The organism is Methanofastidiosum sp., assembly GCA_020854815.1.
In the GTDB taxonomy this organism is placed as follows: Archaea; Methanobacteriota_B; Thermococci; order Methanofastidiosales; family Methanofastidiosaceae; genus Methanofastidiosum.
The window spans coordinates 1-51,864 of sequence record JAHKLW010000004.1 but is presented as its reverse complement, the minus strand read 5'-3'; the positions used below and the strand labels follow the sequence as shown (position 1 = coordinate 51,864).

55 protein-coding genes and 1 tRNA gene are annotated in these 51,864 nt (G+C 35.8%); 31 read left to right on the top strand and 25 right to left on the bottom strand.

What is annotated here, in order from left to right; translation table 11 throughout:
* The 3 genes from KO464_00560 to cadA form a co-directional block, all read left to right on the top strand.
* A partial coding sequence (locus KO464_00560; protein MCC7571866.1) for a ferrochelatase occupies positions 1-826 on the top strand: 826 nt, incomplete at its 5' end.
* 526 nt (positions 827-1,352) lie between these two features.
* Positions 1,353-1,583, top strand: coding sequence for an SHOCT domain-containing protein (locus tag KO464_00555; GenBank protein MCC7571865.1), 231 nt, complete (start codon positions 1,353-1,355; stop codon positions 1,581-1,583).
* Positions 1,584-1,629: 46 nt separating this feature from the next.
* A complete protein-coding gene (gene cadA / locus KO464_00550) occupies positions 1,630-3,585 on the top strand; it encodes a cadmium-translocating P-type ATPase (protein MCC7571864.1) in 1,956 nt (651 codons plus the stop codon).
* Positions 3,586-3,657: 72 nt separating this feature from the next.
* Here cadA and KO464_00545 read toward each other — a convergent pair whose 3' ends face one another.
* Positions 3,658-4,524 carry a UbiA family prenyltransferase gene (locus tag KO464_00545; GenBank protein MCC7571863.1) on the bottom strand — a complete coding sequence of 289 codons (867 nt, stop codon included), beginning with the start codon at positions 4,522-4,524 and terminating at the stop codon, positions 3,658-3,660.
* A gap of 92 nt (positions 4,525-4,616) precedes the next feature.
* On the opposite strand from KO464_00545, the gene KO464_00540 reads away from it, so the two are divergent.
* From KO464_00540 to KO464_00520, 5 genes are read left to right on the top strand one after another with little or no spacing between them, the layout of a single operon-like run.
* Positions 4,617-5,027: a methanogenesis marker 6 protein gene (locus KO464_00540; protein MCC7571862.1), complete on the top strand. Its 411-nt coding sequence runs from the start codon at positions 4,617-4,619 to the stop codon at positions 5,025-5,027.
* 2 nt (positions 5,028-5,029) lie between these two features.
* Positions 5,030-5,464, top strand: a complete 435-nt coding sequence (locus KO464_00535) for a methanogenesis marker 5 protein (GenBank protein ID MCC7571861.1) — start codon at positions 5,030-5,032, stop codon at positions 5,462-5,464.
* On the top strand, positions 5,461-6,678 hold the full coding sequence (locus KO464_00530) for a methanogenesis marker 15 protein (GenBank protein MCC7571860.1): 1,218 nt from the start codon (positions 5,461-5,463) through the stop codon (positions 6,676-6,678). The genes KO464_00535 and KO464_00530 overlap by 4 nt, the downstream gene beginning before the upstream one ends.
* Positions 6,679-6,691: 13 nt before the next feature.
* Complete coding sequence (locus KO464_00525; protein ID MCC7571859.1) at positions 6,692-7,234, top strand: methanogenesis marker 17 protein; 543 nt, start codon at positions 6,692-6,694, stop codon at positions 7,232-7,234.
* 10 nt (positions 7,235-7,244) lie between these two features.
* Positions 7,245-8,168 carry a methanogenesis marker 7 protein gene (locus KO464_00520; GenBank protein MCC7571858.1) on the top strand — a complete coding sequence of 308 codons (924 nt, stop codon included), beginning with the start codon at positions 7,245-7,247 and terminating at the stop codon, positions 8,166-8,168.
* On the opposite strand, the gene KO464_00515 is transcribed toward KO464_00520, so the two are convergent.
* Complete coding sequence (locus tag KO464_00515; GenBank protein ID MCC7571857.1) at positions 8,169-9,557, bottom strand: flippase; 1,389 nt, start codon at positions 9,555-9,557, stop codon at positions 8,169-8,171. It abuts the gene before it with no gap.
* 40 nt (positions 9,558-9,597) lie between these two features.
* Positions 9,598-10,563 carry a hypothetical protein gene (locus tag KO464_00510; GenBank protein MCC7571856.1) on the bottom strand — a complete coding sequence of 322 codons (966 nt, stop codon included), beginning with the start codon at positions 10,561-10,563 and terminating at the stop codon, positions 9,598-9,600.
* Positions 10,564-10,676: 113 nt separating this feature from the next.
* Here KO464_00510 and KO464_00505 point away from each other — a divergent pair, with 113 nt between their 5' ends.
* Positions 10,677-10,961 carry a hypothetical protein gene (locus KO464_00505; GenBank protein MCC7571855.1) on the top strand — a complete coding sequence of 95 codons (285 nt, stop codon included), beginning with the start codon at positions 10,677-10,679 and terminating at the stop codon, positions 10,959-10,961.
* Here the strand turns inward: KO464_00505 and KO464_00500 are convergent.
* Entirely contained in the window at positions 10,954-11,793 is an 840-nt protein-coding gene (locus KO464_00500; protein MCC7571854.1) for a TatD family hydrolase, read from the bottom strand. The two genes, KO464_00505 and KO464_00500, sit on opposite strands and share 8 nt — an antisense overlap.
* 46 nt (positions 11,794-11,839) lie before the next feature.
* Positions 11,840-12,193: a DUF192 domain-containing protein gene (locus KO464_00495; protein MCC7571853.1), complete on the bottom strand. Its 354-nt coding sequence runs from the start codon at positions 12,191-12,193 to the stop codon at positions 11,840-11,842.
* 204 nt (positions 12,194-12,397) lie between these two features.
* Between KO464_00495 and KO464_00490 the strand changes: the two genes are divergently transcribed.
* Positions 12,398-12,925, top strand: coding sequence for an RNA-binding protein (locus tag KO464_00490; GenBank protein MCC7571852.1), 528 nt, complete (start codon positions 12,398-12,400; stop codon positions 12,923-12,925).
* Here KO464_00490 and KO464_00485 read toward each other — a convergent pair.
* The 7 genes from KO464_00485 to KO464_00455 form a co-directional block, all read right to left on the bottom strand.
* Positions 12,922-13,194 (bottom strand): DNA-directed RNA polymerase subunit L, encoded by a 273-nt coding sequence (locus KO464_00485; protein MCC7571851.1) that lies wholly within the window; start codon positions 13,192-13,194, stop codon positions 12,922-12,924. The genes KO464_00490 and KO464_00485 overlap by 4 nt on opposite strands.
* Position 13,195: 1 nt before the next feature.
* A complete protein-coding gene (locus tag KO464_00480) occupies positions 13,196-13,786 on the bottom strand; it encodes a DUF2067 domain-containing protein (protein MCC7571850.1) in 591 nt (196 codons plus the stop codon).
* 4 nt (positions 13,787-13,790) lie between these two features.
* The gene (locus KO464_00475; protein MCC7571849.1) at positions 13,791-14,387 is read right to left on the bottom strand and encodes an exosome complex RNA-binding protein Csl4; all 597 of its coding nucleotides are present in this window, start codon (positions 14,385-14,387) and stop codon (positions 13,791-13,793) included.
* Positions 14,365-15,009: an METTL5 family protein gene (locus KO464_00470; GenBank protein ID MCC7571848.1), complete on the bottom strand. Its 645-nt coding sequence runs from the start codon at positions 15,007-15,009 to the stop codon at positions 14,365-14,367. Before KO464_00470 ends, KO464_00475 begins: the two co-directional genes overlap by 23 nt.
* Positions 15,010-15,023: 14 nt before the next feature.
* Positions 15,024-15,533 carry an ECF transporter S component gene (locus KO464_00465; GenBank protein ID MCC7571847.1) on the bottom strand — a complete coding sequence of 170 codons (510 nt, stop codon included), beginning with the start codon at positions 15,531-15,533 and terminating at the stop codon, positions 15,024-15,026.
* 66 nt (positions 15,534-15,599) lie between these two features.
* Positions 15,600-17,285 carry an arginine--tRNA ligase gene (gene argS, locus KO464_00460; GenBank protein MCC7571846.1) on the bottom strand — a complete coding sequence of 562 codons (1,686 nt, stop codon included), beginning with the start codon at positions 17,283-17,285 and terminating at the stop codon, positions 15,600-15,602.
* A gap of 54 nt (positions 17,286-17,339) precedes the next feature.
* Positions 17,340-17,933 carry a hypothetical protein gene (locus KO464_00455; GenBank protein MCC7571845.1) on the bottom strand — a complete coding sequence of 198 codons (594 nt, stop codon included), beginning with the start codon at positions 17,931-17,933 and terminating at the stop codon, positions 17,340-17,342.
* A 107-nt stretch (positions 17,934-18,040) separates the two neighbouring features.
* Here KO464_00455 and KO464_00450 point away from each other — a divergent pair, with 107 nt between their 5' ends.
* The 4 genes from KO464_00450 to KO464_00435 are packed head-to-tail and all read left to right on the top strand — an operon-like array spanning position 18,041 to position 21,176.
* On the top strand, positions 18,041-18,883 hold the full coding sequence (locus KO464_00450) for a transketolase (protein ID MCC7571844.1): 843 nt from the start codon (positions 18,041-18,043) through the stop codon (positions 18,881-18,883).
* Complete coding sequence (locus tag KO464_00445) at positions 18,880-19,821, top strand: transketolase family protein (GenBank protein MCC7571843.1); 942 nt, start codon at positions 18,880-18,882, stop codon at positions 19,819-19,821. Before KO464_00450 ends, KO464_00445 begins: the two co-directional genes overlap by 4 nt.
* 25 nt (positions 19,822-19,846) lie before the next feature.
* Entirely contained in the window at positions 19,847-20,500 is a 654-nt protein-coding gene (gene fsa / locus KO464_00440; GenBank protein MCC7571842.1) for a fructose-6-phosphate aldolase, read from the top strand.
* Between the two features lie 4 nt (positions 20,501-20,504).
* Positions 20,505-21,176, top strand: coding sequence for a ribulose-phosphate 3-epimerase (locus KO464_00435; GenBank protein MCC7571841.1), 672 nt, complete (start codon positions 20,505-20,507; stop codon positions 21,174-21,176).
* Here KO464_00435 and KO464_00430 read toward each other — a convergent pair.
* Both KO464_00430 and KO464_00425 read right to left on the bottom strand, forming a co-directional pair.
* The gene (locus KO464_00430) at positions 21,151-21,609 is read right to left on the bottom strand and encodes a hypothetical protein (GenBank protein ID MCC7571840.1); all 459 of its coding nucleotides are present in this window, start codon (positions 21,607-21,609) and stop codon (positions 21,151-21,153) included. The two genes, KO464_00435 and KO464_00430, sit on opposite strands and share 26 nt — an antisense overlap.
* 60 nt (positions 21,610-21,669) lie before the next feature.
* Positions 21,670-22,725: a hypothetical protein gene (locus KO464_00425; protein ID MCC7571839.1), complete on the bottom strand. Its 1,056-nt coding sequence runs from the start codon at positions 22,723-22,725 to the stop codon at positions 21,670-21,672.
* Between the two features lie 230 nt (positions 22,726-22,955).
* Between KO464_00425 and KO464_00420 the strand changes: the two genes are divergently transcribed.
* The 4 genes from KO464_00420 (at position 22,956) to KO464_00405 (ending at position 26,672) form a co-directional block, all read left to right on the top strand.
* Positions 22,956-23,864, top strand: a complete 909-nt coding sequence (locus tag KO464_00420; GenBank protein ID MCC7571838.1) for a metal ABC transporter substrate-binding protein — start codon at positions 22,956-22,958, stop codon at positions 23,862-23,864.
* Positions 23,865-23,958: 94 nt separating this feature from the next.
* Complete coding sequence (locus KO464_00415; protein ID MCC7571837.1) at positions 23,959-24,312, top strand: hypothetical protein; 354 nt, start codon at positions 23,959-23,961, stop codon at positions 24,310-24,312.
* A gap of 66 nt (positions 24,313-24,378) precedes the next feature.
* Positions 24,379-25,461, top strand: a complete 1,083-nt coding sequence (locus KO464_00410) for an NAD(P)/FAD-dependent oxidoreductase (protein ID MCC7571836.1) — start codon at positions 24,379-24,381, stop codon at positions 25,459-25,461.
* 32 nt (positions 25,462-25,493) lie between these two features.
* Positions 25,494-26,672: a cofactor-independent phosphoglycerate mutase gene (locus tag KO464_00405; GenBank protein ID MCC7571835.1), complete on the top strand. Its 1,179-nt coding sequence runs from the start codon at positions 25,494-25,496 to the stop codon at positions 26,670-26,672.
* Here the strand turns inward: KO464_00405 and KO464_00400 are convergent, their stop codons facing one another.
* Positions 26,673-28,007: an ATPase gene (locus KO464_00400; GenBank protein ID MCC7571834.1), complete on the bottom strand. Its 1,335-nt coding sequence runs from the start codon at positions 28,005-28,007 to the stop codon at positions 26,673-26,675.
* A 185-nt stretch (positions 28,008-28,192) separates the two neighbouring features.
* Here KO464_00400 and KO464_00395 point away from each other — a divergent pair, with 185 nt between their 5' ends.
* Complete coding sequence (locus KO464_00395) at positions 28,193-28,711, top strand: hypothetical protein (protein MCC7571833.1); 519 nt, start codon at positions 28,193-28,195, stop codon at positions 28,709-28,711.
* Positions 28,712-28,719: 8 nt separating this feature from the next.
* Positions 28,720-30,585: a hypothetical protein gene (locus KO464_00390; GenBank protein ID MCC7571832.1), complete on the top strand. Its 1,866-nt coding sequence runs from the start codon at positions 28,720-28,722 to the stop codon at positions 30,583-30,585.
* A 9-nt stretch (positions 30,586-30,594) separates the two neighbouring features.
* Here the strand turns inward: KO464_00390 and KO464_00385 are convergent, their stop codons facing one another.
* The 4 genes from KO464_00385 to KO464_00370 form a co-directional block, all read right to left on the bottom strand.
* On the bottom strand, positions 30,595-31,707 hold the full coding sequence (locus KO464_00385; protein ID MCC7571831.1) for a hypothetical protein: 1,113 nt from the start codon (positions 31,705-31,707) through the stop codon (positions 30,595-30,597).
* Between the two features lie 63 nt (positions 31,708-31,770).
* A complete protein-coding gene (mce, locus tag KO464_00380; protein MCC7571830.1) occupies positions 31,771-32,169 on the bottom strand; it encodes a methylmalonyl-CoA epimerase in 399 nt (132 codons plus the stop codon).
* An 8-nt stretch (positions 32,170-32,177) separates the two neighbouring features.
* On the bottom strand, positions 32,178-33,131 hold the full coding sequence (gene meaB, locus KO464_00375) for a methylmalonyl Co-A mutase-associated GTPase MeaB (GenBank protein ID MCC7571829.1): 954 nt from the start codon (positions 33,129-33,131) through the stop codon (positions 32,178-32,180).
* Between the two features lie 12 nt (positions 33,132-33,143).
* Complete coding sequence (locus tag KO464_00370; protein ID MCC7571828.1) at positions 33,144-33,545, bottom strand: cobalamin B12-binding domain-containing protein; 402 nt, start codon at positions 33,543-33,545, stop codon at positions 33,144-33,146.
* Between the two features lie 412 nt (positions 33,546-33,957).
* Between KO464_00370 and KO464_00365 the strand changes: the two genes are divergently transcribed.
* The gene (locus KO464_00365; protein MCC7571827.1) at positions 33,958-34,422 is read left to right on the top strand and encodes a hypothetical protein; all 465 of its coding nucleotides are present in this window, start codon (positions 33,958-33,960) and stop codon (positions 34,420-34,422) included.
* A 4-nt stretch (positions 34,423-34,426) separates the two neighbouring features.
* Here KO464_00365 and KO464_00360 read toward each other — a convergent pair whose 3' ends face one another.
* Positions 34,427-35,425, bottom strand: coding sequence for a phosphate uptake regulator PhoU (locus KO464_00360; GenBank protein MCC7571826.1), 999 nt, complete (start codon positions 35,423-35,425; stop codon positions 34,427-34,429).
* A gap of 160 nt (positions 35,426-35,585) precedes the next feature.
* Between KO464_00360 and KO464_00355 the strand changes: the two genes are divergently transcribed.
* The 6 genes from KO464_00355 (at position 35,586) to KO464_00330 (ending at position 41,605) form a co-directional block, all read left to right on the top strand.
* Positions 35,586-36,614, top strand: a complete 1,029-nt coding sequence (locus KO464_00355; protein ID MCC7571825.1) for a PstS family phosphate ABC transporter substrate-binding protein — start codon at positions 35,586-35,588, stop codon at positions 36,612-36,614.
* Positions 36,615-36,625: 11 nt separating this feature from the next.
* Positions 36,626-38,518, top strand: a complete 1,893-nt coding sequence (gene pstA, locus KO464_00350) for a phosphate ABC transporter permease PstA (GenBank protein MCC7571824.1) — start codon at positions 36,626-36,628, stop codon at positions 38,516-38,518.
* Between the two features lie 29 nt (positions 38,519-38,547).
* Positions 38,548-39,324: a phosphate ABC transporter ATP-binding protein gene (locus KO464_00345; protein ID MCC7571823.1), complete on the top strand. Its 777-nt coding sequence runs from the start codon at positions 38,548-38,550 to the stop codon at positions 39,322-39,324.
* A gap of 9 nt (positions 39,325-39,333) precedes the next feature.
* Positions 39,334-39,984 (top strand): phosphate signaling complex protein PhoU, encoded by a 651-nt coding sequence (phoU, locus tag KO464_00340; GenBank protein ID MCC7571822.1) that lies wholly within the window; start codon positions 39,334-39,336, stop codon positions 39,982-39,984.
* Between the two features lie 47 nt (positions 39,985-40,031).
* Positions 40,032-40,109: transfer RNA gene (locus tag KO464_00335), tRNA-Pro, on the top strand.
* 161 nt (positions 40,110-40,270) lie between these two features.
* Positions 40,271-41,605, top strand: coding sequence for a citrate/2-methylcitrate synthase (locus KO464_00330; GenBank protein ID MCC7571821.1), 1,335 nt, complete (start codon positions 40,271-40,273; stop codon positions 41,603-41,605).
* A gap of 27 nt (positions 41,606-41,632) precedes the next feature.
* Here KO464_00330 and KO464_00325 read toward each other — a convergent pair whose 3' ends face one another.
* Positions 41,633-43,048, bottom strand: coding sequence for an aldehyde dehydrogenase family protein (locus KO464_00325; GenBank protein ID MCC7571820.1), 1,416 nt, complete (start codon positions 43,046-43,048; stop codon positions 41,633-41,635).
* A 301-nt stretch (positions 43,049-43,349) separates the two neighbouring features.
* Entirely contained in the window at positions 43,350-44,393 is a 1,044-nt protein-coding gene (locus tag KO464_00320; protein ID MCC7571819.1) for a DUF362 domain-containing protein, read from the bottom strand.
* Between the two features lie 84 nt (positions 44,394-44,477).
* Here KO464_00320 and KO464_00315 point away from each other — a divergent pair, with 84 nt between their 5' ends.
* Positions 44,478-45,185 carry a helix-turn-helix domain-containing protein gene (locus KO464_00315; GenBank protein ID MCC7571818.1) on the top strand — a complete coding sequence of 236 codons (708 nt, stop codon included), beginning with the start codon at positions 44,478-44,480 and terminating at the stop codon, positions 45,183-45,185.
* 1 nt (position 45,186) lies between these two features.
* Here KO464_00315 and prf1 read toward each other — a convergent pair whose 3' ends face one another.
* Complete coding sequence (gene prf1 / locus KO464_00310; protein MCC7571817.1) at positions 45,187-46,425, bottom strand: peptide chain release factor aRF-1; 1,239 nt, start codon at positions 46,423-46,425, stop codon at positions 45,187-45,189.
* A 60-nt stretch (positions 46,426-46,485) separates the two neighbouring features.
* Here prf1 and KO464_00305 point away from each other — a divergent pair, with 60 nt between their 5' ends.
* Positions 46,486-47,256 (top strand): C15orf41 family protein, encoded by a 771-nt coding sequence (locus KO464_00305; protein MCC7571816.1) that lies wholly within the window; start codon positions 46,486-46,488, stop codon positions 47,254-47,256.
* Here the strand turns inward: KO464_00305 and sppA are convergent.
* Both sppA and KO464_00295 read right to left on the bottom strand, forming a co-directional pair.
* Positions 47,234-48,232 (bottom strand): signal peptide peptidase SppA, encoded by a 999-nt coding sequence (gene sppA, locus KO464_00300; GenBank protein MCC7571815.1) that lies wholly within the window; start codon positions 48,230-48,232, stop codon positions 47,234-47,236. The two genes, KO464_00305 and sppA, sit on opposite strands and share 23 nt — an antisense overlap.
* A gap of 24 nt (positions 48,233-48,256) precedes the next feature.
* Complete coding sequence (locus tag KO464_00295) at positions 48,257-49,465, bottom strand: FKBP-type peptidyl-prolyl cis-trans isomerase (GenBank protein MCC7571814.1); 1,209 nt, start codon at positions 49,463-49,465, stop codon at positions 48,257-48,259.
* Positions 49,466-49,571: 106 nt separating this feature from the next.
* Between KO464_00295 and KO464_00290 the strand changes: the two genes are divergently transcribed.
* Complete coding sequence (locus KO464_00290; protein MCC7571813.1) at positions 49,572-50,828, top strand: adenosylhomocysteinase; 1,257 nt, start codon at positions 49,572-49,574, stop codon at positions 50,826-50,828.
* A gap of 70 nt (positions 50,829-50,898) precedes the next feature.
* Positions 50,899-51,864, top strand: a 966-nt coding sequence (locus tag KO464_00285) for a hypothetical protein (GenBank protein MCC7571812.1), incomplete at its 3' end; no start/stop codon positions are given.

Below are 51,864 nucleotides of genomic sequence, written 5' to 3'. Positions count from 1 at the left end.
GATTAAGTTTATCCCACTTTTGATTAGGCCAATTTTTCTTTATATGTTGAGGAAAAAGTATATCCATGTTGGTTTTAGTCAGCATAAGAAAACGCATGAAAAGATGATGAAATCGCTTGAAGAGAAATTTAGAAAAGAAGGGGATAAGAAGACTAAATTTTATCTATCATTTTTAGAGGATGAGCCAAGACCAGACGCTGCTGTTATAACTGCATTAAATGAAGGGGCAAGCAGAATAATAGTAAGTGAGATATTCTTGACCATTTCAAATCATACAGCTGAAGGTAAGGAGTTAGTTAGAAAAATTAATTTTGATGATTACGGAGTTTCAATTGCATTTACAGGTCCACTTTGGGATTCAAAGACTTTGCAGGGCATGTTCATCGAAAGAGTAAAGAAAAATCTTGGAAAAGCTGATAAGAAAAAAGTTGGAGTTTTGCTTGTTGGTCACGGGCAGCCAAAAGAGTGGGACATTGAATGGCCGACAGAAACAGAGCAGGAGATAAAATTTAGAACAGATGTTTTAGAATTATTTGTTAAAGATGGATACGACCGTAAGAATTTAGATCTTGCATGGATGGAGTTTAGAGAGCCTTGTACATCAGAGGCAGTTCAAAAATTAGTACAAAATGGAGTTGAGAAGATATTTTACTTTTCAGCTGCAATTAGTGCAGATAGTATACATAGCATGTGTGATCTTCCTGAGCTTGTTTCTAAATGTGAAGTGCCAAATTGTATTGATGTTATTAATCTCGGGGCGTGGAATGACGATCCAATCGTGATTGATGCGATTAAAGAGAAGATTGATAGGGTCAGGTTTGGTTAATAATTTTACTATCTTTATCCAATATAAAGGGCCTGATACAAGGATAAAATCAACGAAATTATTTTATCTAAGAAAAGAGTTGTAATATAAAAAATAAAATCAATTTATATTAAACATTATAGCCATTAAGATTATATACTTAAAAATTAGTATATTAAATTTGGAGATATAAATGAAGAAACTAATCTTAGCTAGTTTAATAGTTTTATTGACACTTTCATTTGTAATTGCTGATTCAGACTCGCATGAAGATTTCTCAGAAGCTATAGAAATCTTAGAACAGAAAATACCTTATGCTCAGATAACTGATGACCAATTTGAAATCCTTGGAGATTACTTTATGGAACTAATGTTGGAGGAAGATCACGAGTACATGGACGAGATGATGGGCGGTGAAGGTTCTGAAAGTCTTAGAATTGCCCACATAAACATGGGCAAAAGATTTTACAGCCAGTATCTTCAAACGGAGATTCTCCCGACTAGAGGAATGGGGCCAGGCATGATGGGAGAGAATAATTGGGGGCACATGATGTATCCTGGAGATGGTCATTTCTTCTGGGGATTTGGCGCCGTAGGCTTTGGAATAGTTGCTTTAATAGCCATACTCATAATAGTACTAGTTTTCTTACTGGCTCAAAAGAAAGGGTCAGAAAAAGAAATGGAAGACAACACCATAAAATTGCTAAAAGAAAGATACGCCAAAGGAGAAATAACTAAGGCCGAGTTTGAGAAAACTAGAAAGGATTTGGAAAGTTAACATATCAAAAAACTATAAATTTATTTTTACTTTAAAAAGAGGGGCTATGAACAACCATCCACATAAACATGATCATCATAAAATGATGTTGGACGATTTTAAAAAGAGGCTTTGGATATCACTGACCTTGACTGTTCCTATTTTGATTCTATCTCCAACTATACAGGGGCTTTTAGGCGTATCATTGACTTTTAGATACGATAATTATATTTCATTTCTTATTTCCTCTGTAATATTTTTCTATTGCGGATATCCTTTTCTAAAAGGATTCAAAGAGGAACTAAAAGAGAGAAAACCGGGAATGATGGTTTTAATTGCTGTAGCTATTACGGTTGCCTATGCGTACAGCACTGCCGTAGTTTTTGGATTAGAGGGAATGACCTTCTTTTGGGAACTTGCAACCTTAATTGATGTAATGCTTGCAGGGCACTGGATAGAGATGCGCTCTATAATGGGCGCATCAAAGGCACTCGAAAAACTTGTTGAACTGTTGCCTAACACTGCGCATCTAAAAGGCGATAAGGGCATAAGAGACATCGAAATCAGCGAATTGAAAAAAGGAGATATTATTCTAATAAAGCCTGGTGAAAAAATTCCTTCCGATGGGGTTATAGTCGAAGGAGAGGGTCATGTCGACGAATCAATGCTAACTGGCGAATCAAAGCCTGTTAAGAAAAAAGCAGGTGATACTCTAGTCGGGGGGTCGATAAACGGAAACGCAGCATTTGATCTTAGAGTTGAAAGAACTGGCGAAGATTCATACCTTGCGAAGGTTATTAAACTAGTAAAGGAGGCACAGGAACAAAAATCAAGGACACAAAATCTTGCAGATAAGGCCGCATTTGGATTAACCCTTATCGGCATCTCAGTTGGAGTTTTTACTTTTGCCAGTTGGATGATATTAAAAGGCGATTTATCTTTTGCCATTGAAAGGATGGCAACGGTCATGGTAATAACATGCCCTCATGCACTGGGGCTGGCAATTCCACTTGTAGTTGCAATTTCCACTTCTTTATCTGCAAAAAATGGATTGCTTATAAGAAATAGGACCGCTTTTGAAAATGCTAGAAAAATAACCACAATAGTATTTGATAAAACAGGAACTTTAACCGAAGGTAAATTTGGGGTATCTTTTGTGCAAATATTATACAAAAATATTGATGAGAAATATTTGATGAAAATTTCAGCATCTCTCGAATCTTCTTCTGAACATCCCATAGCGAAAGCCATAACTGATAGGGCCAAAGAAATGAATATCGAATTGATTGAAGTAAAGGACTTTAAGAACATGAGGGGGGAGGGCATAGCAGGAATTATAGATGGCAAAAATATTAGAGTAGTAAGCCCGGGATACCTAGAAAGAAACAATATCATCTTTCCTAAAACTAATAGTGTTGGAACAACAGTATATATCCTAGAAGATTCTAAGCTCCTAGGGAGTATTTCTTTGAACGATAAAATACGAAAACAATCAAAAAATGCAATCGATACTTTACATAAAATGAATATAAAGTGCTGGATGCTCACCGGAGATAATGAAGAAACAGCCAAAGAAGTTTCAAATGAACTTGGATTGGACGGTTATTTTTCACAAGTTTTGCCCCACCAAAAACAGCAGAAAATAAAAGAGCTTCAAAAGAATAATGAGTTTGTTGCAATGACTGGCGATGGAGTTAATGATGCGCCAGCCTTAGCTGAATCAGATATAGGGATTGCTATAGGCTCTGGGACAGATGTTGCCGCCGAAACAGCTGATATAGTATTAGTAAACAGTGACCCCGATGACATAGTTACCTTAATCGAATTTGGCAAAGCTACACACAACAAAATGTTACAAAATTTATTTTGGGCTACCGGATATAATGTCATTGCCATACCTTTAGCAGCTGGAATACTCTACAATCAGGGGATTCTAATTTCACCTGCAGTTGGCGCAGCATTGATGTCTCTTAGCACAGTGATTGTCGCTATTAATGCTAAACTTTTACAAATTAAAAAATAACTTATCAAATCATAGTTTATTAAGTTTAAATGAATGATTTTACGAAGATGATTTTCCATTTAAAAAAAGATTTCAAATAATTTCTAAAATAACAAGCCCCAATACTAATACCATAATCCCAATCATTATTCCACGATATATACCTATGATATAGTTCCTACCTTCACTCTCAGTTTTACTCTTCAAGAGTTTATACACAAAATAGATAATATTAGCATCTATAATTATCATTGCCAGTAAATAAATTCTTCCTAGATTGCCAAAGAGCAAAGGAAAAAAACTCACTAATATTACTAGGCCAAACAATAAGCTGGATACTTTAAGTGCAACTTTTCTCCCCCAAATTATCGCAATCGATTTTGAGTTCTGAAGTTTATCGCCTTCTAAATCCATTGCATCGGCAGATATTTCTTCGCCTAGATCAACTAAGAAAGCCATCAGGCCAAATGACCATACTGTAACATTCCAGGGTTTCCCGACTGCTATACCTCCAATAATAAATGTGATTGCAACTGAAGATGCGACCATTATGTTACCCAACAGCCCCGTTCTTTTTAGTTTCCAGTTATATAGAACCCCAATAAACCAGAATAATATACCAATAATCAAAACATATATCCCAAGTAAGAGGGCAGAATAAAGTCCTATGATTGTCGTGAATACTGTCAAATAGATTATCTCAGATTTTGAAACGATTCCTGAGGGGAGTGGCCTATTTGGAGCATTTATCCTGTCACTCTCAAGATCAAAATAATCATTTAATACTAGTGCAGAAGCAGAGATAAAAAATCCACAACTAAACCCTGCTACAGCCTCTATTAAGGTGGGGATACCTGAAAGGGCCAATATCTCTCCGGCAACTACACATATAGCCGCCGCAAAAGAAAGGTCTAGTCTAATTAATTGTGCAATCCCTCTAAGTTTTTTTCTAATCCGCATTAAATTATTTATAAAAAAATATTTTATATTCTTATCCAATATTCTAGATAATAGTCGAAACTCTTTTATTGTTAATAAATATTAATTCAGATATGAAAACAAGAATGTTTGTTATCGCTGATACCTCATCACTAACTCCTCAAACAGTAATTAACTATATTGTAAGTCTTGGGAAGACTTTGAACATCAAAGATACCTGTTATGGTATCATGGTAGAAGGCGACGACGACGTTGTTGAGAATGTCACACTAAAAATAAGGGAGAAATTTAACGCAGATATATTTTCAAAGCATCGAGCTTATCCAATAGGAGATGAAAGAAGATGTAGGGCTACAAGAGGTGGCGGAGCAAGGCCCGGTTATTATTTTTTACAAGAAGAGTACAAATTATTACCTCTGATCTCCAAGGTTTTAAAAGAAGGAAGATTTAAAACCATAGATAAAAAGAAGAAAAAACCTGTAGATGTAGATGTACTGAAGAAGGCTATTAAGAAAAAGGTGTAACGATGAAAGTTTTTATTTATCCCCCAAACAGCATGATATTGCAGGATTTAGTTGAAAGGTTTGGTCACACTCCCCTAGCTCTAGCAAAAGAGATAGATAGAAGAGTTAATGATCCAGAACTTGACTCTCCACCAATGAATATAACTGAAATAGATGTAAAAATTGGATTAAAGTATGCCGCCATAGAAGTTCCATCTGGCGTCAGGGGCAGACTTGCCATGTTTGGACCATTGATTGATGAGGCAGAAGCTGCTATTATTGTCAATAACTTTCCATCTACATTTGGGTGCATGGCATGCGCCAGGACAAATGAGCTTACTATTTATCTCATCAAACAGAGAAAAGTTCCAACTCTAGAACTTGACTATCCTACAAATGAGGAAGAAGTGGAAGATTTCATTGCAAGAATTAAAGGGTTCTTGGAGGGTCTAAAATGATTAAAATAGCTCAGCTTTCATGTGGTAATGATTACAGTGGTATCCAAAAAGAAATTGAAAAAGCTGCAGAAACAGTAGGGGCCAAGATAGTTTTTCCTGATGTCGACATTGATTTTGATGAGGCAGTTGAAGAATTTGGATTCAACCCTGTAAGTGCTGGATTAAAACTCATGGTTGCGAGGGCAAAAGCACTAGCAGATAAAACATTTGAAGCAGATGCTGTATTGATAGCCACATGTTTTAGATGTGCAGAAGGTGCTTTAATCCGAAATGAGATAAGGAGATATCTTCAGAGGCACACAAAACTTCCAGTCGTCATGTATTCATTCACTGAAAATACTAAGGCAAGTGTTCTTCTTACAAGAATGGAAGCGCTTGTGACAATTGTAAAAAGAAAAGATCTACTCGGGAGAGAAAGGCAAGTAGGCTTGACAATGGGCATTGATTCAGGCTCAGCTACAACAAAAGCAGTGATAATGCAAGATAATAAGATTATAGGTAAATACTGGAGTCCGACAACAACAGTGATAGAGTCAGCCGAGAAGGTAGTATCAGAGGCCCTTAAGGAAGCTAAGGTGGATCTTAAAGATATCGAATCAATCGGGACAACTGGTTACGGCAGATATACCTTAGGACATCACTACAAGGCAAAACTTGTCCAGGAAGAATTGACTGTAAACTCAAAAGGCGCAGTTTTTCTTGCGGATAAACAGAAAGGAGAAGCCACAATCCTTGATATAGGTGGAATGGACAATAAGGCAATAACTGTCATGGATGGTATACCCGATAGCTTTACAATGGGAGGGATATGTGCTGGGGCATCTGGGAGATTTCTAGAAACTACTGCAAAGAGACTTGGAATTGAAATCGGCGAGTTTGGGGATATGGCAGCAAAAGGAGAGCTTCACAAGGTACCAATGAATAGCTACTGTACAGTTTTTGGAATCCAGGGATTGGTTTCTGCTTTAGCTGAAGGATATACTAAAGAAGACGTTGCAGCAGCAGCATGCAGAAGCGTTGCCGAACAGATTTATCAGCAGCAGCTTCAGGAAATTGATGTAAGGTTTCCAGTGATTCAAGTAGGTGGTACCTCACTTCTAAAAGGACTTGTAAGGGCGGTAGGCGATATCTTAAAAACAGAACCTTTAGTTCCACAAAACTCTCAATATATCGGTGCAGTCGGAGGAGCCTTACTCTGCTCAGGATTTATCTAAAGGAGATAAGTTAATGGAAATAATAGTTGAAGGATTGCCAGAGAAGGAATCTCAAGGTTATGTCACTTTAATAAATGATATAATGAGAGAATTTGAGATACGAAGAAGCATAGAAAAGGTATACTTCTATGGCGATACTGAAAATTTTGTTTTCATAACATCAATTAGGATAAAAAAAATTCTTGAACCTTTGAGGATAGAGGACGTTGCCATCTACAACGCAGAAAAAGAATCACTGTCTGTAGAGGATGAGTTTTACGTTCCAAAGATATTATCATTATTATGGGCCATCTCTAAAGAAGGGGTAGAGCAGGCCGATAGAACTGAGATTAAAATCCCGACTGATATCTTCAATAAGATAAAGTCTGAAGTCGTCTACTACCCTACAGAGGATTTGAAGAAAAACGTTCAAGAAGCAATCAATAGGGTTTTACCTGAAGCAGCTAGGATCAAATACATACTCTCTGCAGAAAAAACTATAACAGTTGCATCAAGTGAGAATGCAATTTCAGAAGAAAGCAAAAAACTTGCTCAAAAGTTTCACGAGAGGGACTAGGTGGAAATCAATGTTTAAGATGGCATTATTTGAAGGAGGACTCCATAGGGCAGATGAGTTTGAAGACCTCGTAGATGATCTTGGAGGTTTTTTAATCCAGAAAAATGTTACCCAAATTGATATTACTCTAATCATTTCTGTACCCGCCGAGGATTATGAGCTTGTAGTTAAAAAAGCAAAAGAGTTAAGGGGAAAAATTGTTGAAGTTCCACTTGCAGGTTCAGAAGTCACAATTGTAGCACCTTCTCTTGGAAAGCATCATCTGCCACACCCGGTGTGCGATATATCAGAATACATCAGAAGGAACGGTGCTGTGACAAACGTCATGGGGCTTGCAAGAGGAGTTGGCCAGAGAATAAACCAGATAACTGCCACAGAAAAGGGGATGATAGAAGAGGCCGATGTGGCGGTCTATTCTCTGGGAAACTTTAGCAGATGTCTTATGAAAAAGACTCATCTCTTTATCGACATTGATATACCCGTAGTTGTTCTCGGAGGTCCAGAACAATTTAATATTGAAGGGCTTGATTATTACGTCGGCGGCATTGGAAGAAGGAGCCAGAGATTGAGGCAGAAGTTTGATCTTGATATATTTGATGTCATGGTCGGTGAAATCTCAAAGGCAGTAGAAAAAAGGAGAAGGGAAATAGAAGAGGATCCTCTGATATTAGAACCAATATACCTTAAGAAGATTTTAGAAGAAAACGTTGAGGGCATAGACAAGATCATTTCACCAATCCCTATAGTCCTAAATGTAGATGGTGTCAAAGTAAAAATGCCATTGGCTCAGTTCAAGGAAAAGATAAAGAACATAGAATTTGATGGTAGGAAGATAGAAGAGTATGCTAATATCTATCAGTCACCCTACAGTGGGATTACAATACTAAAGATATTTACAAAATCTTATTTTGATTCATTAAAAAACAATCTATAATCATATCCATTTTTTCTTAAGATAGTAAAAATAACTCATAATTAAGGGAGCTCCAAATCCGCCGTATACAATAAGATTCATAGTTCTTGATGGAAATAATCCAACTATACTCTCAAAGATCATCATCGCTAGAAAGATGGCCATTGAAAATAAAACAAATCTCTTGTCAGGAACAAACATAATTTTTAAGCTTTTGAGCATCAGGGCCATACCAATTATACAAGATACCATAGTTGCAAAAGCTGCACCGTTTATATTGTACCTAGGTATGAGCAGGTAGTTCAGGATTACATTTATTATAGCTATAAGCACCGTTATCTTCATTGGAGTCCACTGTTTTCCCATAGCCTGAAGAGAAGTAGAGGCGATATAAAATATAGAATAGAATAGCATACCAACTGAGAGAAGCTTCAGCACCCATCCTCCTTCTTGGACTCCAAAGAGAAAATATATTATTGGAGCTGAAAATGCAAAAAGTGAAAGTGCAACAGGGAGTGTAATATTAAACGAGGCTTTAAGTGATACTAGAATGCTTTTAATCCCGTCTTTTTCTATTGATTTTAGTTTTGATAGTTCAGGCAATAACACGGCAGATAGGGCAATTGCAAATGAGGGGACAATACCTGCCGTTGGTGATGCCATGCCATAGATTCCAACAGTCTTTGGGCCAAAAAAGTGGGCCAATATGTAAATATCGGCATTGAAGAGCAGTACAAGGCTTAAAGAGAATATGGATACCGGGACTGCAAATACTAAAATCTTCTTAAATTCCTGAAAATTCTCACTTTTTAGAGTTAGTTTGACGCCACTCTTTAGAACTAATAAAAACGAAACTATTATCCCTATTAGATATCCTACCACAAGTGCTGCAGAGGCGCCTGAAACTCTAAAGAAGTAAGAAAGTGGCATTGAAAGTAAAAAATAAGAGAGTGAAAGCGCAAATATTGAAACTGCCATGTAATTTACCTTTTTGATACCAAGGAGAATTCCAGTGAAAACTGAAAATAACACACCAAGAGGTATCACAAGAAGAATTATCTTAAGCGGTACATCAATTCCTTCTCTTATGTCCAATGAGTAAAAACTCATTATGACTGGAGATAAAACAAAGAGCAAAATAAATAAGCCAATCCCGATAGGTACAAAAAACAGAGAAGAAGATATTTTTTGATTTTTATTCTCTGCATCATAGATTGATGTAAACCTGGATACAGATGGTGCGATACCGAATGACGAAAGAACTAATATTAATGACTGAAAAGGCATGATAGCAGACAGCAGCCCATACTCTGTAAGTAGAAGGATGTTGGCCGTGAAAAGAGTGAAGAGATAATTTGCAACTCTGGAGAAGGAATTTGCAATAAGAAGCATCAGGGATTTCTTAATCATATAACTTTATGACTAAAGCTCTGTCTTTTATTTCTTTTGTTTAGTCCTTCAGCTTTTCCCCTAGCTTTATGATGTTTGTTCTTCCCTTTTCTTCTTTCTCTATGAGTTTTCTCTTGAGAAGTTTATCCAAGACTCTTGATAGAGTTGGTTTTGAAAAGAAGGTGGTCTGCTCAAACAGCTTTGCCTGAGTCATTGATCCACCGTTTTCTGATATTATCTTTAAGATTCTTGATTCTCTTGGGTCAAGCACATTTAAAGCTACATCTATCTTATTGTGGCCTCTTTTTCTTGTGAGGAGAAGAATTGTGATCAACCCAAAGAAGATAATGGCAGTTGACATTAGGATATACATCGCAGGATTATCCGGGGGCTCTTCTTTTGCGGGAGTTTGATCTTTTATTTGTCTAAGAGGCGCATATTTTTCATCATAGCTGGCTTCAAAAAGGAATTTTTCTCCTTCCTTAACTCCCTCCTTGTACCATACAACAGAAACCTGATTGTCCACAGATTCAAATCTTGAAGGTGAAGGTGCAAATTCAGTTAAAATCGGGATTCCCTTCTCAAAGTTAAATGCCATTTTAAGATACCTTACATCACAGGGCGATTCAAATGGGAAGCTCAATTTATAGGAATCATTTTTTGTAATTAAATCAGATACATCATAGTCAATTTTTACAAGTATCGTTTCTCCAAGCCTTAAACTTCTATTGAAATAAAATCTCACAAAGGTTTCCCTACCTATGGATGAAGAAGAGGACTCTAAAACGTTACCTGCATCATCCACCACTCTTAGATTATTGACCCTGCCTGGGACATAAAGAAAAAAACCATTGAAATCTGGCAGCCCAAGGTTTAGGAATATCATCCGAATGGTAACATGTTCCGAATTTTCCGATATTTCAACATCTATTGTGCATCCCATACAGGCGAAATCTTCCTGAGCATAAATGGGAATTTGGCAGGCCATGCCAATAATAATTAGTAAAATAATAATTAATTTTTTCATAAGGCCACCATTTGTACCTCTAAACTGTGCATATTACAATTAATGGGTTGTTATTTAAGATTTTTCCCAATTAAAAGAAAAGACTTTTAAATTTTCAGATATTCTTTATGATAATGGCACTATATTTTCTTAAATGGGTCGTGGGTATAATTGTCTTGGGGGTCGGCTTGCTGTTTGGCCTATCTATAGCCATAAATGCCAAAGCTACAGATGTATATATGATGTCAGGCGCTACAATGATTGCCATCTCTTTCATGATTGTTGGTGCAAATATATTTTTCATGGGAACCACAGAAATGAAAAAGAAGAAAGAAATAAAGAAAAACAAAGAACTTTTGGCAAAGGCAGAATATCTTTCGTCAAAGAAAAGAATAGACTCCTACAGAAATATCAGATAATCTCAATTTCGTATATCTCTTCTATCAAGTACTTATGTATATTATCAATATCTTCTTTTGTCAGTATTCCTTTATCAAATAATTTTTTAGTAATTTTAGGGACTGTTTTAGGACCAACAACAGCGCCCGGCCTCTCGTTATCGTCAATGTAATCTGTTTCCATCAAAAATCTCTTACCTTCCTCCAAAGCCTTTAGAATATTCTTTTCTCTTGCAATAATTGATGGATAAATCCCGATTTTTTCACACATGGAAACCATTGGAGGTGAAAAATGCTTTATTGTCTTTTCAGCTAGCCCATGCTTTTTTACAATCTCTCCAAGATCTAAAAACTTTTTTTCATCAAATGTTTCAGTGTGGAGTTGCACTGGGCATCTTAGCTTCTTTGAAACTTTTAGAACTTCAATAAGAAATTGATTTGATATGTCAATTATCTCTTTGCCAACATCGTAATGCGGTCTTCCGACTTCCCCGATTCCAAATGCTAGACCATCAGAAATCCTCTTTTCAATTTCACCTAGAGCCTCCAAAGCCATCTCATACGCTTTCTCTTTTCCAAAGTCTAGTATAAGGTGGTGAAATTCAGCAGGGTGGAGCCCTATAATTGGAAAAGACTTTGCATCAGTTTCTCTGTTTATTTTTTTTGAAAGCTCAATTATATAATCATAGGCTTTTCCAAAATCTTTTCCACTTTTTACTTGAATCTTTGAATCATTAGCAGTTTTATAGACAAGCATAAAATGTGTACCGCCAGCAGAAGTAAATTCTCTCACGGCATCAAGCCCCATCCCTCTTATCGGGTCAATATGCATGTGATTATCTGTTATGAACATTGAATTAATTAAGGCGGACCATTATTAATAGTTTTGCAATCAATCTCTAAAGAGGGAATTTTAACCTATCTCCAATCTTGATCCTGTATTTCTTGATAGAGTCTAACGGCATTTCAACAAAGTATTTGGCCTTACCTTTGTGGCTAGTATAAAATGAAAAAGGTTTTAAATTTTCTTTTGAGTCAATGACTTGAAATTCTGAGTTGAGCCAGACAACATCAATAGGAAAAAAAACAAACATCATTGTTATAGCAGCTTTTCTTTCCCGATTCAAAATAAAGATATAAGATTCGTTTGAAATAGATATATCGTTCTTGAACATTAATCCTCTTGACAGTTCAAAAAAATTTCTTTGATAGGTCAGTTTGTCAAAGATTTTTGATAGGTCATGCGAAGACATTATACCGACTATTTAGTCTAAATTAAAAAAGTATCTAAAAGTTATACAAAGCTTTATAAATAGTAACACGTTAGTATAGATTAGTGTTACTGGCATATAGTATTCCGCCGTATAGAGGTTAAAACTCTATATGGTTTATTTTATTTAAGATGCTATTTTCACGCCCATATAAAACTTTTTAAATCAATAATATTTTCTTTCATTATGGAACAAATGAAAGAATTCCTTCTTGTGACCACACCCACGGCTAGGCAGTTTGATGGGATATGGGAGGTAGAATGGGCATTGGAAGGGGAAATCTTTGAAATTAAAAAAACTAAGTTCAAAGGGGTCCTCCTTGTGAAGTGTAAAAATGCCAGAAAAGCTGCCGAGATGATCAGAGATTATGAGACAAGCGCTATTCATCGTGTATTGCCATTTGATAGATATATCAATACAGACATGAATCTGATAACAGTCGAAGCAACTGATGTTGCGGTGCCTAAAATATTTAAAAATGACACATTTGCAGTAAGGTGTAAGAAGAGAGGAAAGGTCAATTTCAAATCACAGGACCTTGAAAGAGAAATCGGTGCAAAGATTGTTGAAGCAACAAGCGCAAAGGTAAATCTTGAAGATCCTGATATCAAGGTTGTTATTCAGATAATTGATAAAAAAACAGGTATTTCAGTTTTAAAAAGAGAAGAGATTATTAGAAAAGACGTTCTAGAAGAAGACCCAGATTCATTCTAAAGCAATTTTTTCTTTAATCCTCTAATATCTTTTTCGACACTTTTTATGGCTTCAAGAAGTGCATCTTTTGGTGATATCGAACCATCAGTATTTATTATAAACATTGGTCTTTTTCTATCAAGTAGAGGATGGTCAATTCTGTAAGCGGCCACCTTTACTTTATTGTTTTGTAGTAATGCATCTCTTAATACATTGCATAATGTATGATCTTCACCAATAATTCTAAATTCCATAAAATTTTCTTCATTTTTAATTACTTCAATATCCAAATTAACCACCTGCATACTCTCTTAGATATGAAAGAGCATCGTCGTAGCTTATATTTAAAGATACCGTTTCTGTATCATTAAAAATCTTTTCATCTATTCCTACACTCAAAAGCTCTGAAGATAAGATATCAAATTCAATTGCAACCCTTACGATGATCTCTGTAACAGGTTTTGATACCCCATCCAAATCTTCTAATAGGTAAGATATCTCTCCTGCAACTTTAGCAGCAACTGAAACATTCGCCGTAGAAAGAACATTTTCCTTCTCAACTTCAAATGAGTATCCTTTATCCACTAAGACTGCTTTTAGAAGTTTCACAGGAACTGTCGTGCCAGCTATTTTAGAGATGCTGTCAAGGCTGTATGTGTAAATCCCCTTATCTTCGTTTATTTCCTTCTCCTTCAGCTCTTCCAAGTAACTCTTAATTGAATGTACTATATCCCCCATATTTCCGGGATTAAATACTTTGACTTTTAATGTATCATCAGATAAATTAAAAGATATATCTTCAAATTTAGAAAGAAAACGGGCAATTTCTACTTTTTCATTGCCCTTGATTTTAAAACTTAAAACTCTTATTTTTGGCTTCATCTAATCATAATTTAGCTTTCATATAGTCGTTTGCTGTCTTTCTTGTTTCCTTAGCACCACAGTAACTGCATTCAAGATTTCCCTCAGAATTTCCATCCTTGTTCTCAAGAGTTTTTCTACAAACGCCACAAACTGCTCTTATTACTCCAAGAGAGTCTTCTGCTGTCGAAAGTCTTATTGAATCGCCTTGTGTATCTACGACTCTGGCCCTAACAACATCCCCATTTCTAAATTCTGTAGAAATCGTTTTCACATACTTTTTGTCAGTCTGTGAAACATATATCCTAGCCTTTGTATTGGCTGAAAGCTTCTTGTCTGCATGCCCCTCTAATGCTAGAAGATCCACATAAACCATCTGTGGTTTAACAGATACTATCTCTCCGTAGACTATATCTCCTTCTTTAATCTGAGGTAAAACATTTGTTTTTGAAATAACACTTGCACTTCTTCTTGACATATCTAGGTCTAAGTTCCCTACCAGTGTAGCATATATCTTTCCATTCTCTTCATATGCCCCTTCTCCTGGTAAATATTCTTCGGCAACTCCTATGTAGTCACCTGGTATAACAAACTCTTTCTTAGTCTCTGCATTCGCTTTCATTATAACACCTCATGAATCTATAAAGTTCAACTTCAATCATTACTTTCCTTTTCTTATGAACTCTAAATATTGCTTTTATTGGAAAATTGAAACTCTCCTTCTCAACTAGCTCAAATCCGTTTTCCAATGCAACATTCTTTATGAAATCATAGTTCCCTTTCTTGTGCAAGGAATACACAACATCTCCTATTTCAAAAGCCTTTTTCAAAAAATTGGTATCCATCTTCCTCTTTTTTGTACCAAAAGGCGGATTTTGAATAATAGTGTCCCCTCGCAGGAGGACGTCTAAAACGTCACCATCCTTAATCTCGTATTCTCCTAAGATTTGATTACTTTTTAAAGTTAATGTTTTTAAATTATCGTTCAAAATCTCTATGGCCCTTTTATCTTTCTCTACAAAGTACACTTTTTTAGCCCCTAATAAGAGAGAAGCTATACCAAGCCTGCCTGTACCTGCCCCAAGGTCAACTACAGTCTTTCCTTCTATATCTCCTCTGTGGTAAGCAAATAGGACGATTTCAGCAGCAATGTCACCTGGAGTGGTGTACTGCTCTTCAAACATGTCTGGGTCTTCCATCTCCTTTAGATTTGAAAGAAAGATTTCAAGCTGTTTTTTTCTCACAAAAATTAAAAATATCAAAGGTATAAAAATCCTACCTTTGATTCAAGAAAGTGTTTTACTCCTTTATTCTTCATTATTATTTCCATCAGTATAGCCAGAATAATAATTTCAGCAAAGGCCTTCGTCAATATAGTGTATACAACAGGCAACGGGAGCCCATATGGAATCTTCAATACTGCAAGCGTTAGATATGTTAAAAATGCCTCGGGCAGGTACCCACCAAAGACTGCTATACCAGGTCTTGTCTTTTTGGACAAAATAGCAATAAAAACACCCGTTAAAGCTTTAAAAGGGGGCACAAGGAAATTTCCAAAGGTAACGCCAGGCCATATACCTACAATAAATCCAGTTACCCCTCCAAATATTGGGCCCAATAATATAGCAGCAAGAACTGTACCTATATGGGACAGATCAAGATAAACATTTGGTACCGGTGTTGGTATAAGCAGTATCGTTCCGAATAGAATTCCTATTGCTGCAAAGATTGCAGTGAAGGCGATATTCTTTGAGCTTTTAGCTTTCAATGAAACACCAAAATCATTAGCTAAAAATAATTTATAAATATTTGGGTAGATACTTGAAAATGAGTATTACATCTCTTCTGGGGCTTTAATTCCAAGAAGTCCCAAAGCATTGTGTAAAACTATCTTTGTTGCTTTAACAAGGCAAGCTCTAAACTCTTTATTTGATTCAGCATTCACAACGTGACACTCATGGTAAAACTCATTGAAGCACTTTGCTACATCATAAACATAATTTGAAACATAGTCAGGCCTGTAATCAATAGAGGCCTTCTCAACAATCTCTGGCAATTCAGAGAGCAAAGACACAAGCTTATACTCTTTTTCATTTAACCTCTCTATTTCAAATTCAGAGTTAAACTCTCCAATTTTTTTCAGGATGCTCGATGCCCTTGCGTGAGCGTATTGAATATAAGGCGCAGTATCACCTTCAAAGTCCAATGCCTTTTTCCAGTTGAAGATGATCCTCTTGTTATTATCCTTCATCATGCTGTACTTCAAAGCACCAATAGTCACAATTTCGGATATAATTTCAGCATTTGAAATATTCCTTTCTCTAACTTGATTTAAAGCCTCTTTTTTCACAACATCCTTTAGATCTGAATAAAGTACAACATTCCCTTCTCTTGAAGACATCTTTCCTTCTTCAAGCATTACAAGCTCATATGATAAATGATAGCATCTTTTTGCTTGGCTAAATCCCATAAGCTCTAGGGTTTTGAAAAGCTGTTTGAAGTAAAATTTCTGCTCACTCCCAACAACATATAATGATAGATCAATCTTAAAATCCTGAAACTTTCTTTCTGCAAGAGCAAGGTCTTTTGTCGAGTAGAGTGCAGTTCCATCGCTTCTTAAGATGACAAACTCATCAAGGCCAAACTCCTTAAGATCAACTATTACTGCACCATTCTTGTTCTTTGCTATCCCTTTTTCAAAAAGCTCACGAGCTATTTTGGTGCCTTCATCTTTGACTTCACTCTCATATAGAAAGATATCAAAGTTAACTCCGAGCTCTTGGTAAATTCTATTAAACTCCTCAAGACTCCATTCTCTGGTCATTTTCCAGACGTCCATAGTTCGTTTGTCCTCTTCATAGAGATTTTTCAAAACGATTTTGTATTCTTCTTGATATTCTTCAGAGTCCTTGAGTTTGTTATCGGCTTCAGAATAGACCTTACCGAGAAAATCTCCTTTGCCGCTTTCCGGTACCACACCATCATAGAATTTCATGTACCCCCATATGCACTTAGCAACATGGGCTCCGACATCTCCAATATAATTGGCCCTAACAGTCTCATATCCTGAGAATTCCATTATATTGGCCAAGGCATCTCCAAGGCAGACGTTTCTTAAATGACCTATGTGGAATGATTTGTGAGTGTTGGGTTGTGAATACTCAACCATTACCTTCTCTTTCTTTTTCTCACCTTTTCCGTAAGAGCCATTTTCAGTAATTATAGCGCCAACAGTCTTTTTTGAAAAATATTTCCTATCAAAAAAGAAGTTTATGTATCCCCCAGATGTTTCCACTTTTTCCAAACCTGTTGGCAGGACAATATTATCTGCAATATCTTTTGCAATCTGGATGGGATTTTTCTTTAGTTTTTTTGCAAGCTCAAAAGAGAGCGGAGTTGCAATATCACCCATTTTAAAATCAGGCGGCCTTGAAAAAACTATCTCAAAATCCAAAGCATTTTCTGAATCAATAGCTTTTCTTATTGAGTTTTCCAAATCATTCTTTAAATTTTTGAGCAATATTGTCCCCACAGCAAAACTAAGTAGAATCTTTTTATCGTTTTTGGTTAGAAATTAAAAATTTAAGAAGATCTTTGTAGTAGCCTCTTCTCCCCCTAAACCGATATTCAAGAATGGGATAGTCCCTTCATTTAGTACATAATAGATAACAAAAGCGTTTATTATCAAAAGGGCTACAACTAGAATGATAAACAAGAGCTTCTTCTTTGATATCCCTACTCTTTTCCTTGGTGCTTCTCTCCTTCGAAGAGTTTTACCCCTCTCCATCATCGGGCTCATTGGTGGCACATCTAGTCTCTGTATATCTTTTCTTTGAGGAGGTTCTTCTGGATAGAATTCACCTTTCATCCTCTCTGGGATTTCTTCATCAGTTATCCCCTCTTTTTCAAAACTCTCTTCGACAGGAGATAAAGGCTCTTCTGTCTGTTCTATATCCACCTCTTCAATAAAGACATCCTTGTTTTCATCTTTTCTAAAAATTTCACTTGGTTTGCCGAGTCTAACGTGTGCAACATTTAGAATTTTGCCACAGTTAGGGCAGGGCTGTTCTTCAATACACGTGAAATGAAAGGTCATGTTACAGTAACTACAGTAGCACATCTCAAGATTGTCCTTTATCCTTTTGCTGCAAATGCCACAAGTTTCCATGATCATTTTTTAATTTATATATATAAAAAGTTTAGCTATGTTTCAATTGTTTTGGCAATAAACCATAAATCATTTATATCGAGAAAAAATAAATAATATCAGATAAGATGAAAGCAAAAGAATCCTTAGATGAATTGACTATAAATGATTTGAAAAAAAGAGCTAATAAGATCAGAAAAGATATTATAGAAATGATTTATTCTGCCAAATCCGGGCATCCAGGTGGATCTCTATCTTCTGCAGATATTGTAACATCACTTTATTTCCATATTATGAATCATGACCCTAAAAATCCCTCATGGATTGAGAGAGACAGATTCATTTTGAGCAAGGGACATGCATGCCCTTCGCTATACGCTGCACTTGCAGAATCAGGATATTTTGACGTAAGCGAATTAAAAAATTTAAGAAAACCTGAGTGTCTTTTACAGGGCCATCCCTGCACCAAAACACCAGGTATAGAGATATCAACAGGTTCACTGGGTCAAGGTCTATCAATTGCCACAGGTATCGCACTTGGACTTAGGCTCGATGGAAGTAGTTCCAGAGTTTTTGCCTTACTTGGAGATGGCGAGCTCCAATCGGGACAGATTTGGGAAGCCATGATGGCGGCACCTAATTTTAAACTTGGAAATCTCACCGCGATTATAGATAGAAATATGCTGCAGATAGATGGACTAACAGAAAAGGTCATGGCTCTTGAACCCCTAAAAGACAAGCTCAAAGCATTCAATTGGCAAGTTTACGAGATAGATGGGCACAATTTCAAAGAAATAATTGAAACTATTAATGAAGGACTTAAGATCACAGATAAACCAAAGGCGATAATAGCCCACACAATTAAAGGAAAGGGCGTATCTTTTATGGAAAACAATGCATCTTTCCACGGTAAACCACCAACTGATGAAGAGTATAAAATTGCCATGAAAGACTTGGAGGCAATATCATGACGGGATTTGGAGTTCCAAGGGATGCTTACGGCGAGGTGTTATCCCAGCTTGGAGAAACAAGAAAAGATATAGTTGTATTGGATGCTGACCTATCATCTTCAACAAAGACATCTTCATTCGGAAAGAAGTTCCCCGACCGATTTTTCAACATAGGTATCGCTGAACAAAATATGATTGGCATATCTGCAGGTCTTGCCACAACAGGAAAAACTGTTTTTGCTTCATCATTCGCCATGTTTGCTGTTGGAAGGGTATACGATCAGATTAGACAATCAATAGCATACCCCAAGATGAATGTCAAAATTGTTGCAACGCACGCTGGCATTACAGTTGGTGAAGATGGAGTATCGCACCAGATGATAGAGGATATTTCTCTCATGTGCGCACTTCCAAATATGAAGGTCATGGTGCCTGCAGACACATTTGAAACTAAAAAAATAATTCGTGAAATATCTTTAGAAAAAGGCCCGACATATGTAAGGCTTGGAAGGAGTAAAGTTCCTAATGTGTTCGAAAGCGAAGATGAAATCAAACTAGGAAAAGCCATTACATTGCTAGATGGAGATGACGTTACTATAATGGCATCAGGAGTAATGGTATCAAAATCTCTTGAGGCAGCACAGAAACTAGTGAAAGAAGGCATTTCTGCTGGTGTTGTAAATCTAAGCACTTTAAAGCCAATTGACCGAGAAGGCATAATTAAAGCTGGAAAAAAATCAGGGTGCGTTGTCACTGCAGAAGAGCATAATATATATATCGGGATGGGTGCGCTTGTTTCATCAATTCTTTCTGAGGAATACCCAGTCCCTGTTTTAAGATGCGGAATAAAAGACACTTTTGCCCAAAGCGGAGATTATGAACTTTTGATGCAGATATATAATCTTACGTCGGATGAAATCTATAAACTATCAAAAAACGTTATAACGATGAAAAAATAATCATGATTAATATAGAGGAGATAAAATGAAATTTTTTTTGGATACTGCAAATATCGAACAGATTAGAGATGCAGCAAGTCTTGGATTGATTGAAGGAGTTACAACAAACCCATCCCTAATCTCTAAAGAAAAAAAACCTTTCAAAGATATAATCCTTGAAATTTGCAAGATTGTTGATGGGCCAATATCGGCTGAAGTTACATGTTCTGACCATAAGGGAATGATCGAAGAAGCGCTGAAATTATCGGACATCCATAAGAATATTGTAATAAAGGTTCCAATTACAAAGGACGGACTCAAGGCAGTGAAGTCATTATCCGAGCAAGGTGTAAAAACCAATGTTACCCTTATCTTCTCTGCAACTCAAGCACTTCTAGCTGCAAAAGCTGGTGCATCATATGTTTCTCCATTTGTTGGAAGATTAGACGATATTTCAACTGATGGCATGAATCTTATTGCAGAGATTCAACAGATATATAGAAACTACTCATTTGAAACTGAGGTCATAATTGCAAGTATCAGACACCCAATCCATGTGTTGCAGGCTGCAATGATGGGCGCAGACATCGCAACAGTACCTCATGATGTTTTGATGAAACTTATCAATCACCCTCTGACTGATATTGGTATTGAGAAGTTCATGTGTGACTGGAAAAAGGTAGCGCACAAGGAGATTTAATCTTATGGCGAAACTTGCGCCTTCAATTCTTTCTGCTGATTTCTCTAGACTCGGAGACGACATACTAGAGGCAGAAAACGCCGGTGCAGATTTAATACATATCGACGTGATGGATGGGCACTTTGTTCCAAATATTACAATTGGGCCACTGGTCGTTGATGCAGTATCTAGAGTTACTGAACTTCCGATTGATGTCCATTTAATGATTGAAAATCCTTCTGATTATGTTGAACTATTTTCTAAATCCCTAGACAAAAAAGACAGAGACATCTCTCTTGACTATATCTCTTTTCACATTGAAGCGTCATATCACCCACACAGACTTTTGAACAGAATAAGAGAGCTAAAAGTGAAATCGGGAATAGCTTTGAATCCATCAACTCCAGTCAATACAATATCACACCTTTTAGACTCAATGGATTTACTTATTTTAATGACTGTAAATCCTGGATTTGGGGGGCAGAGTTTCATTGAAACAATGCTCCCAAAGATCAAAGAGGCCAAGAAACTAGTTAAGGGCAATGATATAGAGATTTTAGTAGACGGTGGAGTCACTGAAAAAAACATAAAGAAGATACAAGATGCGGGTGCAGATATCCTTGTAGCAGGCTCAGCGGTCTTCAATAAAAAAGACAGCATAAAAAATAATATTATTCGATTAAAGGCTCTGGTCTAGAAAGCTCATAGTCTAGAAGCTCTTTTACTTTTTCTTTGTTTCTAGACTTTTTTAGTATTTCAACACAGAGCTTTCTCTTCAATGCAAAATATTTCTCATAAGCCTCTTCATCTTTGTATTTTGTTGTTAAGGCTATGTCTCTTCCACCCATACACCCGCTTCTTCTCATGCAACAGTAAGAAAGAGATTTGAAGCAGACAAGTTCACTATCCCAGTCATGATCTTTTGAGAATTTGTCTTTCATTTCAATGTACTCTTCTTTAGTTATTCCAAGCTCTTCTAAAGCTTTAGGAAGGCCACACTTAAAAGAAAATGTCAATGGATATCCGGGGTGGCAACAGAATGAAATTGCCCTTAGATCTCCTCCGTAACATATCGGAACAGGTGCGAACTTCCATCCTGGAACCATCCTAGTGTTATTTGGATTAATCATTAAAAGAAGGGTTGATAAGAAGTTTATAAGTTTTTGTTCTTTAAAAAAAGAAAAATAAAATTAATTTTTTGCTGTTATTACATTCCAGTTGTTTTTAACTGCGTAATAGATTGCCCCAAATCCAAGACTTACTACTACTAGACTAACAAAGAATCCAAGGAAAGGTATCAGCTTTAGAACTGCCAGTATTACGAAACCGATTACGAATATACCTATCTCGCTGGTATTAATGTTTAGTCTCTTGGTAACAAAGTTCCCTGTGCAGTAAGAAACGAATAGTCCTGAAGTCATAAGGGCTATTACGAAGAACATTCCAAGTATGGCCGCAATAGGCAGACCAATTACTGTAACTGCGAGTATTACCCCGACAATTACTGTAGCAATAATCAACAGGAACCCAATTATAGTTCTCACTATGGAGTCCTTTTCCACTTCTTTTTCGATTGTGAAGAATAGTTTTGGGAAGAGGTGTATTAATAATATTCCAAGAACTAGCATCCCGATGGCGCCAAGTATTGAAAGTATAGCACCTAAAGATCTCATACCTTTGGAAAAATCTTCTCCGACAGTGCTCTTCTGGTAGTTAAATGAACCAACATTACCCTTTTCGATTAACTGTTCTGCCGATAGATTTAGCTCTCCATTAATCGTACCTTGGTTTTCAAATCCGCCGGTACCGATATATGCATACCTCTCAACTACGGAAGTTGGGTATATCTTGACATTTCCGGCAGCAGCAATTATTTTGTCAGTGTTTCCTTTGATCGCTAAATCTCCACAACCCGCCAATATCTTTCCGGTGTTGCCTGAAATAGTTACTTGCCCTGCACCAACAATAAGTCCGCCAGTAATTTGACCGTTTATTGCAACGTTTCCTCCGGCAATGTAGGCATCGCCAGTTACATTACCGTTTACAACTACCCGCCCTCCTACAGCAAACAAGTCCCCATTAATGTTACCATTTATGGTAACTTGATCTCCCGAAATGAAAAGGTCGTCATTTACATCATTTTGGATGATAGTGACCTTTCCATTTTGATCGTTTACATTTTGCACTGCATAGACACTTGGTAACAACAATGCAAGTAATAATAGTATTACGATAATCTTTTTCATGTTTATCACCGCCTCACATTATGATAACTGGCTTATATAGTTTACTTAAATATTTTATATAGTAATATATTTTTACAATAGATTCTAGAATAAATAAAACAATCAAAACCTTTATAAATAAATGATAGAGTTTAATAGTAGCACGAATATTTTATTCGTAATACTTGGAGGCGATTATTATAAAGAAACTAATAGTATCGATTTTTATTTTAGCATTGATTTTATCTTCAATGCCTACTTTCTCTTCGGCAGAAAAAATTAAAGTTATTTGCACAACAACAACAATGAAATATTTTGTCCAAGAAGTAGGGGGCGACAGGATAGACGCTATAGCCTTAGTGCAACCAGGTATATGCCCAGACCATTTTGACGTAAGACCAAGCACAGTATCTGAGATAAATACAGCATCACTTGTAGTTTACCACGGCATTGAGCCTTGGCTGGATAATATGATAAATGCATCAGAAAATAAAAATATCAAAAAACTTATGCTTCAAGGTCCATGGGGGACACCACCTCTTGCCAAAGCGAAGATCAATTCAATAAAAGATTCATTGATTGAAATTGACCCATCGAATAAATCTTTTTATGAGAAAAATGCCGCAGAAATTTCCCTTGAATTAGACGAACTAAATGAGAACATATTGACCCAAGCAAAAGAACTTGGAACTTCAGATTACAAGGCAATAGCAATGGCATGGCAAAAACCATTCTCTGAGTGGATAGGCCTAGAAGTTGTTGAATCATATCAACCACCTGAAACTTTGTCTGTCCAGACTGTTCAAAACCTTGTGGTAAAGGGTAAGGATGAAGGCATCACATTTGTAATCGATAATCTTCAGAGCGGAACAACATTAGGTGCACAAATGGCCGATGAGATTGGCGGAAGGCACTTAGTTTTCTCTAATTATCCTGAAGCAATCCCCGGTACAGAAACAATTGCAGAAATGATCCAATACAACGCAGATCAGTTATTTGGCTCAATAAAACAGGCCCAAAACGAATCAAAAGAAATAACTCAGCTCAAATCACACATTTCTTCTATTTCAAATCAACTAGTCATATTCCAAGGGATCTCTATAATATTATTAATCATAACAATAGCTTTAGGAGCAATGCTCTACAAGAGGAAAAATTAATTTTTTTCTTTTTTATATATAACTTCAAGATATATCAAACCTTATCACAATATTTATATATTTTTTTAAACTTGTTTAATTAGAGGTGGTATATATGAAGAAGGTCTTAATTATAGTGCCTATAGCATTACTAATACTTTCTTTAGGATGCACAAGTAGTGCATTAACTACAATGAAATTTCAGCCAATGCAGTGTGAGGAAACTCCTTGGGAGAAGTGGTACGCTGAAGGTGGCATAAAGTTTATAAAAGAGCCAACAGACAGTGAGCTCATTATTGCATACTATGGCAATGTCTACCAAATAGAGCTTTCTGAAGTTAAGAAGGTAGAATCAGGGAATGCAGTTTGTGAGGCATGTAACGTTTGCCCTACAAGTTACTATTTCTCTGCAAAAGTGAAGAGTTCTGATGTAACAAAAATGACAGAACTCAAATGGACGAAAATTTAATTTACTTTATTTTTCTTTTTATACAAACTAGTAACTATTTATAAACAAGAAAATAAAGATGATTTTGTGGATATAACTGTTATTGGCGCAGGACCGGCGGGGCTACTTGTTTCTCAGTATCTCAATAAAGCCGGGTACAAGGTAAAAATAATTGAAGAGCACAAGACTATCGGGAAACCCATTTCCTGCTCTGGCCTCATAGGAAAAGACTTTTTTGATCACTTCAAGGAGTTTGACTTTAAGGATTCTATTAAAAACAGGATTGACGGAGCAAAAATATTTCTTGGCAATGAATCCTTTGAGCTTAAAAGAAAGGGCGTATCCTTTGTTGTTGACCGAGCTATTTTTGACCAGTCTCTTTCAAAAAGGCTTGAAGTTTCTTTGAACGAAAAATTTCAATCATTTAACAGAAATAACGGGACTATTACTATAAAGACAAACAAAAGTAAATTCAACACCGATTTGCTTATAGGTGCAGATGGGCCGTCCTCTAAAGTTAGATCACAAGAGTTTCAATTCAATATAAAACACTACAAAGGCTACCAGATTAGAACTAGAGCAGAACTTGATTTAGAGAATCTTGTCGAAGTCCACGTACAAAGACCGTTCTTTACATGGATCATCCCCGAAGGAGAAGGCATATTCAGAATAGGTACGGTATCAGATAATCCCAAAGAGTCACTTACTAGATTCTTAAAAGAAATAGGGATAAAGCAAGATCCGATTGAAGTTCAAGCCGGCGTTATACCTGTGGGAAAAGGAGATATCTACAAGGACAGAGTCTTTCTTTTAGGGGATGCAGCATGCCAGGTAAAACCATTATCTGGTGGAGGTGTTTATTACGGCGCGTTGGCTGCAGAGGCCCTTGCCAATTCAATAATCTCAGATAGATATTTTGACTACCCATTGCAGTGTAAGAACTTACTTGGGAAGGAGATTTCTAGAGGATTACTTTTGAGAAAAATGTATGAAAGTCTAAATGACAAAGAACTAAACAGCATATTTGATTTTCTTAAATCAAAAAAACAGATTCTTAATGAAACTGGGAGCTTTGATGAGCATTCTAAGACTATTCTCTCATTGATAAAAGATCCAAAAGCATTAACTTTTCTACCTATTTTTTTAAAAACTTATCTTAGAACTCTCTAAAACCTTTTAAACAATCTATATTCATTTGAAACATGAAATATATAGTGGTATGCGGAGACGGAATGGCCGATTATCCTCTCGAAGATAAGGGGAACAAAACTGTACTTGAACTTTCTGATATCCCAAATATCAACATGATTGCAAAGGAAGGTGCAATGGGGGAATTAAAAACAGTACCTAATGGATTTGAAGCTGGCTCAGACGTTGCAAATCTTTCAATTTTAGGTTACGATCCTAAACAGTACTATACCGGCAGAGGACCTCTTGAGGCGTATAGCATTGGCGTTGAACTTGAAGAAGGCGATATAGCATTTAGATGCAATATTATAACAGAAGAAAACGGAATTATAAAGGACTATTCCTCAGGCCACATCACAACACTCGAATCAACAGACCTACTAAAAAAAGTTTCTAAATCATTTGATGTAGGGAAATTTTATCCTGGAGTAAGTTACAGGCATCTATTTGTCTATAAAGGAGATAATAGCTTTGTCTGCACACCTCCGCACGATGTAGTTGGGCAAAAAGTATCTGATAATTTAATTAAAGGTAGAAATGCAGATGTACTGAACAAGATGATGCTTGACTCCAAAAAAATACTAATGGAGCACCCAGTCAATAAAAAAAGAATTTCCGAGGGTAAGAATCCAGGTAACATGTTATGGCTTTGGGGGCAGGGCAAGAAAATACCAATGGAGCCATTTTCCCAGAAATTTGGGATGAATGGTGGCGTAATATCTGCTGTTGACTTGATAAAAGGGATAGGCTATGGCGCAAAAATGAAAGTCATCGATGTTCCTGGTGCAACAGGATTCATTGATACAAACTATGAAGGGAAAGCAGATTACGCTCTAAAAGCCTTAGAAGATATTGACTTCATCTATATACATGTTGAAGCGCCAGACGAAGCAGGGCACTCCGGAGACCTTGAAATGAAGATCAAAGCAATTGAAGATCTGGACAAAATGGTTGTCGGAAGAATCCTAAATAAACTTGATGGAAAAGGCTTTGACTATAACATCAGTATAGTAGCGGATCATCCAACACCTATTAAGCTGAAGACACATGTATCAGACCCAGTACCATTTGCAGTTTACTCGGAAAAAATTCAGAAAGACAAGACTTCTCATTACAATGAAAAAGAAGCAAAAAATGGTAGATTCGGCTTAATCAATGGAAGTGAATTTATAGAACTTTTAAAGAAACAATAATTACCTTTTTGTCTCTTTTTTACCTTCTTTAGGTTTGTCACTTTCTTTTCTAATTGCGGCCCTAACCATCTGGATAACAGAATTATTTATTCGGTATTTTCCTTTTTCGCTGGTCAGAATACCCATTGCAACTAACTCTTCCAGTTTAGTATACTGTTTTGTTACTGATTCTTGAGTGTCCTTTGCAAGTTGGATGTATGTTACTGGTCCTCCGCCATACTTTTCAATTATTATTCTGACATCTTCTCTCAAATCTGAAGGAACTCTCCTGATGTATTCATCAATTGACGATGGTCCAGTCAAAACTTTCGCAAGGTATCTGTCATCTATAAACTCCACAAAGTTATCTCTCGTAGATGTAAACAAAACGGTGTGAAGCAACTTTAGTAGATCTCTTGGATTTCCTTTTGCCATACTGTTTGCAAGAACTATGGCACTTTCTTCAAAGGGGTAAAGTGGATTTATTATTGATTTTTTTCTGTTGTATTCAAGTCTCTTCTGGACAAGTTTTATTGCACGCTCATCAGAGAGAGGTTCAGAGAACAATTCATTGTGGAGTCTTGCTACAAAGGCTGGATTTATTTCTCTTATTCTTTCATAAGCATTGTTGGTGCATGCCATGATAAATACACTTGATTCTGGCATGTTACTAATGAATTCTCTTAAAAATTCAAAGAAAAGAATAAGGTCAGTATTAGAGGCCGTCAAAATGTTTTCCATTTCATCAATAATGAGGGCGGACCTCTTATATTCACCAAGATAGTCTATTAGCTGATTTCCAATGTCCTGAGAGTCATAATTCGCTCTTGTAAGTTCAGAATCTTCGTATTCCTCCACACTTGATCCAGCTTTACGCCCTCCAGAAAAAAATCTCTTTATTTTCTGGAAAAACGAAAGTTTTTCTTCTTGATAATCCTGTTCGTATCCTTCTTCTTCGAATGCAGTTTCTTCAGGCACAACAATTTCTTCATGGATTTGTTGTACCTCTTCTTCATCCTCGTATTCAGAAAAATATGAAAAAATATCAAGAGTTACTTTGATTATATCATTTGAGTCAATCTTCTGATAGATTGACATTCCTCCTGATTCCTGTATGAGTTTATGAACTCCTTTCAATCTCTGAGTTTTACCTGAACCTAAGGGCCCAACGAGTGAAAGCGCTATACCTGAACTTTCTCCGATAACATCAGAAAGAATATCGGCAATACGAGAGTCTACCTCTTGAGAAACATGAATCTTTTCGATATCTCTTATAGCCTCAGATGAGAGATCCGTAAAAGGATTTTTGTCTAGACCAAATCTTTCATATGAGGAAGAAATATCTATTTTAAACATAAGTATCCCATTATTACAGTTATTTATTAAAGATTATCATCTTTATACATAAGTTTGATTTATATTAAAAAATAATAATGTAAAAAACTATTTAAAGATTTCGGTAATCGTCTTTTTCCTGTGCAATCTGACAAATATTTCATTTTATAGAAAAAGTTATAAGTAATTTTATATTCCTTTTATTAATGGCTTCTATAGAAACACTCCTATCTCAGTATTGGATGATAATATTTTCAGCCTTAATTGTTTTATTAATATTACTAATTTTCCTTGTTAGATTTGTTTCCACAAAGAAGAAAGGTAAATATGGTCCCCCTGAAATTAAGACCCAAGAAGAACCTTCTTTTTTCTCTAAACAAAAGACTCCTGAACCTGAAATTAAAAAAGAGGATACCACAATCCAAATTAATGACATATCTCCAAAACCTGTACCCGAGAGTGTAGTTGAAACACCAAAAATTCCAGAGCGAAAAAAAATCAATAATTGGGCAGACTTTATTATAGAAATCGACAATTTGACAAACAGTCTGGTAGATGCCAAAGCTCACGAATACTTCAAGATGAGTCAGATGTATAGAGATTTAACAAGATTTTATTTTGATAATATCCAAAATCCTAATATCGGAAAAACTGACATGGACAATGCTTGGAAAAAACTTGAAGCTTGTTATAGTAAAATCCAAAAACTTTTAGAAAATATTTAGGTGTTTCAATGAATAAAAAAATATTGGCAATTTTATTGCTAAGTATGCTATTTACTGGTTTTTTGCCAGTTTTATTATCTCAAGAAGAAAATGGGAAATCTATCACAATTAAAGTACCTGCAGTCAAAAGAACTGACTCCGGTCTAGAAGGTGCTGTTTTCGATGCTACCGTTTTAGTAAAACCCGGTACTGGGAGGGTCTTTGTTGATACTTGGCCCCTATCTGAACTTGATACTCAAGCTTCATGCAGATTTGCATCTGTAGTTGCTTCAGATATATTAAAGGAGCCCCATTCAAAATATGATTATTTTTATACAATTAGAGCAGATTCCCCCATAATTGGAGGTCCTTCAGCTGGGGCAGCACTTACTATAGCTACAATAGCCTCAATTAAAGGACTTGAAATTGAGCCAAGCGTCATGATGACAGGGATGATTAATCCCGATGGGACCGTGGGCCCAGTAGGCGGGATATTGGAGAAAGTAATGGGTGCAAATGCAAAGGATATAAAGATATTTTTAATCCCAAGCGGTCAATCAGTTATCCAAATAATTGAAGAGGGTAAAATTGACACTGTAAATGTCATTGAACATGCAAAGAGTCGTTGGGGAATAACTGTAATCGAAGTTGACGATGCAATAGATGCCCTTTGGTACTTCACAGGATATAGGATACAGGAGGTTAGACCCCCCGCGAAAGTTATTGTTAATACTGATTTTGTCAAAGATAGAGCACTTTCTGAATTCGTAGTAGTTGAAAAACTATCGAATGCAACAACCCAGAAACTAAATTCTGAATCTATTGGATATAGGGAATATCAAACTATGAACGATTTTCTTACTAGGGCAAATTTAAACATTGATAACGCCAAAAAGAATCTTGCTGAAAAAAGATACTACAGCGCTATGAGCAATATCTTCAATGCTAAAATTCAGTTAAACTATATCAGCGATTCGATAGATGTCATTGTAAATAAGGACGCAGATATAGTCAAAGCAAAGATAGAGGCAGCTCAAAAAGAGCTAGACGAAGCAAATCTACTAATAGCAAATGAATCGGCAAATGTTAGAGGTATAACTTCATTTGAATGCCTTGCGGCTTCAGAAAAAAGAGCAATTGAGGCAGAAGGTCTAATCGCCGACGCATGGAAAAATTTCTATAATCAGAGGTATTATGATGCTATTTACTATGCAAATTTTGCTCAAGAAAGGGCAAAAACAGCAAAGCTGTGGATGGATGTAAGTAAAGAAAATTCCAAAGGTGAAAGTATAATTGAAGAATCGCAGATTAAATACAATGCAAGTCAGAGAATTGAAGATGCAAGACTTAGCCTTGTTTATGCCCAAACATTAGTTGGCCAGAATTCTTTGCTCACACAAAGTGCTGAATTACTAAAAGCAGCTGAAAACGAATATGCCAAAGGTAAATACGCAGCGGCTATTTTTGATGCTATTGACAGTAAGGTCAGATCCAGCGTTTCAATTGAGTTATGGTCTTCAGGAGAAGATGTGATAAAACAAAGACTTGAAAGGGCAAAGGAACAAGCTAGAGGTGCAATTTACCTTGCAAGAAAAGACGGTGGAGAACCTTTGATGGCTGAAAGTTACTTTGAATACGCATCTACATTTGAAGAATCTGATAAGATAGGTTCAATAATTTTGTATAAATATTCCAAAGGCGTTGCCTTTGCACTAAGGTATCTAGAGCCACTGGATGAAGCTTCTACACCTCAAGAAGTGCAAATTGATAAATCTCCAACTTTGATAACGCCCAAATATTATAATTTTGTTGGGTACTTTATTGGAGGATTATTGGTAGGATTAATAATTGGCGGTATAGCCGTACTTTATACAAAAAGAGAAATTTATAGATAAAAAAAATTTTTAAATTTCCCCTCTATCTTTTGTTCTTATAGTTCCTTCCAGAGTTACGCCACCGCCAATTTTTATTGAACCTCTATATTCTATGCCTTCGCTGATATGTGTTCCATCCATCAAAGTAACTGAGCCGTCTGAAAGAACCTTGCTAACATTACAATTATGGCCTATTGTGACATTTCCTTTTGCTTTAATGGTCTTTGCATCACTGTTTGCACCCACTATGACGTCTCCATCTGAAATAAGGTCTTTCATTATTTTGCTGTTCTCACCAATTGAAATATTTCCATTTGCTTCAAGTTTTGTTTTAATAACTGCTTCAGAACCTAGAAATACGTCGCCACCCGCTACAAATTCGCCGCCAATTTTTATTCTTTCTCCACCTTTAATGTCCCCAGTAGTTTTAATTGAAACTGGTATTACACTACCGTTTGAAATAAATGCGTTACCTGCAAAGATCTCTTCTCTAATCTCGGCTTCTTCTCCCATTATGAGGGATCCATCACATTTTACAGCTCCTTGTACAGTGGTCCTGTCACCAAGAGTAACGTTCTTTCCTGCTATAATATCTCCTTTAACAAGGGCATCATTTTCTATTTTTACATTCTCTTTAGTTTTTAATCCACCTTTTACAATAACACCTTCACTTATCTCAATGTCTTTGTCAAAGGCGTCCAAAACTATAACTTTGCCTCTCTCGGTCTCTTCCATCTGCCTATTGAGCTCTTCGTTAATTGCCTTTACTCTTTCAAGCTCTCTCTCAACATCTTCAATTAATTCCTCTTTCTGTCTTATTTCAATGATTTCCTTTGATCTTTCATTGTTAAGTTCAGATTTGTATTTGTCCCTTTCTTCACTTATTTCTGATATAACGTCGTGAGTTCTTTCTTCAACTTCTCTGTACTTATCTTCAGCTTCTTTTAGTTTACACATGAAGTCCTGATTTTCTCTAGTTATCTTTTCGAATTTTTCTTTGATAATCTCTATGTTTTCGTACTCTTCTTCATAAACTTTAAGTTGCATCTTCAGAGCCCTGTTTTCCTTTTCAATTTCCTCTATATTCTGCGTGAGTACATCTATTTTTTCATCTTTTTCACTACTACCACCAAAAAGGCCCATTTAAACTCCTCCTAATATATAATAAAATGCCGATATGCAGTATATATGTCTTTTTATTTAAATCTATTTCTCATATAATTCTAATAATATCCCATGTGTACTTTTAGGATGTACAAAGGCCATCTTAGATCCGCCAGCACCTTTTTTTGGGATTTCATCAATAAGTTTCACGTCTTTATTTTTCATTATCTCTATGCTCTTTTCTATGTTGTCAACTAAAATTGCAATGTGATGTATACCTTCTCCCCTTTTTTCTATAAACTTTGCAACAGGGCCGTCAGTCTCTGTTGATTCTAAAAGCTCTAGATGTACCCCTCCAATGTCAAGAAATCCAACTTTCACTTTCTGCTCGGGAACTTCTTCAATACCCTCTACTTTTAATCCAAGAACATCTTCATAAAAACTCAAAGATTCTGCTAAATTATTCACAGCTATACCAATATGGTCTATTTTTTTTATCATAATGCACCTCATATTAACTTCTTTAATCTAGGAATTAATTCTTCAATAATCATATAAGGATCTTTCTCCCTATTTGCTATCTTTTTTGCAAGCTCGTCCATTTCTTTTTCACTGACCGTACTATACAGATTTTTAATAAATAGATTCTGGAGTATGTTAAATAATTCAGTTTTCTCTCTTATTATCCTCCTTTTTTCATGATGTCCAGAATCAAATAAAAAACTATTATGTTTCTTAATTTCATCATAAAGCTCATTTGCCCCATCATCTTTATTTCCAAATGTTTTCATTATTGGAGGATTCCAACCTTCTTCTTTGTCTGAAAGTTCTAGCATCATTCTGATTTCCATGATGCACTTCTCAACACCTTCAATATCTGCTTTATTAACAGCAAATATGTCTCCTATTTCCATAATCCCAGCTTTTAGTGTTTGGACACTATCTCCCATGCTCGGGACAGAAACAACTACAACAGTATCTGCTACTTTAACAACATCAACTTCTACCTGCCCTGCGCCAACAGTTTCAATAATAATTACATCTTTTCCGAAGGCGTCTAGTGCTTTGATTGTGTTTCCAGTTGCTTCTGACAATCCTCCGAGATTTCCTCTAGTAGCCATACTTCTAATAAAAACTTCTTTGTCAGTATAGTGTTTTTTCATCCTTATCCTATCCCCAAGAATAGCCCCTCCAGTGAAAGGGCTAGTAGGATCTATAGCAACAACTCCAACCTTTTTTCCTTCATTTCTATAATAAGAGATTAATTTATCAACAATGCTACTTTTGCCAGATCCAGGAGGTCCAGTTATTCCTACAATATGGGCTTTGCCAGTCAGATAATGTATTTTAGGAATTATATAAGCAGAAGAAGAGGAATCATTTTCCATTAAAGTAATAATTTTTCCAAGTGCTCTTCTATCTCCTTTGATCATCTTTTTAATTAGTTCGTCCAAGGAGTTCATTTTAGGCACTCTTTAAAATTTATTCGTCATTTCTTTAATATATGTGACAATGTCCCCAGTATTAGTCCCAGGCCCAAATATTTTTTTCACGCCGATACCCTTAAGGTAAGGCATGTCATCTTCAGGTATTATGCCACCACCAAAAATAGGAATATCTTCTGCACCTTCTTCCTTTAGGAGATCTATAACCTTTTTAAACAGGTGATTGTGTGCCCCTGATAAAATACTAAGCCCTATGACATCCACATCCTCTTGCAATGCTGTTTCGACAATGCTTTCGGGAGTCTGTCTGAGTCCAGTGTAAATTACTTCCATTCCTGCGTCCCTCAAAGCTCTAGCAACTACCTTTGCCCCTCTATCGTGGCCATCAAGCCCAGGTTTTGCTATTAATATTCTCAATTTTTTTTCTGGCAATAAAAGCCCTCCATTTTCATATAAAGAATATATTCTTAAAATAGTTTTCGGTTAGCACGTATCTATTATAAGAATCATTACATTATATTAATTTAAATTTAAATTTATCAAAAAAGATTAATTAATATTTAGTCTTCATCGTAGTCTTCTTCAGGAATGAAGAGAGGCTGCTCATCGTCTCTGTCCTCGACGGGAAAGTTAATTTGTGGTTCAATTATGTATATCTCCTCCATTTCATTAAAAATGACTGGCAGTGTTTTTACTTGTCCAGAAAATAAGTATCAGCATGGATATATAAGACTTATCTCTAATTTATCTACGATATTCTAAGTTGTAATATTTACTTTATAGGTATTCCCTGTAACCGTTTAATTGTAATAAGATTTATATATCTTAAATATAGTAAGTTATTATGAAAACTCTTGTGGTTTATTATTCTAGATCTGGGAATACTAAAAAATTGGCGGAAGAGATTTCTGATAAAATGGTATGCGACCTAGAGGAAATAATAGATATTAAAAACAGAAAAGGAATAATAGGGTGGCTAAAATCAGTAAGAGATGCACACTCTAAAAAATTAACTACTATAGGGGAAACAAAAAAAGATCCCTCTAGATATGATGTAGTTGCCATTGGGACTCCAGTATGGGCTGCGCTAATGGCGCCTGCAGTAAGAACCTATATCAATGAAAACAAAGGCAAATTTAAGAAAGTTGCATTCTTTTGCACATGTGGTAGTTCCGGCGATGTAAAAACATTTGGAGATATGGAAGATTATATTGGAATTACACCACTATCAAAATTTACCATTACGGGAAAAGATCTTAAGTCAAATCGTGATGAAAAAATAAAAGAGTTTATTAAAAGATTAAAATAAATATTTAATTTTTTAATATTAAGTAATTAATTGTAAGTTCCGAGATGTCTCCTGAGTATTCGCCTGTTCTTCTAATACTTTCAACAATATAAATGACCGGGAATGCTTCAATGCCAAGGTTCAATGCCTTGTTATTTATATCTTCACATTTTTCCAGTAATTTCTCTACAGACTCAATATTTTCATTTGCCTTTTTGATATTCTTCCTGAAATGAGATTCAAAGCTGTTTGAGAAGATTTCAAGGGCCAAAGTACTTGCAGATTCTATATCTTGAATAATTTCTGGATTGAGCTTACCTATAGCTTTTACAACATTCTCTCCAAGGATAGCAGCGTGATCACCAATTCTTTCTAAAATCCTGCTAATCAAAAAGTAATAGCTTGCTTCTTCTTGACTCAAACCCATTTTCTTTGAAAGCATCATGTCGGTGAGAATTACATTATACTGATGCGTGGCAAGCCAGTAGAGCCTATCTACTTCAAAATCCCTTGAAACAACATTTTCAGCTAATTCTTTGTTGTTAATTTTTAGAGATTTAATTGCGTCCTTATACATGCTTTCAACAAGAGAATACATCCTCTTGACTGTCTTTTCAAAAGGCATTTCCATTGGGCTTAATAGATCTTTTATAATGAAAAGATTAGACTCTTCATCAACAATCTCAGGGCCTATTGCAATTTGCGTGAACATTCGGATAGATTCTCTAATCTGAGGAGGCATTATTTCATTTGACCTTATTGCAATATCGGAGTATCCCATAACATAAGCACCCACAAGAAGTCTAAATAGAAATGTTTTATCAGTATCAGAATCAACAATAAACTCCTTTTGTTTTCTTTTTTTTTCAGTTACTTTATCCGTTGTTACAAGCAGAGTTCCATCCTTTTGAACTATGAGGCCTAATGAATCATTCTTCTTTATGTTTAATGATTTAATCCACTCTTTAGGCAAGGTAATAACATAAGAAGAACCACCAGTAATCTGAACCTTTCTTATTTCCATTTAATCGACTTATTGATTTCTATTGAGTTTATAAATATTACTGCATAGTTTTTTGATAATATATAGATATATAGAGAAAACAGTTTGGTATGTATACTTATATACTCTAAGTCGACAAGTATTATAAAAGATCAAAATTTAATTAATTCGGTGATTAACCATGGATAAAAGAAGGATAGGAGTATTTGGATTATTGATGGCCGTTATTGTTTTCGGTATGGTCTTTTCCGGCTGTACTCAAAATACATCAACACAGTCATCAACAGTAAAACTTAACCAGACAGGATCAAGCACAGTTTTGCCTTTGGCAATAGCTTGGGCAGAACAATTCGAAGGTGCACTGATATCTGTTTCGGGTGGAGGATCAAGCCACGGATTAAATGCTCTTCTTAAAGGAGAGGCAGATTTAGGAGATGCAAGCAGGTTAATGAAAAGTTCTGACTATAAGAACGTAGGTTGTGATGAAACATTAGTTTCTTCAGATGGTACTGCATCAGCTGCTTGTAATGGAGTTCTCCCAACAAAATGGATTGTAGCTTATGACGTGTTAGCTGTAGTAGTTAACAAAGAAAATACATGGGCAAATGAACTTACATATGACCAATTATACAAGATTTTTACAGACGATAGTCCTGCAGTCTACTGGGATGAAGTTCCCGGATTAAAAGAAAAGGGAGCGCCACACGAAAAAATAACAATATATGCACCGGATGAAGCCAGCGGAACATACGATTACTTCTTTGAGAGCATAATTAAAGACTGGGGAAAAGCAACTCAAGTTGCAAAGACAAGACTTGAAGCAGGCGATGGAGTATACAATCCAAGTGCAGATGACAATGTAATTTTAGACGCAATAAAAACAAACAAGTATTCAATAGGATACTTTGGATATGCATATATCATTGAAAATCCTGGGCAGTTACAAGTTGTTAAAATTGCAAAAATATCCGGAGATACATTTGTTGAAGCATCAATTGAAAACGTAGCAGATTATCCAATGGCAAGACCCCTTCATATATACACAAACGGCATCCCAAACACTAACTCTGAAAAGGGAAAAGCTATAAATGCATATCTAAAATACATCTTAAGTGAAGAAGGACAAACAATAGTACCGCAAGTTGGATATGTAAAAGTATCCTTAGTTGACCCAACAATAATGCCGGCACAACTTTCAAAACTTAATTAAGAGTGGCCTACATGTTAGGTAAAGTCAATAGAGCATACTTCAATGGAAATAATCCATTTCACAAAAAGGTGGATCTAAAAGAATCTTTGATAGTTAAGCTGATGTTTATTGCAGCAAGTCTCGCAATAGTCGTTAGTCTAGCTATCTTGTATACGTTGATAAATGGCTCTATTGACTTTTTTTTGAGCCCTAAAGTAAGTATTATTCAATTTTTTATTGGAACAAAATGGACTCCAAATGGAACAGATCCAAGTTTTGGTATTTTACCTTTATTGTCGGGTACAGTTTTAATCGCCGGGGGCTCAATTTTAATTGCAACGCCTCTCGGATTAGGGGCTGCATTATACCTTACTCAATTTGCAAATAAAAAAGCAAGTTCCATAGCTAAGCCTATTATTGAACTTTTGGCCGGTATACCTTCTATAGTTTATGGATTTTTTGCCCTTATTGTAATAAGCCCTATATTAAGAGAATATTTTGGTGCCAGTTATTTTAATGCTGCAAGTGCTATTATTGTAATGGCTGTAATGATTCTTCCAATAATTGTTAGCGTCTCAGATGACTCATTGAGAGCTGTTCCGAGAGAATTGAAAGAAGCAAGCCTTGCAATGGGCGCTACAAAATGGGAAACAGCAATTAAAGTAGTAATGCCTGCAGCTTCAAGCGGTATTATTGCTTCGATACTACTTGGCTTGGCAAGAGCTCTTGGAGAAACAATGGTTGTGGCACTAGCCGCAGGTAATGTCGCAAGACTTACCTTCAATCCCTTAAGTCAAGTTCAAACTATGACTGCTTACATAGCCCAAGTAGCAACTGGTGATATACCTCCTGGATTAGCTGTTAGTGCTGCATTTGCCGTTGGCCTTGTTTTATTTGCAATTACATACATAATTAATTTTATTGCAGGACGTGTTGTCTTAAGGATTCAGAATGCAGGAAAAATAACTTCAAATAAAAAAAATAAATTAATAATGCCAATAAAAAATAAAACAAAAGTTAAAATTACTACTTCAAGAAACAATAATTTAGAAATTAAAAAAATTCAATCAGAAGATACTTTAGACTTTAGACATAAAATTGCCAAATTGGGAATTCTTTCTGTGGGGTCGTGTTTAATCTTTGCAACAGTTTTCTTAGGGGTATTAATGGTTTCTATTTTAGAACAAGGATTGCCCAAAATTAATCTAAGTTTTTTAACTTCATACCCTAGTGCTAATCCTTCTATAGCAGGGATATACCCTGTAATTTTAGGATCAATTTATCTTGTTGGACTAGCTATGATTTTTTCCCTACCAGTAAGTGTTGGAGCTGCAGTATACTTGACTGAATTTGCAAAAGATAATTCATATACCCGTATCTTAAGAAGACTAATCCAAAATTTGGCAGGAGTACCTTCAATAGTTTTTGGGCTAGTTGGATTAACGGTATTTGTTCGTCTTTTTGGATTTGGAACCAGTGTTTTAGCCGGTAGTTTAACTTTATCCTTGATGATTATGCCAGTTATTATAGTTACTACGGAGGAATCTCTTAAAGCAATCCCTCAATCTTTTAGAGAGGCTGCTAGAGGACTTGGGGCTACAAAATGGCAGACCGTTAGGCACCACGTAGTTCCTTATGCATTGCCAGGAACCTTAACTGGATCAATACTTGCCCTTTCTAGGGCGATAGGTGAAACAGCACCTATTCTGTTCATAGCTTCAGTTTTTGCTAAAGTTCCTCCAGGAAGCATATTTGATGGATTTTTAGCATTACCCGTCACAATATTCTTCTGGACTAGACACCCTAAAGTAGAATTTCAAAATCTTGCAGCAAGCACAATTATTGTATTGTTAGTGATTTTATTCGCAATGAATCTTATAGCAATAATAATACGTCAACGTTCACAATCTAATAGAGATTGGTGATATTATATTAACTTCTATGGTGATAATGGATGGAAAATAAAGAAAAAAAGAAAGATGGATCATTAGTTATTTCCAATTTGGATGTTTATTATTCCGATAAACTTGCAGTCAACAAAGTTTCCTTAAACATCCCAAAAAATAAAGTAACAGCCTTCATCGGTCCAAGCGGGTGTGGGAAAAGCACATTACTTAGAGCTCTTAACCGTATGAATGAAGAAATTTTAGGCTGTAGAATGAATGGTAAAATAATTTGGAAAGGAATTAATATCCTTGATCCTAAAGTTGACCCTGTTGCATTGAGGAGTAAGATTGGCATGGTTTTCCAGAAACCAAATCCATTCCCGCGCTCAATATATGATAATATTGCATACGGACCTAGAATACATGGCATTAAAAATAAGAATGATCTCAACGCCATTGTAGAAAAAAGTTTGAAGGATGCTGCAATATGGGATGAAGTTTCTGATAGATTAGAGGAGTCTGCAATGGGATTATCAGGCGGCCAACAACAGAGACTTTGCATTGCGAGGGCTTTAGCTATTCAACCAGATATTATTTTAATGGACGAGCCATGCTCTGCACTTGACCCAATAGCAACGACAAAGATAGAGGACTTAATAGATGAATTAAAGACGGATTATACCGTCGTGATTGTTACACATAACATGCAGCAGGCTGCAAGAATAAGTGATTATACAGGATTTATGTATTTAGGTGAACTTATAGAATTTGGGGATACTCAGCAGATATTTGAAAATCCTAAACATGAATTAACTGAAAAATATATAATGGGAAGATTTGGATAGGTTGGAAAAATGAGAGAAAAATTTGTTGAAGAATTAAGGCAACTTAAATCAGATGTAGTTGAAATGTCAACCCTCTCTAAAGAGATGTTAAAAGAATCCCTTGATGCCCTTAAACATTCAGATATTACTATTGCAGAAAAAGTAATCAGCCAAAGAAGAGATATTAGAGAATATGATTATAAAATTGAAGATGATGCACAAAGATTAATAGTCTTGTATCAACCAGTCGCCAGAGATTTGAGGGCTATAATAGCTACCTTGAAAATGAACACTTATCTAACAAGGATTGGGATATACTCTAAGGATATATCAAAGGATATAAGAGAGATATCCTTTAACAAAGAGTTCCCTAGACTAAAAAGCGTGATCGTCATGGGGGACATTGTTTTGGGCATGCTGGATGATGTTATCAAAGCATATCAAAATGAGGATTTGACCATCATTGACGACATGTGGAAAAGAGACGATACAATCGACGATCTTTTTCATACAATACTGCGCGAATGCATATCTTACATGATTGAAAATCCTAAAAGCATAAGTTATTATACTCATTACATGCTGATAGCAAGGTATCTTGAGAGATGCGGAGATCATGTTTGTAAGATTTCAGAAAAAATACACTATATGGTTAATGGTGAAAGAATCATAATCAAATAATATTAAACGAAAATCTTATAAGTGATATTTTTAAACATGGACTTATTGGGGTCGTGGGGTAGCTTGGCCTATCCTTCGAGCTTTGGGAGCTTGGGACCTGAGTTCAAATCTCAGCGACCCCACCATTTAATTCTTTAACTTTATTTTGTCATAGAGAATACTCTAGCTTTTTTTCAATATCTTTTTTAACTAAAGTTTCACCGAAACTCTTAAATATAAAACATTAGAATAAAAAATTAATTGATAATAAGACATATGTCAAGATTTTTATTATAAAGGTGTTTATATGTTTGAGAAACTAGTGGATTATGCCAAAGTAAACAACCAAATTAATCCTGAACTATATCCTAAATTTGATGTTAAAAGGGGATTAAGAAATGAAGATGGGAGTGGAGTATTAGTTGGTTTGACTAAAATATCGGACGTAACAGGTTACGAAAAAAAACACGGAGTTTTCACCCCACTCGAAGGTAGGCTTGCATATAGGGGGATAAAAATTGAGGACATAGTAGAAGCTATCTCAAAAGAGAATAGACATGGATTTGAAGAAATAATTTTTCTCCTGCTTTTCGGAAAATTGCCCACATGGGAAGAATTAGAGTATTTCAATGAATTAATGGTGAGCAACAGAGATTTAGCCGTTAATTTTACTAATGATGTAATCCTCCACTTCCCAAGTAACGATATAATGAACAAGCTTGCAAGAAGTGTTTTAGTTCTTTATGCCCTAGATAAAAAAGCAGATGACATCAACATAGAAAATGTTCTTAGACAAAGTGTTGGATTAATAGCTAAGTTTCCATCAATTGTTGCATACGCTTATCATGCCAGGAGACATTATTTTAAGGGTAGAGACCTCATATTGAGGAATCAAAACCCCGAATATTCCGCAGCAGAAAACTTTCTTTACATGTTGAGAGAAGATGGCAATTTTACAAAGCTTGAGGCCGATACACTTGACATTCTTTTAATTTTACATGCAGAACACGGCGGAGGAAATAACTCATCATTTACAGTTCATGTAGTTAGTTCATCTGGAACAGATACATATTCTGCAATATCTGCAGGCATAGGCTCTCTAAAAGGGCCACTGCATGGCGGTGCAAATAAAAGTGTCATGGCAATGATGAAAAATATCAAGGATAATGTTAGAGATTGGGAAGACGAAGAAGAAGTAAAAGATTACTTAAAAAAAATCCTTGAAAGAAAAGCTTTTGATGAAACGGGTGTCATTTATGGACTAGGGCATGCAATTTATACTAAATCAGATCCAAGAACAGTTATCCTAAAGAAGAAGGCAAGGGAACTTGCAAAGGATAAGAGAAAGATGGATGAATTTAAGCTGTACGAGCTTATAGAACAGGTTGGGCCTGAAGCATTCTATGAAGTAAAGAAATCTAACAAAGTAATAACTGCAAACGTTGATTTCTATTCAGGATTTGTATACAACTGTCTTGACATACCTAAAGAGCTCTATACTCCCCTATTTGCAATGGGCAGAATCCCTGGTTGGTGCGCCCATAGAATTGAAGAATTGATTTCAGGTAAGAAAATAATTAGGCCTGCATATGCACATGTTGGTGATTTTATTCCTTATACTGAAATAGGTAAGAGGATATAAAATCCTCATTTTTTGTTTATCATTTTTCTAAAGGTGAAATCTTACGCACTTAATTTCAGTCATCTCTTCTACAGCGTATCTAGGTCCTTCTCTACCATACCCCGAGCCCTTCAATCCGCCGTAAGGCATTAAGTCTATTCTAAAAGTTGGAACATCGTTTATCATGACCCCGCCAACGTCTAAATTATCAATGGCATAATATGCATTTCTGACATTCTCTGTGAAAACGCCTGCCTGTAATCCATATATCGAGTTATTTAATTTACTCACAGCATCTTTGAAATCGCTAAAAGGTATGATGGCAAGAGTTGGGCCAAATGTTTCGTCCTTAACTATCTTCATGTCTTCAGCTACATTTTCTATTACAGTTGGTTTTAAAATAAATCCTTCTCTTTCACCACCGCAAAGAATTTTGGCGCCTTGGGAAGCTGCTTCATCCAACCATGATTTGACTCGGACTATTTCTCTTTCATCAATCATTGGCCCAATATCTGTTCCATTTTCTAGGGGATCTCCTATGATAAGATTATTCGCCACATCAACAATTTTTTTCTTAAATTCTTCGTAAACACTTTCATGAACATAAGCTCTTTGGCAATGAATACAAACTTGACCAGAGTAACCAAACGCACCTACCTTAACAGCAGACACAGCTTTGTCGATATCCGTTTTTTCATCAATAATCACTCCAGAGTTGGAACCTAGTTCCATCGAAAGTTTCTTTAGTCCTGCATTACTTGCTATTCTTTCTCCTATTAATTTACTTCCTGTAAATGAAATTTTTCTAATCAGAGAATTTTTGACTAGATAGTTTTCAGCATCTTCTGCAGAACATACAACAATATTAAGCGCATCTTTTGGCAATCCGGCTTCTAACAGGATCTCCCCTAAAAGTAATGAAGTCAAAGGAGTTTTTGATGCAGGTTTATGTATCACACTATTCCCAGCGGCTATTGCAGGCCCTATTTTATGGCACACAAGGTTTAGAGGAAAGTTAAAGGGAGTAATGGACAATACAATACCCACTGGAACTCTTATGTAAAAACAATATTTATCGGAACTTGTAGGCGCAGCATCAAAAGGTATGACTTCTCCGCCGAGCCTCTTTGCTTCTTCAGCAGACAATATAATTGTCTCATGTGCTCTTGATACCTCTCCTTTTGAGTATGAAAGAGGTTTTCCACTTTCTAAAGCCATTGTCCTAGAAATTTCATCTTTTCTTTTCAACATCAACTCAGCAGTTTTTGTCAGTATTTCGTATCTTCTGTGGCGGCTTAAATCTTTCATCACTTTACTTCCTCTAACTGCAGATTCAACAGCTTCCTTTAGGTGCTCTGAAGACGCCTTAGATACATTATCTATGGCTTTTCCAGTATAGGGATTTATCACTTCTATGTAATTATTCGTATCAATCCATTTTCCACCAATTAGAATATTTTTCATAAGAATCAATGGCTCTAAATCATATTATTTTAAAAGATTTTGTAGTCGTGGCAATGATAATCATTATTAATTATCATTATAATTAGTCATTATTAACCGAAAACTTTATATATAAATTAAGATAATTAATCATTAATGATAGTTGTTGTAGCAACTATCATGCATCATCTATGAAAAAATACATCATTGCCGTGGAAATGCGCGATTTCACTTGGTAATGACAAAAGGGCCCTAAAGAATCCCCTCCTTTACCTGAAAATGGCCTCAAAGGAGGGGGTTCCCAACATTTCTAATCTAAATTTTATAATAATACTCGATCATAATCCATTTTACCTATACCAATCTTTTCCCCTTCAATAGTTTGTATTTCCGGATCTGGCCTCCCATCTATCATAAAAGTATCTTTCTTGGCATCATCTAAAAATGCTTTGTCAATTGCAACTATATCTTTTGATAGATATATTCCAGTATTCTCTCTAATAGTTTTTCCTGGAAACGGCATACAATCACAATACTCTACAATATTTGCGCCCCAGTTTATTGATGACACATTTTCCTTTCCTATGACTTTGAATAATCCTTCAACAGCTATTGGAAGAACTTGTTCCAGTTTTTGAAGTTCTGATAGTTTTATAGCACCCCTTGTACAAGCTTCCATACATCCTGGGCAGTGCATACAGTCATCTCTTTTTTCGAGAGAAAGAATTCTTTTTCCATTTTTTATTGTAGGTATCTCTCGATCGCAAATATCCTTGCAGGCATCACATCCATCGCAAAGAGCATCATCATAGCAAAAATTAACAAATTTATGCATTGCAAGTTTTGATTTTTTTGTAACACACCCCATAGCAACATTTTTTATAGATCCCCCAAATCCAGTTAATGCATGGCCTTTGCAATGACTGAACACAATCATCTTGTCAACTTCTTTGAAAAGATTGGGCAAGAATATTTCATTTAAAGGGCCTCTGACCTTAACGGAAAATCCTTCATCTTTACCTAAACCATCTGCAACTATAAAAGGAGCTCCTATATTGGCTAAAGAAAATCCATGATAAAAGGCGTTTTTTATCATACCCACAGCAGAGAACCTATTTCCACAATAGTATGTTGTCGTGTCTGTGAGAAAAGGCTCGCATTCTCTTTCCAAAAGTGCGGATACTAATTCCTTAAGATAAAGAGGATGGACATGCGCCGGATTTTTATATTCTCCTACATGAAGTTTAATCGCAACCCTATCTTCTTTATTGATATTATCTAGAATATTACTTTTTCTTATAATTTTTTTAAATTTGCCAATCATGTCTGAGTCTTGCCGCCAGGGAACAAAATATACATTTGCCATATATATCGATACTAGTATGTATTTTTATTATTTTCTCCGCTTTTCAACGAAAATTTTAAATAGTTATATTCGCTATTTAACTATATGTTTGAAGATGCGAAGGAACAACTTGCTAAGATGATGGCGGGGGAAGTTGTTTTATCTGATGATCCTGGGCAGACATTGAGGAAATGGCGTGAGATTTTTGGCATATCCCAAACGGATTTGGCCCATCATTTATTTATCTCTCCTTCTGTTGTAAGTGACTATGAGGGAGGTAGGAGAAAATCTCCGGGTTCTTCAACAATTAGAAAAGTTGTTGAAAGCCTGATAGAGATCGATATTAACAGAGGCGGAAAGATAATTCATTCATTCAGCCACAGATTTGCTAAAGAAGTAATAAGCGATGTAGTACTTGACCTTAGAGAATTTCCAGTTCCAATATCTCCAAAAAAGCTTATTGATGCAATTCAAGGGGATATTCTGGTAAATGAAGAGTATTTGGGAAAGGAGGTCCATGGGTATACGGTTATTGATAGTATCAAAGCTATTCTTAATTTAAATTCTGAAGAATTTCTTAAACTTTATGGATTATCTTCAGAAAGGGCTTTGATATTTACTAAGGTATCAACGGGGAGATCCCCAATGATTGCTATTAAAGTACAGGGCATAATTCCATCAATAGTTGTTTTACACGGGGCAAAAAAAGTTGATGAAATCGCAGTTCAATTGGCCGAATTACAGAAAATACCCCTTATTCTATCTCCAATAGAAACTCTTGAAGAATTATTAACAGGGTTAAGGTCACTATAATCTACAATCTGTATCTTATAATTGCAGCAATACCACCAAATGCTTTAAGCAACTGATTTCCCTCTTCGGTTTCTGTAGAAATTACTTCTACTTTTGTATTTCCTTCTTGGGCCAAATCTGCCAACTCCTCTAAAAGATCTACTTTTTCTTCTATATTTAAGCTAAGATTACTACATTTTTCACACTGAATGCTAGAGATTTGTTGTTCTAATTTAAATAACTCTTCGTCTGTCCCTGTCTTTTCAGTTAGATCACCGCACGATCCGCATTTTATCTTAATTCTATTTTTGTTTAATCCTTCGGAGAGTAGTAATAAATCTACAGCACCGGCCTCTAAGTATTTTCTAACTTCCTTTTCTCCATAAGCTGCAAGACTATCATTTTTAATTAATTCCTTAAGAAATCTGGTCACAATATCCTTTTCTTTTGTTATGTCCAAATTCTCTAAAATTTTTGACCCCTTATCTACAAGCTCGTTTAATCCAAAAAGTTCAGTGTATGCTGTATCTACAACTCCCAATATTTTTTTCCTAAGTTCGTGGTGTAAATATTCCGCCTCTTCAAATTCATATTTGGTATACCCACCACCACCAATAAGAATTCCCTCTAGATTGGGCTCTGCTAAAAAAATTTCATTCGCGTTATGGGCAACTGTCTCTTTGAAATCATCAGCTGCAATTTCTCTTAACCTGGCAAATCTCACTGAAGACTGTCCACCAGCCCTGAACTTTCCAGGAACTCTTGATACCATATGTTTAAGTAGCTCTACCTTTTTACCTCTTAGAAGACCTATACTTGCTTCCCCTCTTTCAACAATGATTAGACCAAAGACTCTTTTATCCTCAATCATGTCAAGTAGCGGATCAAGAATAAACTGCTGATCGCATCTGTATATTCTTACCGATATTGGGTCAGGAGGATTAAGTGTAAAGAGTTCTATCTTCGGATTTCCTTCATCTTCAGAGATATTGCCTGAGAAGATAATAAGTCCATTAGGCGGAGTCATTTTATATAATCTCAAGTGCTGCATTACCCTTTCTAGAGCAGAAAGAACGTTTTTCCTAGTTCCTTTAGATTTAATATTTGTAGCAGTTCCTTGCTCATCTTTAATCTGCGCAGCTACTTTAGAAATTTCATATCCCGCAGGGATATAAACTGAAACAAGTTCTGTATGTCTGCCCCTAATCTTTGAAAGAAACTTGAGCTGCTTCTTAAGCTCATAGAGCTCTTTGTTATCCATAATCAAGAAATGATAGAAAATATTTAAAAGTGTTCCTACATCTTGCAATAGAGTGGACCAATGAAAAAACAAGTCTTCATGGAAATCTACAAGTCTATAAATACAAGAGACGATGTACCGGAACTATCGAATAAATATGGAATCGAAGAAGACGTTTTGCTTTCAATATTATCTCAAAAAACAGTCAGAAATGTTAAGAAAGATTATTACCCTATAATGAATAGAATTCGAGAAATCGTGAAGCTATGGGATAAAGGCCTCTCCTTCTTTGACATAGCTTCAAAGTTATCCTTTTCACCAATATTAATTGCAACGATGATTCTTAAGGAAAAGGGCATTAATAAGAAAGATATCAAAAATATTATGCATAATCCAGATTCAATCGATGACGAAAGAATAAAGAATGAAATTAAAAAAGCGATTGACTTTGATATTGCTTATTCACCTCAATCCTCTAAAATTCAAAGAGAGAATGGTAAAAATGGTGAAGAAATGTTAAAAGTTTATCTGGATAAAAAAGAGATTCAATTCTTAAGGGAAGATGATTTAAGAAAACTAGGGTCTGGTAAAACTCCCGATTTTCTATTAAAAAAAGCAATTAAAATAAGAGGTAGAAAAGTATTTTGGTTTGAAAGCAAGGCTAGTTTTTGTGACTATATAGAATTTAAGCAGGATTATAATAAACAGTTAAAGCATTATGTTTCTCTTTTTGGCCCTGGCATAGTTGTTTACTGGAAAGGGTATATTGACGACATTATTACAGATAAAAGAGTCTTAGTAGTTGACAAAGATTTCTTTGAAAAAACGTTTACTTCTTTTGAATACGTATAGAAGGCTCGTATTGGTATCTCATATATTCATAGCTCATGTTTGAAATACTACCATCATCAGAAATCTGAATAAATGCTACCTTTGGATTTTTAAGTCCTGCACTAACTTTTAATTCTTCTATCGCTGTATCAAGAGTGCCTACTCTGTCAGCAAGTTTGTAAGAAACTGCTTGGGTACCGCTCCATATATTTCCGTCAGAATATTTTAGAACTTCTTCAATTGAGAGATTTCTTCCTTTTGATACAACATAGACGAATCTATCAAAATCTTCATTAATCATATTCTGGATATTCTCTCGATCATCATCTGTCAAAGGTCTCCAAGGAGCTCCAAGATCCTTATCTTCGCCAGTTTTAATTACTTCTATTTTTATACCAAACATTTTGAAGTATTCTGTTAAATCTTCATGGACATATATTACTCCAATACTTCCCAAAATGGCATCAGGTTTTACTACTATCTTATCACTTGCAACTGCCAAGTAATAACCACCAGACGCAGCAACCCCTCCAACATAGGCAACAACAGGTTTTCTCATATTCAATCTTTGGACCTCATCGTAAATTTCTGTCACTGCAGAAACTCCACCACCTGGGCTGTCAAGCCATAAAACTACGCCGCCTACTTCTCTATCCTCAGCAAGCTTTCTTAACTGGGAAGTAATGGGCAAGACATCTTCTTGGTCCAATATCCCAAATATCCTTACAACTGCTATGTTACCATTAAGGGGGATATTCTCATTCTTTATTCTGTCAATTTCTTCTCTTAGTCTCTGTATTTCCTGATTTTCCATCGACTCTTGGGATTCGTAGGCAGAAAGTTTGGATTTTAGAATATCAATTTCTCCGCTGCTTGACACACCACCGTTGCCTGAGGATATGCCAATATCGTCTAAATTAAAATTACAACCAATTGTTGCTGTTATAAGAACTAAAATAGCAAATATTAAAAATAAAAATTTATTATTATATTTCATTTTAGATTTTCACCTTAAAATGTATCACTCTTTTTTCTTCTTTGAAGTCTTTTTCTTTGCTTTTGATTTCTTTGGTTTGGCCTTTGTCTCTTCCTTAGTATCCAGGTCTTTCTGCACTTCTTCAACAGTTGATGCGAGTTCTTTTAGTTCGCCATTCATTTCTTCTTTGGCGGCTTTAGTTTTCTTTTTTGGTTTATCTTTTTTCTTTTCTTTTTCTTCTTTTGAATAGAATTTGGTCATGAATACATATGCAGCTGCAAATACGACTATTAAAAGACTACCAAATATTAAAAGCCTGTATTTCTCGAAGAATCCTGATTCCTGACCTTTTTGGATGATTACAGCTGTTACTGTGAAGTATAGAGTTTCACCTGCAAGTGGATGATTGAAATCAACAACAAAACTATCTGCTGTAACTTCAACTACTTTACCTATTTGGTTTTGATATATTATATCGTCTCCAACTGATGGATTTACTCTTATTACATATTTGTTGCCTGACTCGATAACAGTTGCCATTCCAAAAATTGTTTCTATTTGTTTCTGTGGCAGCGCCTCTACTTTCATAGTTGTGTCAGTTACTTCAAGCACCATTAAATTTCCGTATTCAGTCGGTAAAAGATCGCCAACTTTGGGGTCGTATCTTAATACTATAGTTGAAGCTTTAATCTCTGTTATTGTAAAAGTTGCAATCTCATTAGTTATAGTTTTTCCAACTTCAGGCTTATGTTCTATGACGACATCTGTTCCGGTAACTTGAACAACTTGGCCTGGCCAATCTACTAAGTCGATGACCATACCAACTGTGGGCTGTCTTTGATATCGGTTAACAAATGAGCTAATTGTAGCCTGGAAAGTTCTTGGAATTTCTTCAAATCTTGTAATCTCTTCAGTTTTTGGTATTTCTTCTAAGATTTTTGTCTGGCTAAACTTTAAGTTAGGATCTTCTGGGCCATAACCCTGTTCGGGAGGTATTGCAAGAGTCTTTGACTCTCCTTCCTTCATACCTAAAAGCCCATTTTCAAATCCAGGAATAGTTGATCCGTCTCCTATTTTCAATGTTAAAGGCTCATAAATTCTCTCAGCATTGTATATTCCTGCGCTTTGAGCTTCATTTAAGATGGATGTATCAAAAACTGTTCCATCTTGAAGTTTTCCAATATAGTCAACTTTTACCGTATCTCCTTTTTCAACCTTTTTTTCTATGGCACAACCTGCCGAAAGGAGTAACATTGCCGTTAAAATAACTATAAAAATGTACTTTTTCATTAACTCACGTATATCAATGCCAATACAATCATTTATAAGTCTTTCTTTGGAAACTTTTTCAGGTGAGTAGATGCTATGCGATGTGAAAGATCTTTCACTTTCCGAAAAAGGGAAGCTGAGAATTGAGTGGGCACAGAGAGAAATGCCTGTATTAGCACTAATTAAAGAGGAGTTTAAAAAAAATAGTACACTTAAAGGTTACAAAATTGGATGCTGTCTCCATGTTACAACGGAAACAGCAAATCTAATGATCGCTTTAAAAGAAGGGGGTGCTGAAGTTTTTCTTTGCGCTTCAAATCCCTTAAGCACTCAAGATGATGTTGCCGCATCACTTGTAAAGGATTATGGAATTTCTGTTTTTGCCATCAGGGGTGAAGAGAGAGATACATACTACGACCATCTAAACAAGGTATTGGATGCTAAACCAAATATCACAATGGACGATGGAGGAGACCTTGTTTCTACGATAATGAAAGAAAGAAACGATGTTCTTTCAGAGATAATAGGTGGTACAGAAGAAACCACAACCGGCGTAATCCGATTTAAGAGCATGGAAAAAGAAGGCGTATTGAAATATCCTATTATAGCTGTAAACGATGCCATGACAAAACATTTCTTTGATAATCGATACGGCACAGGGCAGAGTACTCTAGACGGGATTATAAGAGCTACAAATGTCTTGTTAGCAGGAAAAAACTTTGTCGTTTCAGGATATGGATGGTGTGGCAAAGGAGTTGCTACGAGAGCAAGCGGCATGGGTGCAAAAGTCATAGTTACTGAAGCTGACGCTATCAAAGCTATAGAAGCAACAATGGATGGGTTTCAGGTAATGAAAATGGAAGAAGCATCTAGGATTGGGGACATCTTTGTTACCGTAACAGGAAATATCAATGTTATACGAGAAGAACATTTTAGAAACATGAAAGACGGCGCCATTGTTGCAAATTCAGGTCACTTCAATGTTGAGATTGACATAAACTCTCTAGAAAAATTATCTTCATCAAAAAGAGTAATTAGAGATTCTGTTGAAGAGTATACATTACGAGAGGGTAAGAAAATATACCTTCTTGGGGAAGGCAGATTAATTAATCTTGCCGCAGCAGAAGGACATCCCGCTTCAGTCATGGACATGAGCTTTGCAAATCAGGCTTTGTCAGCAGAATATCTTTCTAAAGAAGGTAAAAAACTTGAGAATAAAGTTTATCCCGTTCCTCTAAACATCGATAGAAGAATCGCCACTTTAAAGCTAAGATCAATGGGCATTTCAATAGACACCTTGACAAAAGAGCAAGAAGAATATCTTTCTTCTTGGACCGCAGGAACATAGATTATATTCTATTCTTTTTATAGGGGTAGCTATAAATACTCTTATTTATTCTTTTTATAAGGGGGATTTAATGTTATTTAAGATTAAAACACTTGATATTGAAGCGACAGATTATCCTCTTGTTCTAATGCACAAAGATGATGCTAAGTTCATCGGAGTCAGAAGATTGGGCAGGGTTAATGTCAAGTTGGGCAATGAAGAATTTGTCGCCGTTGTAGATTTAACAGAAAAAGTAGTGACAAAGGGTGAAATAGGGCTTTATGAATACTTATGTGATAAATTAGATTTATCATGTAGTACTAATGCTGAAGTAACGTTAGCCCCTCCCCCAGATTCTGTTCATTTCATAAAGAAAAAATTAGATGGTGATTCTCTATCCAAAGAAGAGCTGTATAGTATAATCCAAGATACAGTTGAAAATAGATTAAGTGATGTTGAGCTTTCTGCCTTTGTGTCTGCAATTTACACAAGAGGGCTTTCTAATGGAGAGGTAATTAATCTTATCAATAGTATGGTAAATACCGGCCAAACTTTGGATATTAAAAGAAAACCTATTTTTGATAAACACTGTATAGGTGGAGTTCCGGGGAATAGGACTACTATGGTGATAGTTCCTATCCTAGGTGCCGCAGGTTTAACTATTCCTAAAACATCCTCAAGAGCCATTTCAAGTGCAGCAGGAACAACAGATACAATGGAGTTACTATGTGATGTCAGCTTTCACAAAGATGAGATTGAAAGGATTGTCGATAAGATAGGGTGTTGCATAGTATGGGGCGGGGGAGTCGATTTAGCGATAGCCGATGATAAATTGATAAAAATAAGGAATCCTCTTGGATTAGACCCCCAATCTTTACTTCTTGCCAGCATACTTGCAAAGAAAAAAGCCTCGGGATCTGAAAAAGTAGTTATAGATATCCCCGTTGGTAAAAATGCTAAGATTAAGGATGCAAATGTGGCAAAAAAACTTGCAAGAGATTTTATTACCTTAGGTGAGATACTAGAAATGGAAATAAAGTGTATGCTTACATACGGG

What these genes read in the sequence shown, in the direction of transcription:
- KO464_00555 (MCC7571865.1), top strand. Translation starts at nt 1,353, where the DNA reads ATGATGTATCCTGGAGATGGTCATTTCTTCTGGGGATTTGGCGCCGTA.
- cadA (MCC7571864.1), top strand. Translation starts at nt 1,630, where the DNA reads ATGAACAACCATCCACATAAACATGATCATCATAAAATGATGTTGGAC.
- KO464_00545 (MCC7571863.1), bottom strand. Translation starts at nt 4,524, where the DNA reads ATGCGGATTAGAAAAAAACTTAGAGGGATTGCACAATTAATTAGACTA.
- KO464_00540 (MCC7571862.1), top strand. Translation starts at nt 4,617, where the DNA reads ATGAAAACAAGAATGTTTGTTATCGCTGATACCTCATCACTAACTCCT.
- KO464_00535 (MCC7571861.1), top strand. Translation starts at nt 5,030, where the DNA reads ATGAAAGTTTTTATTTATCCCCCAAACAGCATGATATTGCAGGATTTA.
- KO464_00530 (MCC7571860.1), top strand. Translation starts at nt 5,461, where the DNA reads ATGATTAAAATAGCTCAGCTTTCATGTGGTAATGATTACAGTGGTATC.
- KO464_00525 (MCC7571859.1), top strand. Translation starts at nt 6,692, where the DNA reads ATGGAAATAATAGTTGAAGGATTGCCAGAGAAGGAATCTCAAGGTTAT.
- KO464_00520 (MCC7571858.1), top strand. Translation starts at nt 7,245, where the DNA reads ATGTTTAAGATGGCATTATTTGAAGGAGGACTCCATAGGGCAGATGAG.
- KO464_00515 (MCC7571857.1), bottom strand. Translation starts at nt 9,557, where the DNA reads ATGATTAAGAAATCCCTGATGCTTCTTATTGCAAATTCCTTCTCCAGA.
- KO464_00510 (MCC7571856.1), bottom strand. Translation starts at nt 10,563, where the DNA reads ATGAAAAAATTAATTATTATTTTACTAATTATTATTGGCATGGCCTGC.
- KO464_00505 (MCC7571855.1), top strand. Translation starts at nt 10,677, where the DNA reads ATGGCACTATATTTTCTTAAATGGGTCGTGGGTATAATTGTCTTGGGG.
- KO464_00500 (MCC7571854.1), bottom strand. Translation starts at nt 11,793, where the DNA reads ATGTTCATAACAGATAATCACATGCATATTGACCCGATAAGAGGGATG.
- KO464_00495 (MCC7571853.1), bottom strand. Translation starts at nt 12,193, where the DNA reads ATGTCTTCGCATGACCTATCAAAAATCTTTGACAAACTGACCTATCAA.
- KO464_00490 (MCC7571852.1), top strand. Translation starts at nt 12,398, where the DNA reads ATGGAACAAATGAAAGAATTCCTTCTTGTGACCACACCCACGGCTAGG.
- KO464_00480 (MCC7571850.1), bottom strand. Translation starts at nt 13,786, where the DNA reads ATGAAGCCAAAAATAAGAGTTTTAAGTTTTAAAATCAAGGGCAATGAA.
- KO464_00475 (MCC7571849.1), bottom strand. Translation starts at nt 14,387, where the DNA reads ATGAAAGCGAATGCAGAGACTAAGAAAGAGTTTGTTATACCAGGTGAC.
- KO464_00455 (MCC7571845.1), bottom strand. Translation starts at nt 17,933, where the DNA reads ATGGAAACTTGTGGCATTTGCAGCAAAAGGATAAAGGACAATCTTGAG.
- KO464_00450 (MCC7571844.1), top strand. Translation starts at nt 18,041, where the DNA reads ATGAAAGCAAAAGAATCCTTAGATGAATTGACTATAAATGATTTGAAA.
- KO464_00445 (MCC7571843.1), top strand. Translation starts at nt 18,880, where the DNA reads ATGACGGGATTTGGAGTTCCAAGGGATGCTTACGGCGAGGTGTTATCC.
- fsa (MCC7571842.1), top strand. Translation starts at nt 19,847, where the DNA reads ATGAAATTTTTTTTGGATACTGCAAATATCGAACAGATTAGAGATGCA.
- KO464_00435 (MCC7571841.1), top strand. Translation starts at nt 20,505, where the DNA reads ATGGCGAAACTTGCGCCTTCAATTCTTTCTGCTGATTTCTCTAGACTC.
- KO464_00430 (MCC7571840.1), bottom strand. Translation starts at nt 21,609, where the DNA reads ATGATTAATCCAAATAACACTAGGATGGTTCCAGGATGGAAGTTCGCA.
- KO464_00425 (MCC7571839.1), bottom strand. Translation starts at nt 22,725, where the DNA reads ATGAAAAAGATTATCGTAATACTATTATTACTTGCATTGTTGTTACCA.
- KO464_00420 (MCC7571838.1), top strand. Translation starts at nt 22,956, where the DNA reads ATGCCTACTTTCTCTTCGGCAGAAAAAATTAAAGTTATTTGCACAACA.
- KO464_00415 (MCC7571837.1), top strand. Translation starts at nt 23,959, where the DNA reads ATGAAGAAGGTCTTAATTATAGTGCCTATAGCATTACTAATACTTTCT.
- KO464_00405 (MCC7571835.1), top strand. Translation starts at nt 25,494, where the DNA reads ATGAAATATATAGTGGTATGCGGAGACGGAATGGCCGATTATCCTCTC.
- KO464_00400 (MCC7571834.1), bottom strand. Translation starts at nt 28,007, where the DNA reads ATGTTTAAAATAGATATTTCTTCCTCATATGAAAGATTTGGTCTAGAC.
- KO464_00395 (MCC7571833.1), top strand. Translation starts at nt 28,193, where the DNA reads ATGGCTTCTATAGAAACACTCCTATCTCAGTATTGGATGATAATATTT.
- KO464_00390 (MCC7571832.1), top strand. Translation starts at nt 28,720, where the DNA reads ATGAATAAAAAAATATTGGCAATTTTATTGCTAAGTATGCTATTTACT.
- KO464_00385 (MCC7571831.1), bottom strand. Translation starts at nt 31,707, where the DNA reads ATGGGCCTTTTTGGTGGTAGTAGTGAAAAAGATGAAAAAATAGATGTA.
- mce (MCC7571830.1), bottom strand. Translation starts at nt 32,169, where the DNA reads ATGATAAAAAAAATAGACCATATTGGTATAGCTGTGAATAATTTAGCA.
- meaB (MCC7571829.1), bottom strand. Translation starts at nt 33,131, where the DNA reads ATGAACTCCTTGGACGAACTAATTAAAAAGATGATCAAAGGAGATAGA.
- KO464_00365 (MCC7571827.1), top strand. Translation starts at nt 33,958, where the DNA reads ATGAAAACTCTTGTGGTTTATTATTCTAGATCTGGGAATACTAAAAAA.
- KO464_00360 (MCC7571826.1), bottom strand. Translation starts at nt 35,425, where the DNA reads ATGGAAATAAGAAAGGTTCAGATTACTGGTGGTTCTTCTTATGTTATT.
- KO464_00355 (MCC7571825.1), top strand. Translation starts at nt 35,586, where the DNA reads ATGGATAAAAGAAGGATAGGAGTATTTGGATTATTGATGGCCGTTATT.
- pstA (MCC7571824.1), top strand. Translation starts at nt 36,626, where the DNA reads ATGTTAGGTAAAGTCAATAGAGCATACTTCAATGGAAATAATCCATTT.
- KO464_00345 (MCC7571823.1), top strand. Translation starts at nt 38,548, where the DNA reads ATGGAAAATAAAGAAAAAAAGAAAGATGGATCATTAGTTATTTCCAAT.
- phoU (MCC7571822.1), top strand. Translation starts at nt 39,334, where the DNA reads ATGAGAGAAAAATTTGTTGAAGAATTAAGGCAACTTAAATCAGATGTA.
- KO464_00330 (MCC7571821.1), top strand. Translation starts at nt 40,271, where the DNA reads ATGTTTGAGAAACTAGTGGATTATGCCAAAGTAAACAACCAAATTAAT.
- KO464_00325 (MCC7571820.1), bottom strand. Translation starts at nt 43,048, where the DNA reads ATGAAAAATATTCTAATTGGTGGAAAATGGATTGATACGAATAATTAC.
- KO464_00320 (MCC7571819.1), bottom strand. Translation starts at nt 44,393, where the DNA reads ATGGCAAATGTATATTTTGTTCCCTGGCGGCAAGACTCAGACATGATT.
- KO464_00315 (MCC7571818.1), top strand. Translation starts at nt 44,478, where the DNA reads ATGTTTGAAGATGCGAAGGAACAACTTGCTAAGATGATGGCGGGGGAA.
- prf1 (MCC7571817.1), bottom strand. Translation starts at nt 46,425, where the DNA reads ATGGATAACAAAGAGCTCTATGAGCTTAAGAAGCAGCTCAAGTTTCTT.
- KO464_00305 (MCC7571816.1), top strand. Translation starts at nt 46,486, where the DNA reads ATGAAAAAACAAGTCTTCATGGAAATCTACAAGTCTATAAATACAAGA.
- sppA (MCC7571815.1), bottom strand. Translation starts at nt 48,232, where the DNA reads ATGAAATATAATAATAAATTTTTATTTTTAATATTTGCTATTTTAGTT.
- KO464_00295 (MCC7571814.1), bottom strand. Translation starts at nt 49,465, where the DNA reads ATGTTACTCCTTTCGGCAGGTTGTGCCATAGAAAAAAAGGTTGAAAAA.
- KO464_00290 (MCC7571813.1), top strand. Translation starts at nt 49,572, where the DNA reads ATGCTATGCGATGTGAAAGATCTTTCACTTTCCGAAAAAGGGAAGCTG.